The organism is Psychrobacter sp. TPE 89C (assembly GCF_055522395.1).
In genome coordinates, this window is sequence record NZ_JBVFXW010000021.1 from 1 (window position 1) to 53,900 (window position 53,900).

Annotated in this window: 40 protein-coding genes, 1 tRNA gene and 1 pseudogene; 21 read left to right on the forward strand and 21 right to left on the reverse strand. The window is 43.3% G+C overall.

What is annotated here, in order from left to right:
* Positions 1-153: 153 nt before the first annotated feature.
* Complete coding sequence (locus ACZW67_RS07875; RefSeq protein WP_465182814.1) at positions 154-1,254, reverse strand: ornithine cyclodeaminase; 1,101 nt, start codon at positions 1,252-1,254, stop codon at positions 154-156.
* A 168-nt stretch (positions 1,255-1,422) separates the two neighbouring features.
* Here ACZW67_RS07875 and ACZW67_RS07880 point away from each other — a divergent pair, with 168 nt between their 5' ends.
* Positions 1,423-1,854 carry an Lrp/AsnC family transcriptional regulator gene (locus tag ACZW67_RS07880; RefSeq protein WP_110923720.1) on the forward strand — a complete coding sequence of 144 codons (432 nt, stop codon included), beginning with the start codon at positions 1,423-1,425 and terminating at the stop codon, positions 1,852-1,854.
* Positions 1,855-1,922: 68 nt separating this feature from the next.
* A pseudogene (locus ACZW67_RS07885) lies at positions 1,923-2,096 on the forward strand (IS1595 family transposase); the annotation flags it as partial.
* A gap of 95 nt (positions 2,097-2,191) precedes the next feature.
* On the opposite strand, the gene ACZW67_RS07890 reads toward ACZW67_RS07885, so the two are convergent.
* From ACZW67_RS07890 to ACZW67_RS07920, 7 genes are all read right to left on the reverse strand, one after another.
* Positions 2,192-2,268: transfer RNA gene (locus ACZW67_RS07890), tRNA-Ile, on the reverse strand.
* Between the two features lie 94 nt (positions 2,269-2,362).
* Positions 2,363-3,175, reverse strand: coding sequence for a pteridine reductase (locus ACZW67_RS07895; protein ID WP_465182815.1), 813 nt, complete (start codon positions 3,173-3,175; stop codon positions 2,363-2,365).
* 21 nt (positions 3,176-3,196) lie between these two features.
* Positions 3,197-4,393: a tRNA nucleotidyltransferase gene (locus ACZW67_RS07900; RefSeq protein WP_465182816.1), complete on the reverse strand. Its 1,197-nt coding sequence runs from the start codon at positions 4,391-4,393 to the stop codon at positions 3,197-3,199.
* A 197-nt stretch (positions 4,394-4,590) separates the two neighbouring features.
* The gene (locus tag ACZW67_RS07905) at positions 4,591-6,909 is read right to left on the reverse strand and encodes an NADP-dependent malic enzyme (RefSeq protein WP_194196726.1); all 2,319 of its coding nucleotides are present in this window, start codon (positions 6,907-6,909) and stop codon (positions 4,591-4,593) included.
* A 351-nt stretch (positions 6,910-7,260) separates the two neighbouring features.
* Positions 7,261-8,727, reverse strand: a complete 1,467-nt coding sequence (locus ACZW67_RS07910; protein ID WP_465182817.1) for a protein adenylyltransferase SelO — start codon at positions 8,725-8,727, stop codon at positions 7,261-7,263.
* Positions 8,728-8,909: 182 nt separating this feature from the next.
* On the reverse strand, positions 8,910-10,088 hold the full coding sequence (locus ACZW67_RS07915) for an acyl-CoA desaturase (protein WP_197130843.1): 1,179 nt from the start codon (positions 10,086-10,088) through the stop codon (positions 8,910-8,912).
* Positions 10,089-10,521: 433 nt separating this feature from the next.
* The gene (locus ACZW67_RS07920) at positions 10,522-11,253 is read right to left on the reverse strand and encodes a glycerophosphodiester phosphodiesterase (RefSeq protein WP_465182818.1); all 732 of its coding nucleotides are present in this window, start codon (positions 11,251-11,253) and stop codon (positions 10,522-10,524) included.
* 362 nt (positions 11,254-11,615) lie between these two features.
* On the opposite strand from ACZW67_RS07920, the gene ACZW67_RS07925 reads away from it, so the two are divergent.
* On the forward strand, positions 11,616-12,551 hold the full coding sequence (locus ACZW67_RS07925; RefSeq protein ID WP_465182819.1) for a hypothetical protein: 936 nt from the start codon (positions 11,616-11,618) through the stop codon (positions 12,549-12,551).
* A gap of 112 nt (positions 12,552-12,663) precedes the next feature.
* Here ACZW67_RS07925 and ACZW67_RS07930 read toward each other — a convergent pair whose 3' ends face one another.
* Entirely contained in the window at positions 12,664-13,260 is a 597-nt protein-coding gene (locus ACZW67_RS07930) for a cob(I)yrinic acid a,c-diamide adenosyltransferase (RefSeq protein ID WP_465182820.1), read from the reverse strand.
* 215 nt (positions 13,261-13,475) lie between these two features.
* On the opposite strand from ACZW67_RS07930, the gene cysS reads away from it, so the two are divergent.
* The 5 genes from cysS to pdxH all read left to right on the forward strand — a co-directional run bounded on the left by cysS (position 13,476) and on the right by pdxH (position 21,319).
* The gene (cysS, locus tag ACZW67_RS07935; RefSeq protein WP_465182821.1) at positions 13,476-14,936 is read left to right on the forward strand and encodes a cysteine--tRNA ligase; all 1,461 of its coding nucleotides are present in this window, start codon (positions 13,476-13,478) and stop codon (positions 14,934-14,936) included.
* A gap of 152 nt (positions 14,937-15,088) precedes the next feature.
* The gene (locus ACZW67_RS07940) at positions 15,089-17,152 is read left to right on the forward strand and encodes a mechanosensitive ion channel family protein (protein ID WP_465182822.1); all 2,064 of its coding nucleotides are present in this window, start codon (positions 15,089-15,091) and stop codon (positions 17,150-17,152) included.
* A gap of 395 nt (positions 17,153-17,547) precedes the next feature.
* Entirely contained in the window at positions 17,548-19,020 is a 1,473-nt protein-coding gene (guaB, locus tag ACZW67_RS07945; RefSeq protein WP_110923730.1) for an IMP dehydrogenase, read from the forward strand.
* Positions 19,021-19,219: 199 nt separating this feature from the next.
* On the forward strand, positions 19,220-20,614 hold the full coding sequence (gene glmM / locus ACZW67_RS07950) for a phosphoglucosamine mutase (RefSeq protein ID WP_465182823.1): 1,395 nt from the start codon (positions 19,220-19,222) through the stop codon (positions 20,612-20,614).
* Positions 20,615-20,674: 60 nt separating this feature from the next.
* Complete coding sequence (gene pdxH / locus ACZW67_RS07955) at positions 20,675-21,319, forward strand: pyridoxamine 5'-phosphate oxidase (protein WP_465182844.1); 645 nt, start codon at positions 20,675-20,677, stop codon at positions 21,317-21,319.
* Between the two features lie 118 nt (positions 21,320-21,437).
* On the opposite strand, the gene ACZW67_RS07960 is transcribed toward pdxH, so the two are convergent.
* The 7 genes from ACZW67_RS07960 to ACZW67_RS07990 form a co-directional block, all read right to left on the reverse strand.
* Positions 21,438-22,700 (reverse strand): HlyD family secretion protein, encoded by a 1,263-nt coding sequence (locus tag ACZW67_RS07960; protein ID WP_465182824.1) that lies wholly within the window; start codon positions 22,698-22,700, stop codon positions 21,438-21,440.
* Between the two features lie 93 nt (positions 22,701-22,793).
* On the reverse strand, positions 22,794-24,485 hold the full coding sequence (locus ACZW67_RS07965; protein ID WP_465182825.1) for an MFS transporter: 1,692 nt from the start codon (positions 24,483-24,485) through the stop codon (positions 22,794-22,796).
* Between the two features lie 289 nt (positions 24,486-24,774).
* The gene (locus tag ACZW67_RS07970) at positions 24,775-25,410 is read right to left on the reverse strand and encodes a glutathione S-transferase family protein (RefSeq protein ID WP_465182826.1); all 636 of its coding nucleotides are present in this window, start codon (positions 25,408-25,410) and stop codon (positions 24,775-24,777) included.
* A gap of 4 nt (positions 25,411-25,414) precedes the next feature.
* The gene (locus ACZW67_RS07975; RefSeq protein WP_110923736.1) at positions 25,415-26,092 is read right to left on the reverse strand and encodes a type 1 glutamine amidotransferase domain-containing protein; all 678 of its coding nucleotides are present in this window, start codon (positions 26,090-26,092) and stop codon (positions 25,415-25,417) included.
* Positions 26,093-26,296: 204 nt separating this feature from the next.
* Positions 26,297-27,346 (reverse strand): NADP-dependent oxidoreductase, encoded by a 1,050-nt coding sequence (locus ACZW67_RS07980; RefSeq protein ID WP_465182827.1) that lies wholly within the window; start codon positions 27,344-27,346, stop codon positions 26,297-26,299.
* A gap of 206 nt (positions 27,347-27,552) precedes the next feature.
* Positions 27,553-28,764: an iron-containing alcohol dehydrogenase gene (locus ACZW67_RS07985; RefSeq protein ID WP_465182828.1), complete on the reverse strand. Its 1,212-nt coding sequence runs from the start codon at positions 28,762-28,764 to the stop codon at positions 27,553-27,555.
* Between the two features lie 373 nt (positions 28,765-29,137).
* The gene (locus tag ACZW67_RS07990) at positions 29,138-29,755 is read right to left on the reverse strand and encodes a TetR/AcrR family transcriptional regulator (RefSeq protein ID WP_194196712.1); all 618 of its coding nucleotides are present in this window, start codon (positions 29,753-29,755) and stop codon (positions 29,138-29,140) included.
* 425 nt (positions 29,756-30,180) lie between these two features.
* Here ACZW67_RS07990 and ACZW67_RS07995 point away from each other — a divergent pair, with 425 nt between their 5' ends.
* Complete coding sequence (locus ACZW67_RS07995; protein ID WP_194196711.1) at positions 30,181-31,665, forward strand: aldehyde dehydrogenase family protein; 1,485 nt, start codon at positions 30,181-30,183, stop codon at positions 31,663-31,665.
* Between the two features lie 136 nt (positions 31,666-31,801).
* Here the strand turns inward: ACZW67_RS07995 and ACZW67_RS08000 are convergent, their stop codons facing one another.
* Positions 31,802-32,041 carry a hypothetical protein gene (locus ACZW67_RS08000; RefSeq protein ID WP_110923741.1) on the reverse strand — a complete coding sequence of 80 codons (240 nt, stop codon included), beginning with the start codon at positions 32,039-32,041 and terminating at the stop codon, positions 31,802-31,804.
* Between the two features lie 258 nt (positions 32,042-32,299).
* Between ACZW67_RS08000 and ACZW67_RS08005 the strand changes: the two genes are divergently transcribed.
* From ACZW67_RS08005 to ACZW67_RS08015, 3 genes are all read left to right on the forward strand, one after another.
* On the forward strand, positions 32,300-33,712 hold the full coding sequence (locus tag ACZW67_RS08005; protein ID WP_465182829.1) for a DASH family cryptochrome: 1,413 nt from the start codon (positions 32,300-32,302) through the stop codon (positions 33,710-33,712).
* A gap of 321 nt (positions 33,713-34,033) precedes the next feature.
* Positions 34,034-35,287 (forward strand): NnrS family protein, encoded by a 1,254-nt coding sequence (locus ACZW67_RS08010; protein WP_465182830.1) that lies wholly within the window; start codon positions 34,034-34,036, stop codon positions 35,285-35,287.
* Between the two features lie 68 nt (positions 35,288-35,355).
* A complete protein-coding gene (locus ACZW67_RS08015) occupies positions 35,356-35,862 on the forward strand; it encodes an Rrf2 family transcriptional regulator (protein WP_465182831.1) in 507 nt (168 codons plus the stop codon).
* 144 nt (positions 35,863-36,006) lie between these two features.
* On the opposite strand, the gene ACZW67_RS08020 is transcribed toward ACZW67_RS08015, so the two are convergent.
* Complete coding sequence (locus ACZW67_RS08020; RefSeq protein WP_465182832.1) at positions 36,007-36,753, reverse strand: hypothetical protein; 747 nt, start codon at positions 36,751-36,753, stop codon at positions 36,007-36,009.
* 650 nt (positions 36,754-37,403) lie between these two features.
* Here ACZW67_RS08020 and ACZW67_RS08025 point away from each other — a divergent pair.
* The 8 genes from ACZW67_RS08025 (at position 37,404) to mmsB (ending at position 49,561) form a co-directional block, all read left to right on the forward strand.
* A complete protein-coding gene (locus ACZW67_RS08025) occupies positions 37,404-38,591 on the forward strand; it encodes an MFS transporter (protein ID WP_465182845.1) in 1,188 nt (395 codons plus the stop codon).
* A gap of 329 nt (positions 38,592-38,920) precedes the next feature.
* Complete coding sequence (locus tag ACZW67_RS08030; protein WP_465182833.1) at positions 38,921-40,591, forward strand: fatty acid--CoA ligase; 1,671 nt, start codon at positions 38,921-38,923, stop codon at positions 40,589-40,591.
* Positions 40,592-40,872: 281 nt separating this feature from the next.
* Entirely contained in the window at positions 40,873-42,933 is a 2,061-nt protein-coding gene (locus ACZW67_RS08035; protein ID WP_465182834.1) for a propionate--CoA ligase, read from the forward strand.
* 518 nt (positions 42,934-43,451) lie between these two features.
* Positions 43,452-44,936 carry a CoA-acylating methylmalonate-semialdehyde dehydrogenase gene (locus ACZW67_RS08040; protein WP_465182835.1) on the forward strand — a complete coding sequence of 495 codons (1,485 nt, stop codon included), beginning with the start codon at positions 43,452-43,454 and terminating at the stop codon, positions 44,934-44,936.
* Between the two features lie 187 nt (positions 44,937-45,123).
* The gene (locus tag ACZW67_RS08045) at positions 45,124-46,284 is read left to right on the forward strand and encodes an acyl-CoA dehydrogenase family protein (protein WP_465182836.1); all 1,161 of its coding nucleotides are present in this window, start codon (positions 45,124-45,126) and stop codon (positions 46,282-46,284) included.
* A gap of 93 nt (positions 46,285-46,377) precedes the next feature.
* Positions 46,378-47,160 carry an enoyl-CoA hydratase gene (locus ACZW67_RS08050; protein ID WP_465182837.1) on the forward strand — a complete coding sequence of 261 codons (783 nt, stop codon included), beginning with the start codon at positions 46,378-46,380 and terminating at the stop codon, positions 47,158-47,160.
* A 72-nt stretch (positions 47,161-47,232) separates the two neighbouring features.
* The gene (locus tag ACZW67_RS08055) at positions 47,233-48,492 is read left to right on the forward strand and encodes an enoyl-CoA hydratase/isomerase family protein (RefSeq protein ID WP_465182838.1); all 1,260 of its coding nucleotides are present in this window, start codon (positions 47,233-47,235) and stop codon (positions 48,490-48,492) included.
* A gap of 124 nt (positions 48,493-48,616) precedes the next feature.
* Positions 48,617-49,561 carry a 3-hydroxyisobutyrate dehydrogenase gene (gene mmsB, locus ACZW67_RS08060; RefSeq protein ID WP_465182839.1) on the forward strand — a complete coding sequence of 315 codons (945 nt, stop codon included), beginning with the start codon at positions 48,617-48,619 and terminating at the stop codon, positions 49,559-49,561.
* Positions 49,562-49,833: 272 nt separating this feature from the next.
* On the opposite strand, the gene ACZW67_RS08065 is transcribed toward mmsB, so the two are convergent.
* Positions 49,834-50,592, reverse strand: coding sequence for an IclR family transcriptional regulator (locus ACZW67_RS08065; protein ID WP_465182840.1), 759 nt, complete (start codon positions 50,590-50,592; stop codon positions 49,834-49,836).
* A 602-nt stretch (positions 50,593-51,194) separates the two neighbouring features.
* Between ACZW67_RS08065 and ACZW67_RS08070 the strand changes: the two genes are divergently transcribed.
* The gene (locus ACZW67_RS08070) at positions 51,195-52,094 is read left to right on the forward strand and encodes a hypothetical protein (RefSeq protein WP_465182841.1); all 900 of its coding nucleotides are present in this window, start codon (positions 51,195-51,197) and stop codon (positions 52,092-52,094) included.
* A gap of 146 nt (positions 52,095-52,240) precedes the next feature.
* Here the strand turns inward: ACZW67_RS08070 and ACZW67_RS08075 are convergent, their stop codons facing one another.
* Positions 52,241-53,008 carry a holo-ACP synthase gene (locus ACZW67_RS08075; protein ID WP_465182842.1) on the reverse strand — a complete coding sequence of 256 codons (768 nt, stop codon included), beginning with the start codon at positions 53,006-53,008 and terminating at the stop codon, positions 52,241-52,243.
* A 301-nt stretch (positions 53,009-53,309) separates the two neighbouring features.
* On the reverse strand, positions 53,310-53,828 hold the full coding sequence (gene pal, locus ACZW67_RS08080; RefSeq protein ID WP_465182843.1) for a peptidoglycan-associated lipoprotein Pal: 519 nt from the start codon (positions 53,826-53,828) through the stop codon (positions 53,310-53,312).
* Positions 53,829-53,900: the final 72 nt, after the last annotated feature.

The window sequence follows — 53,900 nt, forward strand, 5'->3', positions numbered from 1 at the left end:
TTTAAAAAATAAACATATCTACAACTGTCCAAGAGCCTTGATAAACATAGATAAAATTAAAAAACGATGTTGGTTTTAAACCTTATACAAAATTAGAAGTACTTTTAGAAGCACTTATCGTTTTGTAGTATTAATTACTGTTGCATTAATCACTTACGACATAGCCACAGATTCAGCTTCATTCGTCACTAGGCTATGATCTTTGCTATGGTCTTTCACTACCGAATATAAGTTTTTAGGGTCAGCTTGTTGCGGGATCAGATCTAAAATCTCATACCCGCCCTGCTTTTTGATCAAGTCGCGTAAAAAGACCAATGCCGTAAAGTCTTCTGATGCAAAACCAACACCATCAAATACGATGAGATCATCCGCTGAGGTTCGAGCCTGCACTTCACCTTTCAGGATGCGATGAAACTCAGTAACAGGGAAGTCGCTTGATAGATTTTGAATCTCTCCCTCAACGCGTGTCTGAGGCTCAAACTCTACAATCACATGATCTGCTCGCATCAATATATTGCTATCCAGTTCTGTTTTACCAGGACAATCACCGCCTATCGCATTGATATAAACACCTTTTGTGATTATATCGTCCCGTAAAATAGTGGCATTGGTTTTGTCAGCCGTACAGGTGGTAATGATCTCTGCACCTAAAACAGCTTCTTCTAACGTGCGACAAACAATGATTTTCAAACCTGAGTCTGCAAGATTATCAGCCGTTTTCTGTGATGCCGCTGGATCAATATCATACAAACGAACTTCTGAGATACCCATGATGGCTTTCATACCCAAGGCTTGAAACTCAGACTGAGCACCGTTTCCTATTAGCGCCAGTTTTGTAACGCCTTTTGGCGCACAATGTTTGGCCAACATAGCTGATGTGGCAGCCGTACGTAATGCCGTCAGGATACACATCTCTGTCAGTAAAATAGGATAGCCATTTTCGACATCAGACAAGATACCCATCGCCGCTACGGTCTGTAGATTTCGTGTGGTATTAATCGGATGACCATTGACATATTTGCAAGCAAACATCTCTCCATCGCTGACTGGCATCAACTCGATGACACCGTCTTTTGAATGCGAAGCAAAGCGAGAAGATTTTTCAAATTGATCCCAACGCAGATAATCTTGCTCTAAAGCATCCACTAGATCTGTAATGCATTGCTCAACGCCATAGTCATGAATCATTTTAGCCATCGCTTGTACACTAACGAATGGCACGCCTTCCTTGGGTGATACGATAAATTTAGACATTAATGCTGTTCCTTTTCATGAATATTGTTTGTTGAACCGACAATTAATATGCTACCAATTATAATTGTCAGTTAAAATGTCAATAACTTACTAAATATGGACGTATTTTTGACATATTGTTAAGTGCTACTTAGCATAATGTCAAAATTCAATGAAGGAAGCATTTTTATGGCGTATTACACTTATGACTCTTTAGATAGCGAACTGATATCTGAACTGCGACAAGATGGTCGAGCAACCATCTCAAACCTTGCCAAAAAACTCAAAGTTTCTCGTGCCACTGTCCAAAACAGATTGGACAGACTGATGCATAACGGCGCTATTTTAGGATTTACGATTCGAGTGCATGAAGCACTAGATAAAGAAACCGTCAAAGCGATGATGATGATTGAAGTGACCGGAAAATCTACGTCACAAGTGATTAGGAAACTGCGGGGTATACCGCAACTGATTAAGCTACATACGACCAATGGGGCGTGGGATTTGGTTGGAGAGATACACACGACGAGCTTAAGAGAATTTGATGAAGTACTGCGTCAAGTAAGAGAAATTGATGGCATTCTTAATAGCGAAACAAGTGTTTTGCTTTCGAGTTTGTAAGGTAGTTATATTCAGAAAAATATATTCAGCACTATTTAGAAAAATACGTTCAGCACTGTCGAAGAGGCCAAGCCAAGAGACATATGCGTAAATGTAATGGCATGCTAAAAGAGCATTTCTATCTATTTTTAAAGGAATGAGAATGGCGTTTTAACGACAGTAATCCAAAACGTCAATTACATCAGCTAAAACAGTGGGTTAAAAAGGAACTGTATAATTTATCTAGGATAGCCCCTAGATAAATTGTTATCTGACATGAGCTGTATCGATTTTATATTTTTATGAATTTTAGACAATAAAAAACCCTTACAAGTCAATGCCTGTAAGGGTTTGAATTTGGTGGGCCCAGTAGGACTTGAACCTACGACCAAAGGATTATGAGTCCTCTGCTCTAACCAACTGAGCTATGGGCCCTAATGCTAGACGGACAATGATACCTGATTTTTTGAATTTTTCAAGCAAAAAATAGGCCATTATCAAGATATTTTTTATGAAGTGCTATTTTCTATTAAACTTGACCACCAGCTAGGGTTAGACTGCGACCACCATCAACAGTAATAATCTCACCAGTGAGATAATGGGCTTGTACAAGATACAGCACGCTATGGGCAATTTCATCAGGTCTGCCTATGCGCTGCATAGGGATTGAGCCGATGATACTTCGTTGCCGATCATGATCCAATGCTTGGTCGCTATTAGCATCAGGTAAGATATTGACGCCAGGTGCGACACCATTGACCCGTACCTCTGGTGCCATCTCAAGAGCTAAAGACTGTACCATCATGCGATGAGCCGCTTTTGCCATATTGTAGACAGTATAATTGCTAAACGGCTTATCGTGCGCGTGAATATCCAGAAGGCTGATAATACAACCTTGCTGATTTTTAAGGTAAGGAAATAGTGCTTGGCTCAATAATAAAGGCGCTTTGGCATTGGTCAAAAATAGCTCGTCCCACTGTGCGTGATTAATACTGCCAAGTGGGCTGGGGTAAAAGCGAGAAGCATTGTGTACCAATACATCTAGTTGACCAAAGGTCTCTACAATATTTTTGACGAGTGTACTCAAAGCGTTGCTATCATCGACGACGGCTAAATCGGCGATGATAAGCGCTGCGCTATCCGCACGCAGACTATTCAGCTGTGTGGCCAATATTTGGGCTTCTGATTCACTATGATGACAATGAATAATGACTCGGTAGCCTTGGCTGTGAGCGGCTTTAATAATCGCTGCGCCAATACGCTTGGCACTTCCCGTGACGAGCATCACTGGCGCTTTAGCATTGATGTTTTCTGATTGAAGGGCGTTGATGGTCTGATTCATAGTGAAGATGCTATCTGCTCTTTAATGTTTTTTATGTGAGTTTTGTACTTGTAAGTGCTCAATTCTAGCCTGCCGCAATGCCGCACCAATGGCTGGGCCTTTGAGGTCTGATGCTATATCTGTCATGCCGATAGCATGAAAGCTATTTAGCGCTATCATCATCTGACGGTGTTGCACTGCCAGTTGTAGGACATGACTACATACGAGTAATTGCGAGAGTTTATCAGGCTCTTTATGAGCGCCGCAAGTTTGTATGAGGTCGATTTTTTCAGCAGCACTAAGACTATTTATAGCACTTATTTTCTCTGCTTGTTGCACGAATAAGTTGGCAAATTGGGTATGTGCTTTTGGTACCTTGGTGATGTTACCTATGTTATTGATCGCTTTTAGATTAGCTGCTGCGTTAACATTTTCGTCTGTAGGCTCTGAGGTAAATAGAGATGGATTAAGGCTGCTCATTAGCAGTGCCCAACGCTGTGACAAATTAAGCTGCATTTGCCCTGCAAAATACAGCGCAGTCTGTACGGTCTCTCGTATCTGAGTATCAGCCCAAGCATGATGCAAAGGCGCAAAATACTCTGTGAGTGCGCCGATTTCGAATAGCTGCTGCCAGTAGACTTGAGGCGATAGCTGCATAGTCGCACGGCTTGATTCTTGCCAAATGCGTTCACTACTTAGATGACTGAGCTCTCCAGAGCCAACCAATTGGCGCATTAAGTTCAAGGTATCCTCTGCGATACTGAACCCCAAATCGTAGTAACGACTATAGAAACGAGCCGTTCGGAGCACCCGTAGTGGGTCTTCACTAAATGCACTTGATACATGGCGCAAGGTTTTGTTTTTTATGTCAGCCAGTCCACCATAATAGTCAATGACGTTACCATTGATAGGGGTGTCATCATTTAGACTGGTAACCTCTATTGCCATGGCATTGATCGTCAAATCACGACGTTGTAAATCGTCTTCTAAGCTCACATCAGGAGTGGCATGTACGCTGAAGCCTTGATAGCCCAATCCTTGCTTTCGTTCCGTACGTGCCAGTGCGTACTCTTCATGACTGCTAGGATGCAAAAACACAGGAAAGTCTGCACCGACTTGTTGGAACCCTGCATCGATCATTTCTGCAACAGTTGCACCAACGACCACAAAGTCTTTATCTTTGATAGGACGCTTTAGGAGTCGATCGCGAACAGCTCCGCCCACAAGGTATATTTGCATAAAAGCCTCTGTTTATTTAGCAAAATGTCATTGTACTTATCATCGCTGTATTGATTAAAGCACCATCAGCTCAGTTTTTATTGATCAAAAAAAACAGCCAATGCTTTATAAGTCGCATTGACTGGTTTTAGTATAGCAGACGGGTTCTGTCAGTGGATGATAGAACCCGTCTTAATCATATTGCATATCATATATGACTATTTTTCGCTTTCTAAGTCTTGAGCTTCAGTCACTGTCAGTGCGGTCATGTTGACGATACCACGTGCAGTCGCTGATGGTGTCATAATGTGTACTGGCTTATTGGTACCTAATAAGATAGGACCAATAGAAGCACTACCAGTTGCTGTTTTAAGCAAGTTGAAGGCAATGTTCGACGCATCAAGTGTTGGTAAGATGAGCAAGTTCGCTGCACCTTTTAACGGACTTGATGGCATGTCGTTTAGACGGATATGCTCATTCAGCGCCGCATCACCTTGCATCTCGCCATCAAACTCAAAGTCTACATTCATATCTGTTAGTATCTGGTATACCTTGCGCATTTTAACAGCGCTGGTACGGTTTGATGCACCAAAGTTAGAATGAGACACTAGCGCGACACGTGGCGTGATACCGAAGCGACGTAATTGGTCAACCGCCAACACTGTCATTTCAGCCAATTGTTCAGCCGTTGGATCTTCGTGGATATAGGTATCCGCGATGAAAATGTTACGATCTTGCATGAGTACCGCATTCATCGCATAGAAATCGTTCATGCCTTCTTTTTTGCCAATGACGCTTTCAACGTATTTTAGATGCAACTGGTAATGGCCAAACGTACCACATACCATACCATCTGCCGCACCATTTTCGACCAATAATGAGCCAATCAATGTGGTCTTGCGACGAACATCACGGCGCGCAAGCTCGATGCTGACACCGCGACGTTTGTTTTGCTCGTAGTAGCCCTGCCAGTAGTCTTTATAACGAGGGTCATCATCAACGTTGACGATGGTAATGTTCTCGCCATCTTTTAGACGCAAGCCCAGTTTTTCGATATTGGCTTCAATCACTGAAGGACGACCAACCAAGATAGGCTTCGCCAGTTTCTCATCAACGACCACTTGCACAGCGAGCAAGATATTGTTGTCTTCGCCTTCACAGTAGACAATACGTTTTGGATCAGATTTGGCACGAGCAAAGATTGGCTTCATCACGAATGCAGAGTTATAAACAAACTCAGACAGACGCTGACGATAGGCTTGCATGTCATCGATAGGCAATGTAGCAACGCCTGAATCCATAGCAGCTTGAGCAACGGCAGAAGCAATCTCAATGATTAGATTTGGCTCTAGAGGTCCTGGAATTAAGTAGTCACGACCGAAGCTTTGCATTTTTTCGATGTTTCTAACGCTTGCTGTTGGTGTTGCTTCAACGTGTGCCATCGCAGCGATTGCTTTCACACAAGCAACTTTCATCTCTTCGTTGACAGTAGTCGCACCAACATCTAGTGCACCACGGAAGATATAAGGGAAGCATAGTGCGTTGTTTACTTGGTTTGGATAGTCTGAGCGACCTGTTGCCATGATAACGTCTGGACGTACGGCATGTGCCAATTCTGGCATGATCTCAGGTGTTGGGTTGGCAAGTGCAAAGACGATAGGATCTTTTGCCATACGGCGAACCATATCTTCAGACAATGTACCAGGCATAGATAAGCCCAAGAACATATCGACATCGTCCATGACTTCTTCGATAGTGGTCGCAGTCGTCTCACGTGCATAACGCTGTTTGGTCTCGTCAAGGTTTTCACGAATGGTGGTGATGATACCGCGTGAATCTGAAACGAAGATATTGTTTTTGTTCACACCAAGTGCGCAAATGATGTCTAAACAAGAAATCGCAGCGGCACCGGCACCCGAACAAACCACTTTAATTTCTTCGATTTTTTTGCCAGTAATCAATAACGCGTTGAGCATCGCTGCAGCAACGATGATTGACGTACCATGTTGATCATCGTGAAATACCGGAATGTTCATGCGCTTACGCAATTCACGCTCAATCTTGAAACATTCTGGTGCTTTGATGTCTTCTAGGTTGATACCACCAAAAGTAGGCTCAAGAGAAGCGACCGCTTCGATGAATTTGTCTGGATCATTCTGTGCAATTTCAATATCAAAAACATCAATACCTGCGAATTTTTTGAATAGAACGCCTTTACCTTCCATGACAGGTTTTGATGCCAATGGACCGATATTACCTAGGCCCAGTACCGCAGTACCGTTGGTGATGACACCAACCAAGTTGCTACGTGCAGTGTACTTAGCTGCCAATGTCGGGTCTCTTTCAATTTCGAGACAAGGAACCGCCACACCAGGTGAGTAAGCAAGCGCTAGATCGCGTTGGTTAGCCAGTTGTTTAGTAGGCGTAACTGAGATTTTACCTGGGCGGGGGAACTCATGGTAATGCAAGGCAGCTTGTTCAAACTGCTCTTTTTCTGTCGTAAGGTGATCCGTATTCAAATGGGTATCGTCATTCATAATAATTGCCATGGTTAGAATAAATTGGAATAAAGTAAATGGAGATAAAAAATAACGTTTTACCCTCAAAAAATCATGGAATGATCATAATCTAAGGGTGCATTGACATTAAAAAACTGATGATCACAGACATAGTAATCAACGATTAAAGACAGGCTTAAAAATGTAATTTAGCAAAAACTGTCATTCTAGCACTATTGACAATTCACGCCTAGTCAATAGCCGTGAATTGTCCGAACAATATAATGAAATGATATTCATTATTTATCTCGTTGATGATGCCAAAAAACGGAGCCAAATACCAACCTTAGCCCCATAATGTTTCAAAATATTACAGAATGATAGGCCATGTTAAGATGAGCAACTAATCGGCTCTTGCGGTATATGAGGAAGAGGGGGCGCAATATCCAAATCGGTAGCGATATCTTGTACATGATAAGGGTTGGCCAATAACTCAAACACTCGGTTAACTTCTTCAAACTGACCTTGTTCTGCTGCCGTGATGGCACGCTGCGCCATACTATTACGCAATATATAGACAGGATTGTTGGTTGTCATCTCGCTGATGACTTGCTCAAGTGGTAGTTGCTGTATTTGCGCCACGTAACGTGTCGACCACTCTTGCCATACTTGTGTTGCCTCATCGTTAAGCTCAGCAGTCATGGTCGCCAGTAGCTGCTGCTCATATGGATGAGCGCTAGGCGCGACTAATCCCAGTAGCGCGCGAAAGCTATTGGTATAGTCGAGCAAGTTATCTTCTAATAACGTCAGCCATTCAAAAGCCAACCTCAGACTATCGGACTCGTGCGGCAACCCAAGTTTACAGCACAGTCCTTGCTGATAATGCTGCATAAAGGTCGCCTCATAAGGCGCTAAACAATCGGCCAATGTCTCGCGAGTGACACCCTCTAGTCGCATAAAGTGGGGTAACCAAGCATTGAGATTCCAATGACCGATAGCAGGCTGGTTTTGATAAGCGTATCGTCCAGTATGGTCAGAGTGGTTATTAATCCAAGCAGGGTTGAATCGTTCCATAAAGCCAAAAGGCCCAAAGTCTAAGGTGCTACCCGTAATAGATAAGTTGTCTGTATTCATAACACCATGAGCAAAGCCAATCAATTGCCAGTCAGCGATCATCCGTGCGGTACGCTCAACCACGGAGGTCAAAAATGCCAATACAGGCTTTTCGCTATCGCGGCACTCTGGATAATAAGTGTCGATCATATAGTCGGTAAATTCAGCCAGCAAGTCAGGGGCAAAACTGGCGATCCATTCGATATGACCAAGGCGAATATGACTGTCAGCCACACGCATCAATGCCGCGCCAGCCTCGATGCGCTCACGGCGTACTCTCGTATCGGAGACCACAAATCCCAAAGCGTTAGAGGATGAAATACCCAGTTGCGTAAGCGCATGACCACATAAATATTCACGAATGGTACTGCGCAGTACAGCGCGTCCATCGCCCATTCGTGAGTAAGGCGTGAGACCAGCGCCTTTTAGATGCAAATCTTGCGGTTGATTATTACTATCGAGTACTTGCGCCATCAATAGGCCACGTCCATCACCCAATTGTCCTGCCCACTGTCCAAACTGGTGACCGGCATACGCCATAGCCAACGGTTGGAACTCGGCTGGCACGTATTGACCACCGAGTATGTCAACCCAACGAGTCATCAAGTCGTCATCTTCTGACCAGCCCAATTGCTGTGCAACTTGTGTGTTGAAATGACCCGCACGTGGATTGTCTAATGCCGTTGGCAGTTGCTCATGATAGAGGCGTGTGTCTAGGTTGACATAGGTGTTTTGATAACGCATATGAGCCGTTCCCATTTGAATATCAGAGTAAAGAGATTACTATAACATAGCCGTCATATGACATCGTGTCGCTCTGTCCATCTCTTGTAATACTAAAGAAAAAAATCCCCCTATCCATGACGGATAGAGGGAAGGAGAAGCTTTACAGTCATAAGGATAAACTAGCGCTTTGTTATAAGTAATTAAGCCGCTTTTTTGTTTAACCCAATAGAGCGAAACGCTGTCTTTAGATTGCTATTATGCTCAAGTATTTTTTGCTCAATCTTGGCATAGTCATGCTTTAGCTTATCATCAACTTCATGCAAGCGATCAGCATATTCTGTCTTTTTCAACTCAATGGTTTGAGCTTTCAGTGCTTGCCATTCTTCGACAGTCTGTATAAATGCATCGTATTCAAACTTAATACGATCTTGGAAGCTCTTCATCGCATGAGGAAGGTCAAGACCAGTACTGGCTGCCGTATCAATCTGCTGTTGGGCTGCTTTAAACTGCATTTGCACTTCAGCATGCTTGATAGTCGTATCATCGACAGTACGTAAGTCTGTGGTCAGACCAAGCTTCGATAAGCCTACGATCAACCATTTAGTTGGATCATACTGCCACCATTTTACGCCATTACGATAATCGTATTGGAAGAAATGATGATAATTGTGATAACCCTCACCCCACGTAAAGATAGCTAAAAAGAAGTTATCACGGGCAGTATTGGTATCAGTATAAGGACGGCTACCAAACATATGGCATAACGAGTTGATGAAGAAAGTAAAGTGGTGAGTCAGTACCAAACGCAGTAAACCCGCGATGACCAACGTACCCCAAACATCACCCAATAACCAACCAACAGCAGCGACCATACCAACGTTCATGGCTACTACCCATAAACCGTAATATTTATGCTGAATCTGCAACGTTCTGTCTTTGGTCAAGTCAGGAATGTTTTTATAATCAAACTTACCACTAGGGTAATTGCGCAGCATCCAGCCAATATGGCTGAACCAGAAGCCTCGTTTTGCTGAATACGGGTCATCCAAACGATCATCTACATGACGATGATGAACACGGTGACCTGATACCCAATCAAACGCGGAACCTTGCACCGCTAGGGTAGAGCCGAGCAATAAGAAGTTTTTGACAATTGGATGCGCTTTATAAGCACGATGCGCTAGCAAGCGATGATAGCCCGCTGTAATGCTCATACCAGTCCATACCATAAAGGCGCCAAACACGCCCCATACAGGTGCGCTCACTTCATGAGTCAACAGATACCATGGCGTAATGACAGCCGCCGCAATAGGCGTGGCTATCAATATAGACGCTGGAATCCAATTGATTGGTGCTTTGGTAAATTCGAACTCACGCATATCGATGCTGCTAGCTTCAGGAGCATCAATTTGAACAGCTGTATCAGCGTAGTTGCGCTTTGCAACTGGCTGCTCATTAAGTGAGTTGCTCTCATCAAAACGCGTCTTAAAACGTGTGACTTGAGTGCTGGCAGCTTTTACAAGCGTATCACCAGATTTGATAGCGAAACGTAAGCCTTTCAGCGGTAAGCCAAGTGCTTTTTTTGCGATCATATAATATCCCTAACGGTATTAATTTAAGTCTCTATAGTACCCTAAAAACCTAACAAAGTGAACACTTATACACTATAAAAATATTGCTAAATAACAATAACTTGTATGGATTATAGAATGTATTAGTAGAAATAACCTGTGACTTATCAGGCATTAAGGAGAAGTGTAAGTAACACTAAAAATATGTAGGTTTTTTGAATAAACGAAAAGAGAAACAGATTTATGGGTTTAATAATAAATGGCTTGGAAAGTCAGTAATGATGACATCAGTTTGCCATTTGACTAGCTGTTCGATCATATCCGTGTCATTGACCGTCCAAGCACTTATGGGTAGGCCGTAACGGTGGCTACGTTCAACGACAGATTGGTTAATTAGAGGATAGTAAATACCTAACTGGCTACAGCCAAGTTGCAGCGCAGTATTGGTTGCGGTTGTTAGCGCTTTAGGTGTTTCAATTAATAGGCCACGCGGTATATGCATTAGTAGCTTACTGCGTTGCAATCGAGCATGCAATTCCACATCAAAACTGGTTAGTGCAATAGGGAGATTGGCAAATGGGCTATCGATTAAATTGTGTGTCAAAGCCCTCATTAATTTGGTGTAATCAGTGCGGCTATGTGTCTTAATCTCAAGCTCAATGTGTGTAAAGCTACTCAGCAAAGGCGCCATGCTGGCTAATGGGATGATTTGATGTTCAAACTGTCGTTGGCGCTGAATCTCTACCATACTTAACTGATCGATGCGTGACTGTTGACGACACATCCGTGCCAAGTCATCATCATGAAACACGACTAAATGACCATCAGCGCTCAGTTGCACATCAAACTCGACCCCTGTTAAGCCGTGAGCATTAAGGCGTTGAGCATGCTGAAACCCCATAAAGGTGTTTTCTAGTGCTTCGCCACGAGCGCCTCGATGACCGAGTAAGCGGGTGTTTCTTATATTTATCATTATTTATATGGTCTGCTGTTTTTATGAGCAATCATATAGCCTCATATAAGCAGCGTCTAATAAAATTTGTAAAACAGATAGTTGATAGTTTTTTCTTTTTTTTTTGCCAGCGGTAATAATGTAAAAAAGCACTTACATGGAGTTCGTAGGCATGTATTTGTTATGTTTTTGCAACCAAGTGTAGGTTTTACCCATTATGTGGGGCGTTATTTGTATATCCATGGGCTACACTAATGACCATTTCATCCAAACACCGTATAATAATCTGGTTTTCAGACATATGGCAGCTAGAGTTGCGGTTTGAACATCAATCACTGTCCTTCAGTGGCGGTACGAATTAGTAAATTGGGAGCAGAATCAATATGAGCGTAGCAAATAATAGTTTAAGCAAGTGGCAGAAAGTCGCTGGAATCGGTATCGTATGTAGTTTGGCGCTTGCAGGCTGTGATCGCTCAGAGAAAGAAGACAGCACTGAGGCAGCAGAGCTCACAGAACAGGATTCGACCGTTACTGAAAACACGTCAGCCACTGCCGTTAGCTGTGATGATCCAATGGTACAAGATCGTCTCAAATCGGCTCTAAAGAATACGCTCAGTCAGCAAGCACAAACGTTGGCTGCCAACTACGCAAATGATGCTCAGATCAATCTTGCTAGCGGTGCCATCACGGATAAAATGAACGGTATTGTGATTGATGTACAGAATGCAGCAGTATTACAACAAGCCAATGCAAATGGTATGACGACTTGTCAGGCAAGCGTTAGCATGACGCTACCAAGTGCAGATTTGTATCAGGCTAGTCAAGTACAAGCGGCCAATAATCAGCCAAGCTTGCAGTCACGTTTAGCACAAAACAATATTCGTATTAATAACAACATGCTCGTTGATGATGCTTTCACTTATGTCGTAGGCACTCAAGGTGGTCAGGTACGTACACGTATCGCCGGACAACCAGCATTAATGACCATCGTTGCTGATGTAATGGCAGGCTCTGTGTTCCAGTCAGCAGTAGAAAACCAACGCGCTCAGCGGGCTGCTACACCTATACCGCAAAATAACAGCCAGCCAGCACAGATTCGTGAGCCTAGAGTAGTCACGCCCGTTGAGCCGACTCGTCCTACTGAACCTGCGACGCCGCCAACCATCAATAAGCCAGCAGAAAGTCAGCCTAAGCCTAGCCCAGCAGCAAACAATCCAACGGCGTCGTCTGAGCCCAAAGCGGCAGCAAAACCAAAAGAAGTACCTAAAGATGAATCTATTGATATGATAATCATCGAAGACAGCACTGCTACTTACTAAGCTATTTACTAATTGGTCAGTCAGCCCAAAAAAATAATTAGATGATAAATAAAGAAAAGCCCGCAGCGTTAAGGTTGCGGGCTTTTCTTTATATTTTAATAATCACGTACCGCTATTTTTTCTCAGCGAAATCTTTTAATACCTGACTGTCCCATAGTACTTCAGAGACTTGCTTGGGATCGGTACAAAAACGAGCAGCGACAAACAACCAGTCAGACAAGCGATTGATAAAGCTTACTGCGGTGCGGCGAATGGCTTCTGGACGTTGTTGCTGTAACAGCACTGCTTGACGCTCAGCACGGCGACATACACTACGAGCCACATGCAATTGACTCACCAATACTGAACCTGTTGGCAGAATAAAGTCTTTTAGCGGTGGCAAGGTGGTATTCATAGCATCGATCTGTTGCTCTAACCATTCAATATGAGTGGCACTGACCCCTTCATATTCTGGCATAGCCAGTTCACCACCGATATTGAATAATAAGTGCTGAATAATGATTAAGCCTTCAGAAAATTCCTTTGCGATAGATTGGCCTTTATTGCGTTGTAACTGGGCGCGCACCAGACCAATGTGTGAGTTAAGCTCGTCAATATCACCCATGACGTTGAATATGTCGTCAGCTTTACTGAGACGGCTACCATCTGCCATACCTGTGCTGCCGTCATCTCCAGTACGTGTGTATATTTTACTCAAGCGATTGCCCATATCTAAATCCTTAATCATTTTTGTGATGGAATAGTGTTAGTTGCGCGCTCATTGTAGTATTTTATGGCTGTTTTCGCTAAGATAATGGGTTAAGTTTTATATCACGGTCGTTATATTTATGACGACAGTAGTTTATATTGCTTGTTAATCAAAAGCAGGCAATGTTTTTACCTATTATTTAAACAATTTTATTTATATTAAAAGGCTTTTTTACTATGACCACACCACTTGCCGATGCGATGTCTCAGCTTGCGATTTATGACTCATTGACTGGTGGCAAACGCCAGTTCGTACCACTCAAAGCAGGGCAGGTAGGCATGTATGTGTGCGGTATGACCGTTTATGATTATTGTCACATTGGTCATGCGCGGGTGATGGTTGGCTTTGATATGGCGGTACGCTGGCTGGCACAATTGGGCTATAACGTTAACTATGTGCGTAATATCACCGATATCGATGACAAGATTATTGCGCGTGCTGCTGAAAATGGCGAAGAGATTGGTACGCTGACGCAGCGCTTTATCGAAGCCATGCATGAAGATGCGACTGCGCTTGGTTGCCAGATGCCAGATGCTGAACCGCGTGCGACGGATCATATCGATGAGATGCAGCAAATGATTGAAACGCTAGTCACAGGCGACTATGCGTACGCTGGCGACAATGGTGATGTTTACTACGCCGTCGATAACTTTGCAGATTATGGCAAATTATCCAAGCGCAACCTCGATGACATGCAGGCGGGCTCACGCGTCGATGTCGAAAATGACAAGCGCAATCCATTTGATTTTGTACTATGGAAATCCGCAAAGCCTAATGAGCCGCAGTGGGCGTCACCATGGGGACAAGGACGACCAGGCTGGCATATTGAATGCTCTGCGATGTCGACTAAATGCTTAGGTAGCACCTTTGATATTCATGGCGGTGGTCATGACTTACAATTCCCGCATCACGAAAACGAAATTGCTCAGTCTGAAGCCGCAACTGGCTGCGAGTATGCACGCAACTGGATGCACGTTGGTTTTATCAATGTCGATGGCGAAAAAATGTCCAAGTCATTGGGCAACTTTTTTACCATTCGTGATGTAATGGCAAAGTACCTACCTGAGACAGTACGGTTTTTCTTACTATCAAGTCATTATCGCAGCCAAGTCAATTTCTCGGACAGTGCCTTGGATGAAGCACATAATAGCCTAAGTAGGCTCTATAACGTTCTAAAATTGGCAGAACAGTTAAAGGGTGAGACGCTCATAATTGATGAAGCGTTGACTACTAAAGCCTACAGTAGTGAAGCGGGGCAAGATTTTATCAAAGCCATGAATGATGATTTTAATAGCTCAACCGCAATCAGTGTCTTGTTTGGGCTGGCACGTGACATCACCAAAGCCATTAAAGCTGAAGAGATAGACACCGCATGGCAGTCAGCTCAGCAATTAAAGGCATTGGCGCAAGTGCTTAATATCTTGCAGCAGCCCGTACAGCAATTTTTACAAGCTATGATTGGTGAACAGGCAGGTGATGGTTTAACGGATGCCGTTATTGATAATTTAATCATTGAACGTGCAGACGCTAAAACCACCAAAAACTTTGCCCGTGCTGATGAGATACGTGAACAATTAAAAGAAGCTGGTATCGAGCTCGAAGACAGCCGAGCTGGTACAACATGGCGCCGAGCTTAAAGTAATTCTGTTACAGAATACCCATACAGATAGTCATAAACTAAGTCAGCTTTACGCTGGCTTTTTTTGTAGACTTAATAAAATATAAGAATCATCTTCATGAAGGACAGCCTTTGTATGCGACTCACACATAAATTACTGGCCGTTAATCTATGAATACCCTCAAAAATCGAGCTGCTAGTAGCCATAGTATAGCCACTGATGTGTTTGCCAATGTCGATGCCAGTATAGATGGTAATGAACATCCTAGCACCATGTCTGACCTGTCGTTTTATAACCTGTGGTCATTGCTACTCGCTTTTTTTATTCTTGTGATTAGCGCTGTTTGCCTACCTGTTAATGCAGCAATTAATGCAGCAATTAATGACAATAGGCAGGCTGCAAGCGAACAAGGCGCAAGTGAGCAAGATAGTGCCCAGTCATCAAGCACACCTGACAATTTCGCTGAATATGCTTCTCAAAAAGTCAATGATATGAGAGAGGATAGTGTTGGTCTCTCTGGTGTGGTAGAAGAAATATTTGACCCTACTGAGCGTAGCGCCGTCGAGCAGGCAGGCAGACTACAAGGGGATTCAGCACTGACAGGAGAGTATAATGAGAGCTACTACATACTCGATAAGCTAAATGCCGGATTACCGCCATTGTCTGAGCCGCCTAACTTAGAAACGCCGCTTGCAGCCTTAGAGTTTTTTCAATCAGCGTTAATGAAGCAGCAGTACGACTTGGCCGCTTATGCGTTAAATATGAACTTGATTGATGAGAAAAGCCAGCGTGGCCGTGCGCTTGATCTGACAAAGCGACTGGACTTTTTGTTATCTGAAAAAGAGCTGTATGTGTTCGACGACATGCCAGATCGTCCCGACGGTCTGATTGAGCCGCCACTTGGTAATACTAGCAGTGTCATGGGCATTGCTAGACGCTCTCTTCAGCTTGGATACATTGATTACCGAGAGCGCCGTGTCCCTATTTATTTGCAGCGAGTACGAGTAGGTGAGGAAGCGCCTATTTGGGTGTTTTCTGCGCAGACGGTTGGCAATATTGACAATCTCTATGAGCAATATCATCCCGCTGAGTTTGAACGTTATTTACCCACTTGGTTAAAAATAAAGATATTCGGAATTGCGCTATGGGAGTTTTCAGCGCTCATACTGTTTTTTTTATTAACCATGGGTGTGGGCTGGCTACTCAGTAAAGGCACTGAAAAAATCATCAATCATTATATCGATGATGAAAAATACAACATGTATGTTGGCAGCACCAATGGCGTAGCAGATTTGGTTAGTAAGCTGACGGTGCCTTTAACCTTTACGATCAGCTTTTCACTCGTTTTCACCTTAGTTTCTGGCGGTTTTCCTTACTTAGATGCAGTTGCCTCATCCACTCGTCCCCTTATTTGGATTGGATTAGTATTCAGTACCATGTGGTTAGGTATTCGCATCATTAATTTCTTTGCCAACCGTTATCAAGACATGCAGATTGAAAATTTGGCTGAAGAGCATTTCGATAAGGAGCGTCGCCGCCGTACTTATGTCTCGATATTCCGCCGTGTCTTTATCTTTGTTATGATTTTGGGGAGCTTTTGGATAGGACTTAGTGAGTTTGCCAATATGGAAGGCCTTGGTAAGACCTTATTGACTTCAGCAGGCATCGCAGGTGTGGTCATTGGTATCGCCGCCCAGCCAATATTGGGTAACATTATCGCAGGGGTACAAGTGGCAGTAACTCAGCCAGTACGGATTGGCGATAGTGTGATAATGGATGGCAATTTTAGCACCGTGGAAGACTTGCGTTACACTTATGCGGTACTAAAAACATGGGATGAGCGTCGATTAATCGTGCCAATGCGTGAATTAATCACTGATAGGGTGGAGAACTGGTCACATACAGAAGTACATCAGACCTGTCCTGTGTTTTTGTATATTGATTATGGTGCAGATATTGATGCTATTCGTCAGCAGTTCATCTCGATGGTCAAAGATAACAAGCTTTGGGATAACAAAACGGAGCCTGAAATATTTGTCGTAGAGGTGACAGAAAATACCATTCAACTGCGCGGTGCTGTTTCATCGGTAGGTCCCATAGAAGCATGGACGTTAGCCTGTGAGATACGTGAGCAGATGCTAGGTTACTTGTATAAGCAGCAAAATAAGTATCTACCGACAGAGCGTTTTACTTTAACAGAAAGCCAATCTAGTCAATCCTCTGTAAAAGAGTGACCATGTTAACCTTGTTTGAAGTATCACATATATATCTTCACTGGGTTTCCTTGATTCTCTTTTAAACTAAATCAATTATAGCTACAAAAGAGAGCTGTAAGCCGTAAAAGAAAGCTATTGGTATCAAAATAGAGCTACTAACCATACAAAGCGTGATCGTCATCAACACAGACTTACTTATGTAAAACAAACTGACAAATATAGCATGCGATTTGTCTCATTATTTGTTATAATATGGCGTTATTTTTAAGGGATAAATAAGTGGTTAAGCGTGAGACTGCACTATATTTGTGCAAACTTATGATTCACCAATCACTTGCAGTTTTCGAGCGTTTTGTTTCGCTGGTTTATTGCTAAAATCCCACCCATCAAAATAACCACCACTAGGGGTCTGTATGTTGCGAATTGTCGATGAAGCCTTAACCTTTGATGACGTTTTATTGTTGCCAGCCTATTCTGAAGTCTTGCCAAAAACTGCCGATCTTTCTACCCGTTTGACCAAAAACATTACGCTAAATCTACCGCTAATCTCTGCGGCTATGGATACGGTCACTGAGTCTGAAATGGCCATCACTATGGCACAGCTTGGTGGCATGGGTATCTTGCACAAGAGCATGGATATCGCCAAGCAAGCCACACAAGTACGCCGCGTCAAAAAGTTTGAAGCGGGTACAGTCGTTGATCCTATCACTGTGCACCCAGAGATGACCATCGGTGAATTATTACGTTTAACTCAAGATAATAATATTTCGGGCGTGCCTGTCGTAGAGAAAGGTACGGATAAAGTTGTTGGTATTGTCACACATCGTGACTGGCGCTTTGAAACCAATCTGTCGCTACCAGTTAGCCAAATCATGACACCAAAAGGTCAGCTAGTAACGGTACATGAAGGTGAGAGCAACGAAAATATCAAACGCTTGCTACACGAGCACCGTATCGAAAAAGTGATCGTTATCGATGATGATTTCCGTCTAAAAGGTCTTATCACCGTTAATGATTTTGCAAAAGCTGAAAACAATCCAAATGCTTGTAAAGATGAGCAAGGCCGTCTTCGTGTTGGCGCTGCTGTTGGTACTGGTGCAGATACTCAAGCGCGTGTTGAAGCATTGGTTGCAGCAGATGTTGATATCATCGTTGTTGATACCGCACATGGTCACTCAAAAGGCGTGATTGATAAAGTTGCTTGGATCAAAAAGCATTATCCAAATGTACAGGTCATTGGCGGTAATATTGCAACAGGCGATGCAGCACTTGCATTACGTGACGCAGGCGCCGATGCCGTAAAAGTAGGTATTGGCCCTGGTTCTATCTGTACCACGCGTATCATCGCAGGTATTGGTGTGCCACAAATCTCAGCGATTGATAACGTCGCTAGTGCATTAAAAGACAGTATTCCATTGATTGCTGATGGCGGTATTCGCTATTCAGGTGATATGGCAAAAGCCATTGCCGCTGGTGCCTCGTGCATCATGGTAGGCTCGTTAATGGCTGGTACAGAAGAAGCGCCAGGTGAAGTTGAACTGTTCCAAGGTCGCTACTACAAAGCTTACCGCGGTATGGGTAGTCTTGGTGCGATGTCAGGCTCAAATGGCTCATCAGACCGTTACTTCCAAGATGCTAAAGATGGCGTGGAAAAACTGGTACCAGAAGGTATCGAAGGCCGTGTTCCTTATAAAGGCCCAGTCGCTGGTATCGTTAATCAGTTGGTTGGCGGTTTACGCTCATCAATGGGTTACACGGGCTCTGCAACCATCGAAGATATGCGTACCAATCCACAGTTCATTAAAGTGACGTCGGCAGGTATGAAAGAGTCGCATGTTCATGATGTTCAAATCACTAAAGAAGCACCAAACTATCGAGTAAGTTAGATAGTTTTTGACAGCTCTGTGTTACATTAGTGAAAGCTGGTTTGCAGAGCTGCCTTGACTTTGAGATAAAAACGGCCAACAATACCTTGTTATTGTTGGCTGTTTTTTTGTAAAATACATAAACAGATTATTATTATAATAGTAGTATCGCCTGCGTATACGTTGGGCCTTTAATTTTTAGATATGGAGAGCATGCATAATGAGCTATTTTGGCACCGATGGTATCCGTGGGAAGTTTGGTGAGTTACCGATTACGCCTGATTTTATTTTAAAGTTAGGTTACGTCACGGGACAGGTATTGATAGAGAACAATGACAACCCTGCGCGCAGACCTAGTGTGGTCATCGGTAAGGATACTCGTCTATCAGGCTACGTCATCGAAGGGGCGCTGCAAGCAGGATTTAACGCCGCTGGTGTCGATGTTCATATGCTTGGCCCATTACCAACACCTGCCATTGCTCATTTAACTCGTAGTTTCAACGCTGATGCGGGCGTGGTGATTTCTGCATCACACAATCCTTATTATGATAACGGTATCAAACTGTTTTCAGGGGATGGCAAAAAGCTGACTGATGAGATGCAAAATGCTATTAACGATAAGTTAAAAGTCATTATGAGTATTGGTGGCAATGCCAGTGCCAGTGATAATAACAATAACAATGATTTGGTTATGCCTATTCTTGATCCAGCACAGTTGGGTAAAAATAATCGAATCAACGATGCCAAAGGTCGCTATATCGAATTCTGTAAAGGCAGCTTTCCTTATCAGTATGATTTGAGCCATCTGACAGTTGTCGTAGATTGTGCCAATGGTGCAGGCTATAGTGTGGCACCAAGAGTTATGCGTGAATTGGGCGCTAACGTGATTGCCATCAACAATACGCCAGACGGACTCAATATCAATGCTGATTGCGGTTCTACTCATCCTGAGGGCTTACAAAAAGCAGTAGTTGAGCACGAGGCAGATGTTGGTATCGCATTAGACGGTGATGGTGATCGTATTGTGATGGTCGATGAGGCTGGTAATCTGGTCGACGGTGATGGCATCTTATATGTGCTTGCTACCCAAGGTCAGTCCAAGGCGAAAGGCGTAGTTGGCACACTTATGAGCAATATGGGTCTAGAATTAGCACTGCAAGCAGACGGTATCGCATTTACGCGTGCAAAAGTAGGTGATCGTTATGTAATGCATGAGCTCGAAGCGAATGGTTGGATACTAGGTGGCGAGCCATCTGGACACATCTTATGCTTAGATAAGAGCCGTACTGGCGATGCTATCATTGCCGGCTTACAAGTACTGGCTGTGATGCAAGCACGTGGGCGCGCGCTCAGTGATCTCGTCGAGGGGTTTGAGGTGTTGCCACAAAAATTGGTCAACGTGCGTCTGTCGCAAATGCAAGATCCGTTTGAGCATGAGGAATTGGTTGCCGCTTTTGATAAAGCGCAGGCTACTTTAGAAGGTAGAGGCCGTCTGTTGATTCGTCAGTCAGGAACTGAGCCTATGATTCGAGTGATGGTTGAATCAGATGATGAAATAGAATGTGATGTGCTCGCAAATGACTTGGCTGCTCATATCAAAGCCGTATTGGGTTAGTACATTTTCTCATTTCTATTGCCATTTTTAAAAACATTAAGATAAGGAATGACCATGAGTATGGATTTTACCGATCAACGTCTGTCATATGAAAAGGGCGCGCTTGATCAACAGTCAGTACCTACATCACCATTTGAGTTATTAAATGCTTGGATGAATGAAGCGATAGAGCAGAAAGTGCAAGAGCCGTATGCGATGAGTTTGGCTACTTGCGGTGCTGATAATAAGCCTAGCGTACGTATCGTGCTCATGCGTGAAGTTACAGATACTGGTATTGTATTTTATACTAACTACGAAAGTGCCAAGGGACAAGATATTGCCGAGAATCCTAAAGCTGAAGTGCTGTTTTTTTGGCATGAGCTTGAGCGGCAAATCCGTATCAGCGGCAGCATTGCTAAGATAGATGCTCAAAAATCTGCAGTATATTTCCAAAAGCGTCCACATGATAGTCAGGTGGGTGCATGGGTGAGCCAGCCACAAAGTGGTGAAGTTGCTGATCGTAAAGTGATGGAACAAAGTTTTGAGCAGCTACAAGCAGATTATCCAGAAGACACGCAAGTGCCAACGCCAATATTTTGGGGTGGCTATGAGATTACGGTCAATGAGATTGAGTTTTGGCAAGGCCGTGCTAACCGTATGCATGACCGCATTGTATATACTCAAGAAAATGGCGATAGTTGGAATACCAAACGCTTATTACCATAAGTAATTTGACGATAATAAAAAGCCCCGCTAGCAGTTGTTATAAACAATTTGCTAGCGGGGCTTTTTCGTACTTATAGCAAGTGTCGAATAGTAGATGCCGAATAGTAAATGCGGGAATTTATTTTGCTTCAGTATCCACGTCGACAGAAACTGACATACCAGGTCGCAGTTTGGCCAGTTCAGGTTGATTTTCATCTAAATCGATACGTACCGGAATCCGCTGAGCAATTTTAATATAGTTGCCAGTAGTCGGGTTTGCTGCTGATGAACTAAACTCACTGCCCGTTGCTGGCGAGATATTATTGATACGTCCATAAAACTTAGCACCACCCAGTGCATCCACATGGATGGTCGCAGGTTCGCCTATTGTCATATTCGCGATTTGTGTTTCTTTGAAGTTGGCAATAATCCACACGCCCTTCGGTACGATATACATGAGCTGTGTACCAGCACTAACGTATTGTCCTGATTTTACACTGACTTGGCTTAACTGACCTGACTCGGGAGCTGTGATAATAGTATTGTCCAAATTGATTTTGGCTTGCTTGGCACCGGCCTCAGCATTTTGGATATTGGCATCAAGTGATGAACGGCTACCGCTGGTTTTTTTGCTAGCTTGCTGTGCAGCTTGTAGATTGGCTTCAGCCTGTTGTACGCCTGCCTGCGCTTGGGCAAGTTCTGCTTTGGTATGTGCTACCTCCGCTTTTGAGACTGCACCAATCGCATCCAGTCCTTGATAGCGTTTGACATCTTCGCGTGCACTATCAACACTGACTTTCGCGCTGTATAAATCGGCTTCACGCGCTTCTATCTGAGCTTGGCTGGACTGGGTGTCTTGCGCATTACTGGATCGGTTGGTTAATGCCACTTCGATATTGGCCTGTGCTTGTTCAAGCTGCTGCTGAAAAGTGCGATCGTCTATCTTTACTAGTAGGTCACTGGCTTTCACAGTAGCAAAATCCTCTACGGCGACATCGGTCACGTAGCCAGATACTTGTGAGCTGATAATGGTTGTTTGACCTTTTACAAAGGCATTGTTGGTTTGCTGCACCGTTGGGGTAAAGGGTGGCAGTTTCCAAGCATAAAGAATCAGAAATACACCAATTATGATGAGGACAATAAAAAGCCCTATATTAAAGAACGTTTTTTTCTTAGGGTTCCATCCTGAAGCGGAAGGAATAGGCTCGGTTGGTGGCATGGGTGTTTCATTATCAGCGCCACTCTCCATTACTTTTTCTGCAACTTGGGTCTCGTTGTCTTGAGCACTTGCTGTCTCACCAGTATTAGAAGACAAGTCATTAGAAGATAGGTTGTTAGAAGACAGGCTGTCGGCTGGCGTCTGAGTTTTTTGGTCAGGGTCATTGGATTTTTCTTGGCTCATGACGCGCTCCTAAAGGGTTAGATCAATATAATAGATAATTTTATATGGGTACAAAAACGTGTTGTTTATATTTTAGCGATATTGAAAAATATCTTATTTTCGCTCACGCATTTTAGCGATAACGGCCAGCTCTTTAGCCAATGGGTTACGTTTATGATAACGATAGTAAAAATAATTGAGCAGTAAAATAACGGTAGCACCAGTCGATAGAAGGGCCATGATGAAAAACAAATCACCATAAGCAGACACAGTGGCTTGGCGCTGAATACCTTGCAGTACTTGCAACACAGCAGCCGTATTGGTTTGAGTGGTGTCCGTCATTTGTGTAGATATAGTACTGCGTGCAGCAGCTATCTGTCCGACTAGCTCAGGATCACCAAAATTGAGTGAGCTGACCATATCTGCATAATAAACCTGCGTACGAACCGTGGTAAATGCTTGAATAGCGGCTGCACCCGCCAATCCGCCTACCGTTTGTGAAATGCCAAAAATAACGGAAAAACTAATAATATAGGCAGGGCCGCTGGCAATAGCACGCAAAAACCCTTCAAAAACCAAAGGCCCCATGAAATACACGGCGGCAAATGCAATCAAAAACTGGCTGATATAAAACATATAAGGTGCTGAATTAATAGACACACTCGTGTCCATCCAAGAACCTAAGGCAATTAACGCCACTGCAAAAATAACGGGTCGGCGTAAATCTATCGGATTGGTGCTAAAAATACTAATGACCAAAGCCAATACACTAGCGGCTAATATAACAGCATAAAAAGTAATCAGCTGATCGCCACCATAGCCTAAGTTGGCAAGTAATCCTGCTGCACCGACATTTTGCTCAGATAGCAAAATTCGCATGACAGCGCCGGTAATCATAAAGGCAATAATATTGCGGCTACGCATCCAGCGCACTTGTAGCATTGGGTTTTTGCGATGGGTTTCAATCCATAATGCGATGCTAATCCCAACGATGGCAATCATGAGTGGATAGATAAGCCAAGGTGTCGTCCACCATAAAATCCTACCTTGTACTAAAACGACAGACAATGCAGCCAGACCACTTGCAAAAAATCCAAAGCTTAAAAAATCCAGTTTTTCAAATACTTTTTCTGTATTACCTGGTGGTAGCTCTAATATATTAATCAGCCCAAAACAAATCAGTGCCAAACCAAATTGAAATAGAAATAAGCTTTCAAGTTGACCGTCGATAGTGAGGTAGGGCGAAATGATTCGTGATAATGGAATACCAAACTGCACCAAGCCAAAACCCAAAATTAGACCGCTAGTACGTTTGACGGTTGGCATACCTTGTAAACAATAGAACAATCCTAAGATGGTCATGCCGCTGGCCACCATACCGCTTAAGCCACGCGCTATAATCTCTAAGTAATACGGGTCAAGCCACATACCATCAGCAGTCGTCATCAAGCCACTGCTTACAAACCATTGCATGCTGGTTGCTAGTAGCAAAAAAAACAGGGTGATTTTACTGAACAATGCCATGCCAAATTGCTGACGAATCTTATATAACAATACGGTGATACAAGCATTGGTCATATTGTAGGCAACCGATATCCATCCGCCTTCCATAGGCGTTAGGCTAAGGTCACCTTGAATTTGAGTCAGGTTCGCGACCAGCAAACCATTTTGAAAACTGGCAGTCACCCCAATAATAATACCAATAATCAGGTAAAAAACCTTGCGGCGTGCAGGATGATCAGGATTGGCTGGAGAGCCCACCATCATTGGCTGTTCGTGGGGCTTGAATTGATACTCAGTACTCATGGATGAATGACTGTCTTTGAAGGTGGACGGTTGATTGTATTAGGCTTAGATTAATAAAACCTGTCAACGGTATAGTCGTACAATAGAATATGTTTTATAGGTATAGTCATTCCACTACCAAAGTATGACAGCGTTAACCTCGCTTGAAGTATTACATATACATCTAGACTCGGTTGGCTTGTACTACTTTTAAATTGAATCGACTATAGGAATAAACAACAAAAATAGCCCAAGATAGACTTGAGCTATTTTATCATGCTTTTTATAAAACGTTTACTATGGCGTGCGTTTAGGCTTGTTTTGATTCGTCATGTTCAGCTTCAAGGCGCATGGCACGTTGATAGCTATCAAGGCTCGCCAGCTGCTCTGCATATTGCTTAATATGCGGATAATCGTCTAGTTTCTGACGTTGAGCAAGAATGATTAAGTCGAACGATAGCATGAAATCTGCACCGCTGAGTTGGTCACCTACGATAAACGACTTACCTTCGACCGCCGTATCTAGATACTTAAACAATCTGGTCTTTTCTATCTCGATATAACCGTTCAAAAACTCGTTATCCTCGATGCCTGCTTTTTTGGTAAACAATTCAAGCATAAGTGGCAACATGAGCGAGCTTTCAGCAAAGTCAATCCACTGCAAGTAATGACCATAGTCAGTACTGTCGGGTGCAGGACGCAAGCGATCTGGTGCAAAGCGCTCGATCAATAGCTCAGTAATGGCACCAGACTCTGAGTATGTCTGACCATCCATTTCGATGACCGGTGACTTACCAAGAGGGTGTACCGCTTTTAAGCTATCAGGCGCCAAATGCGTCTTAGCATCACGTTGATGACTCACGATCTCATAAGGTTCGCCTAATTCTTCTAGGAGCCATAAAATACGCAATGAACGTGATTGGTTAAGATGATGCAAACGAATCATAGTATTAACCTTTAAGCTTAGCGAGTAAGCGTTTAGCAGCTTCTTCTGAAGAGGCTGGGTTTTGACCTGTGATTAATAGACCATCTTCTACGACAAATGATTCCCAATCAGCTGCTTTCTCATAATGACCACCATTAGCGATCATTGCATCTTCTACTAGGAATGGCACGACATCGGTAAGACCAACAGCATCTTCTTCTGAGTTGGTAAAGCCAGTCACTTTTTTGCCTTTAACCAAGTATTCGCCATCAATTTTCACATTTTTGAGCGCTGCTGGAGAATGACAAACAAACGCAACAGGTTTGTCTTGCTTAACGAAAGTCTCAATCAGATTGATAGAATTTTCATCTACTGCCAAATCCCACAATGGGCCATGACCACCAGGGTAAAATACTGAATCAAAGTCTTCTGCTTTCATGTCAGCGAGCTTTTTAGTAGTAGCAAGGTGCTCTTGAGCATCAGTATCATCTTTGAAACGTAATGTGTCTTTGGTTTGCGTGTCTTCATTGTCACTACTAGGATCGAGTGGTGGCTGACCGCCAGCAGGAGAGGCTAGCGTGACATTCACACCTGCATCAATAAATGCATAGTAAGGTGCTGCGAATTCTTCTAGCCAAAAACCTGTTTTTTTACCAGTATCGCCGAGACGGTCATGTGACGTTAGTACCATTAAAATATTCATAGTTATCCTTATTTATTATTCATTACTTTTAAAAATTAGTGTGGATAGATAAAAAATTCTGTTATCAGATAAGTAGCAACCATCTTAAAATTGTAATAGAAAATGATGACTGCTAACAGTATCTATGTTTGAGACTTAATAGTCAGTTGTTAAAGTCAGTATTTATGTTGTTAAGTAGTTATAGCGATTATAAGTCACCATAAACTATTTAACGTCAGCAACTTTAACGACTGTTTTACCAAAGTTCTTGCCTTCTAGCATATCAAAGAACGCTTGCGGTGCTTGTGCTAAGCCATCTGCTTGATGCTCTTTGGTTTTGATATCGCCTGACTCAACCCATTGACCCATGGTTTTTAAGAATTCAGGGTAGTGGTCGCCATACTCTTCAAAGATAATGAAACCTTTAACCGTCAGACGGTTGGCCAATACTTGACCCATTAGCATACCTAAACGGTCTTTACCGTCAGGTAAGTCAGTGGCATTGTATTGTGATACTAGACCACATACTGGGATACGGGCATGCGCGTTCAATAGTGGTAGTACCGCATCGAACACTTTACCGCCCACGTTTTCGTAATAGATGTCGATACCATCTGGACATGCATTGCTTAGTTGTTCGGCGAAGTCTTCGGCATGATGATCAATACAAGCATCAAAACCCAACTCATTGACAGCATAAGCACATTTCTCAGCACCGCCTGCCACGCCAACTGCGCGTACACCAAGTTTTTTACCCACTTGTCCGACTGTTGCACCGACAGGGCCAGTTGCTGCGGCTACTACTAATGTTTCGCCTTTTTTCGGCTTACCGATATCAGTTAAACCCATGTAACCAGTAAATCCAGGCATACCAAGTACACCAAGACCATAAGAAGGATGTGGCATGTCTTTATCTAGTTTTAGCACACCTTCGCCATCGCTGACGCTATAGTCCTGCCAGCCAGAACCTGATACAACCAAGTCACCTTCAGCAAAGCCATCGACATTAGACTCGACCACTTGTGCCACTGTGCCGCCCGTCATGACGTCACCAATTTGTAGTGGGTCGGTGTAGCTTTTTGCATCACTCATGCGGCCACGCATGTAAGGGTCAAGTGATAGGTAAACGGTACGTAGGAGCATTTGCTTGTCGTTAGGGGTAGGGATGTCGCTAGTAGCAAGCTCAAAGTTGTCGCTGGTTGGTGTGCCATGAGGACGACTTGCCAGTTTGATTTGACGATTTTGTTGTTGGTTTTGAGTATTATCAAAGCTCATATTATTATCCTTTTTAATTATTGATTTTAAGTGTCTATCTTTACATCCTTCGATGAAAGGTTCTTCTTGTACAAAGTTCTTTGTTCAAAGCTTTTTATCTTTGATGTGATGTCTAATCTGATATTGAATGTAGTAACTACCCATTGCTGAGTAGCTACTATAAATAGCATAACTATATGTATTTCTTATTACGGCGATGTTACATATTAAGATGCTTTGCTAGTAACAGCACGTTGTAGGATGCGACGTGATACGTCTAAGTCGTTTGTACCATGCTCGCCCAGTTTTACCATACCATGCACTTCAAGCTGCTTGATGATTGGATCAATCGCTGATTCAGTCAAATCGGCATCTTCTAGGCTAACTGGCAAGCCAAGTTCGCGGAAGAAGTTTTCAGTGTAAACAATCGCGGTCTCAATGATAGCGTCGTCGTCTTGATCAGTATCAGTGATATTCCATACGTTACGTGCATACTGGAGCAATTTTTCTTTTTTGCTTTCTTTTAGCTCACGCATCACTGATGGCAATAAGATAGTTAAGGTACGTGCATGATCGATCGCGTGTAGAGATGTCAGCTCATGACCAACCATATGAGTTGTCCAGTCTTGTGGTACACCAGTACCGATCAGACCGTTCAATGCCATTGTCGCCGTCCACATAATGTTTTTACGGGTTTCTAGGTTCTCTGGATCTTGCTTAACAACCAAGCCTTCATCGATAAGGATTTTGAGCAGGCTTTCAGCAAAAGCGTCTTGGACTTTAGCGTTTACTGGATAGGTTAGATACTGTTCCATCACATGAACGAATGCATCAGCCACACCATTCATAACCTGACGTTCAGGCAATGTAAGCGTTTTGATAGGATCTAGTATTGAGAATTTAGGGAAGGCAAGTGCATTACCAAACGGTAGTTTTGCTTGACGTTCACTATAGTTGATAACGCCGCCCGAGTTCATCTCAGAACCAGTTGCTGGAATGGTCAGTACCGCACCCAAATCAACCGCAGAATCGATGTCTCTGCAATAGCTAGTCAATGCATCCCACGCTTGTTCACGTGACACAGTGCCATCTTCTTCAGTCAGTGATGATACCAATGCAACAAATTTGCTGCCATCGATCACTGAACCACCGCCAACGGCTAATAAGAAGTCGATGTTGTGCTCATTGACCATGTCGGCTGCTTTTAGCAACGTGGTAAATTCTGGATTGGCTTCAATACCACCGAATTCAAATACGGTACGATTACCGTTCGCTGCTAATGCTTCTTTCACTTCGTCCAATGTACCATTACGTTGCGCTGAGCCACCACCATAGGTGATAAGGACGCGGGCATCAGTAGCCACTAAGTCTGATAATTGTTTGATTTGTTCTTCACCGAAAACGATACGTACTGGGTTGTAATATTGGAAGTTGTTCATAATATTCCTAAACTTTGTTAAATATTGATTGGGTGTGCGAGCTGCAAATTTATTTATTGGCGAGTTCGTTTCTTACATTTGCGTGCATTGTACATCAATTAGACCAGTCGTCTAGTGTTTTTTACAAAAGTCTCTCATAACTTGATTATTAAGTAGGAGTTTAAGAGTTATGAGGATTGTGTATAAGAACGTGAATCGTTCTTAGACCCTTGATAGCTTGAGGCAGTCAAGAAACCAGAATGACAAGAGACTAAGAATGATTCATTGCTAGCGATTATCATTGGTACGCTTTTTAAGACACCAATGATTTATCTAACGTAGGATTTTAATGCAGGAGTAGTCATTTACGAATGGAGAATACGCGTCTAGAGCCTTAGCGTCCGAGTTGTGACGTCGTCATCTGCCAAACTTCTGCGAGTGGGGTATTGGTTTGGCTGATTTTGGCAATTAAGCTGGCACCAAGCCATGCAAAGTACCAACGTTTTGCGATGCTCTCAGCAGCGATGTTTTCAGGCTGTGGTACAGAGCCATCTATCCAGCCGGCTTTTATTTGATCACCAAGCCAGTTGACGGTTTGTTGGTAGCCTGCATTTAACGCGATGCGCATAGGCTCTGACATATCCGCTACTTCAGCACTGAGCTTAACCACCAAGCATTTCTCATGATCGCAGCCGTTTTGCTGAGTGTCGTACCAGTTTTGAAAGTAGTTATATAGCTTTTGCTGTGCACTAACATTTTGCGCGCCGATGATGTCTAGGCGTGTCTTATATAGGCTAAAGTAATGATGGATAATCGCTTCACCAAACGCTTCTTTGGACGCAAAGTAATGGTAAAAAGAGCCTTTAGGTACACCTGCTGTGTCTAGTATTTGCTTAAGACCAACGGCAGTAAAGCCTTTTTTGGCGATGAGTTGATAGCCAGTTTCGAGCAAGTGAGCTCTAGTATCTGATGTAGCAATAGGTACGGGTGGTGCATTTGTAATAGTAGACATAGAGGTGATGTTCTCCTTGGAACTTCATAGCAATAGAGTGATTAATATTCATTTAAGCGTCATATTGAGGACGTATTCTAATAGTATTTATTTATGTGCGTTACGTTTCATCAACAATATTTACGGGTAAAGTAGTCTTGTTTTATTAATAGCTATGGTAGCATTAGACCAGTCGTCTATCAAGGTGCGTTTTAGGCTCGCTAGTCATTAGGACGTTTGTCAGTCAAATCGTTAGACTGATATATCGCTTAACAATGAGTTTAGAGGCACTTCTTGCAAGATGCTGTTTACAAGAAGCTATTTATAAGCGATTTTTTATAAATAAGCTTTTATAAGTAAGTTTCTCATTCGATATTTCGATAACAATTTTAAAACTATCTTTAAAACCAAATTTCAAACATAACTAAGTAAAAATAAGGATCATTATGTCAGCGAATAATACCAACACCAGTGCTTACAGTGACTTTCATTTGCAATATATTGCAGGTGAATGGCAAAAAGGTAAAGACGATAGCGTCAATACCAATACAAACCCATACAACGGCGACGAGCTTGTAAAAATTCAACAAGCAACGGAAGCGCAGCTCAATGAAGCCTATGAAGCTGCTAGTCAGGCACAGCAAGAGTGGGCCAAGCAAACACCAGCGGCACGTGCTGCTGTACTGTACAACGTCGTCAATATATTGGACCAGCGTCAAGAAGAGATTATCGACTGGTTAATTAAAGAGTCAGGTAGTACGCGCATTAAAGCGACTGTAGAACTTAGTACGGCACGGGCAATTACTTTGGAAGCTGCGACTTTCCCTAATCGTGTGCACGGTGAGATTCGTCCGTCTAATACCCCTGATAAAGAAAACTTCATTTACCGTGAGCCAATTGGTGTTGTTGCAGTCATCAGCCCATGGAACTTTCCATTGCATTTGACCCAGCGTTCTATCGCGCCAGCCTTAGCACTTGGTAACGCAGTGGTACTCAAACCTGCTAGCGACACGCCTGTGACAGGTGGTTTGCTACTTGCAAAAGTATTTGAAGAAGCAGGTCTGCCAAAAGGTCTGCTTAACGTAGTCGTTGGCTCAGGTAGCGAGATAGGTGATGCGATTGTTGAACACAAAACGCCAAGCCTAGTATCATTCACTGGGTCAACCTCAGTCGGTAAGCACATCGGCGAGCTGGCCAATGGCGGCGATTATATCAAAAAAGTTGCCCTTGAATTGGGTGGTAATAGCCCATTTGTCGTATTAAAAGATGCTGATATCGATCAAGCAGTAAAAGCAGCTGCCTTCGGTAAGTTCCTGCACCAAGGTCAGATCTGTATTGCGATCAACCGCATTATTGTCGAAGACGCACTATATGATGACTTCGTGACGCGTTTCCTTGAGCATGTCAAAACCTTGCAAGTCGGCGACCCTGATAAAATGGAAACAGCAGTCGGTCCAATTATCAACGAAAAACAAGTCAAGTCATTAAAAGACAAAATCGCCAAAGCGCAAGAAGAAGGCGCAAAAATGATCTTAAGTGGTGAGATAGACGGTCAAGTAGTACCGCCACATATTTTCACCGACGTCACGCGTGAGATGGATTTGTCACGTAACGAAGTATTTGGCCCGTTGGTTGGTATCATTCGTGCCAAAGATGAAGACGATGCGTTGTCTATTGCCAATGACTCTATGTATGGCCTATCGAGTGCAGTATTTACGCAAGATTTAGCCAAAGGCCTGCGTTTTGCCCGCGGTATCAAAGCTGGTATGACGCATATCAACGATATCTCAGTGAATGATGACAGTAATGCGCCGTTCGGTGGTGAGAAAAACTCAGGTATCGGTCGCTTCAATGGCGAGTGGGTACTAGAAGAGTTCACTAGATTGCATTGGATATCTGTACAGCATCAGCCACGCGAGTATCCATTTTGAGAGCTTAACTTTTAAATGTTGTAAACTGATATTTTAACCATAAAAAAGACCGCTTATATAGCGGTCTTTTTTATGGATGTACTGTCTCAAATTAGCAGGTATTAATGTTTATGTTCTTGAGACACCACGCGTTTATTTAAATTTTCTGTTTATGATGAAAACCAAGTAGGGCTTCAATCTCTTCAATCGTGATGCGTCTGACAAGTGCTTGCTCTTCTACAGATAGGCGATTGGTATGCTCTTTTATCATGGTATGTATGCTGCGAGAGATTTCGGATGTCGTGGCGTAATACATCTGTGGTTGATCTTTCGTTAGTCTCATCAAAAACTTGTTGATGAGCTTACGTTTTTCTTCTGGTGCGTTTTCTTCAGTCATATTATTCTCCTAGGAATAAATCATGTAGGCAGTCAGGCTTATGGTTAGAATAACGCAGATAAGTATCATCAATCTACAGTGATATTGATACGTTAATATAGCTGGCGAGGTCAACGATGTAGCGGATTTATATGGATTTGACTATAACAAACATTTAAGTGAGGTATTTAACATACCTTGTACCGTATATCATATTCTAAAATATTATAGTTCAGACTGAGCTAATAAGTGTATGAGTACAATTAGGGAGTCGAAAACATGTCAAATCCGCAATTAGATAGTTTAACAAAGAAGCCAACAGATAAAGAAGCAGTGTTGGTACTATTTTATAATGATTTGCGTATAGATGATAATGCAACATTGGCAAAAGCAGCAATGCTGGCCCAAGACAACCATAGGCAGCTGTTACTTATTTATGCGGATGCTTTAGCAGATGGCATCGGTCAGACAAATAAAGATCAAGCTTACGACTTCGATCGAATAGGAGATGCTCGTCAGCAGTTCTTATCTGAGAGTCTGTCTGATCTGGATGAATCGCTACAACGTCTTGGCAATAGATTGTTGCATCTAACACCGCATACATCATCGGCCGCATTGGATACCTTTACGCAGCTGTGTCAGCTTATCGAGCATCAGCAAGTCACTGATATATATGTCAGTCAAACGGCAGATTATCACCAAAACCAAGCCTATAGTATCTTGCAACGTAAGTACCCACAGGTACGCTGGCATGAGCAAGTAACCAATACGTTGTTTGCGTCTTTACCGATGGGAGCGTTGCCCAAAAGCTTCACGCAGTTTCGTAAACAAGTCGAATCAGATCATGATTTACTAAATGCCGAAACAGACGTAGTTATTAGTCCAGCGCCAAAATCTCTACTACCCATGCCAGACAATTTGATAAATGGTACAGCAGGTAGCTATTCATTATTCTTCAACAAGCATCATCTTGATGTGCAACTGCCCTCTGAGTTTAAAGGTGGAGAGACCAATGCCATTAGCCATTTGAACGATTATTTCAATTCTGATGCGCCTAGTACGTATAAAACCACGCGCAATGCGCTGGATGACTGGACACACTCTACTAAATTCTCGGCTTGGCTCGCAAATGGCACCCTCTCAGTCAATGTGCTGCTGAACCGCTTGCGTCATTATGAGCGTGAAGTGGTGGCTAATGAATCTACTTACTGGATATGGTTTGAGCTACTGTGGCGTGAGTATTTTCATTGGTATGCCATGACCCATCAGCAAAAGCTGTTTTGGTACAAAGGTATTGCCCAACAGTCACCAACGACAGGGTTTGATAAAGGGCGTCTGGAGCAGTGGAAAGAGGGTACTACGCCATATCCTATCGTCAATGCCTGCATGAATCAGCTAAAGCAAACGGGCTATATGTCCAATCGTGGCAGACAAATAGTTGCCAGCTGTTTCATCCATGAGTTGGGTTTAGATTGGCGTTATGGGGCAACTCATTTCGAGCAGTACCTTATCGATTATGATGTTGCTAGTAATTGGGGTAATTGGCAGTATCTAGCGGGAGTAGGTGCTGATCCAAGAGGCTGCCGACAGTTTAATTTGGCCAAACAAACTCAGCAATATGATCCGAGTGGTAGCTTTATTCATAAATGGCAAGGTGATAATACTGATGATTATGTACTGAGCTCACCTTAAATTTACTGATGAATTTAAGTCATTTTTTCATAGCTTTTCTCGCTCAGCATGTCCTAAGTATTCCAAAAATAAGAAGCGACCATATGGGTGGCTTTTTTATTTCTAAAAACTATTTTTCAATACAATATAGTCAAAGAACTCTAAAATGGGTACAAGGCAGTCGACTGCAGATTGTACAAGTAGTACATCTAAGGAGGGTAACGCCGTAGCGGTTTAGTCGTTCACCGACTATAGCTGGCTAAGTACGTTGCTTAACATATAACATTCATATAAAATGAATCTTTAAGGTCGGTTTTATTAATACTTTCTAAGAAGATCACTATGCAATCTATTAACCTACCCAGTAAGCCGCCAAGCTCGCCACACCCAATTCTTAATTTGAGTTTCCGTCTGTTCTTTAGTGCTGCTGCATTATTCGCGGTAGTCACGATGGTGTTATGGGCCTTTGTGTTCACTGGGCATACAGATATAGACGCGCAGGTATTAAATCCCTTGTATTGGCACGGCCATGAGATGATTTATGGTTATGCATTGGCAGTGGTTGCAGGGTTTTTGCTGACAGCGGTCAAGACTTGGACAGGGGTGATGATGCCGCACGGCTACAAACTGTTAGGTATCTTTGCCTGTTGGTTGTTAGCACGTCTTAGTTGGATCGCTTGTGGCATGGGCATAGTGGTGGCGGGCAATAGCGCATTGTTGTTGTACGTCGCCGCAGTGTGTGATTTTTTGTTTATCACGTTTATGGCCTTCGCTATTTTCCGAGCAGTATGGCAAGTCAAGCAATATAAGCAGATGGGCATCTTAGCTAAGTTGGCATTATTAATGTTAGGCAATGGACTGTGCTATTGGGGCATTATCAATGCAGACATGAGCATCATGAAGACAGGCATGTATCTGGGATTTTATTTAATCATTGGCTTAGTATTGACCATTGGTCGCCGCGTGGTACCATTCTTTATTGAGCGAGGTCTTAGTACGACTAACGCTAAAGGCGTTGCGGAAACCGTTACCTTGTATAATAGTAAAGTACAAGATATCGCAAGCTTATTATTATTTTTAGCCTTTTTTATCGTTGATCTGTTTTATCCTCATCCATATTTACTGACTATAACGGCGCTCGGTGTGGCAATCGTTAACATCATTCGTCTAGTAGGTTGGCATCATCGTGGCATTTGGCAAAAGCCGTTGCTTTGGTCATTGTATATTGCGTTTTTAGGCATGTGTTTGAGTTTTATGCTGTACGCATTGCAACCGTGGTTAGGTTTCTCTCATAGTTTGGCGGTACATGGGCTCGCGATTTCGGGTATTGGCATGATGACGGTAGCGATGATGACACGGGTATCGCTTGGGCATACTGGCCGCAGTATTCATAATCCACCTAAAACGACAACTTTGATGTATGGTTTGATGGTTTTGGTGTTTGCCAGTCGCGTGCTATTGCCTTTGGTAGATATGAGCCATTACTTATTATGGATTATGATTGCTCAAGGTGCATGGATTGCCTGCTTTATGTTATTTTGCATCAGCTACGTACCGATGCTGGCACGCCCTAGACCGGATGGCCTGTTTGGTTAAGTAGATAGTGGTTAAGCAGCTAGTGGTTAAATGATTAATAATGAGAATTAGAATGGGAGTGTTCGTAAATGCGATTGACCAATTATAGTGATTATGCACTGCGCTCATTGATTTATCTGGCGGTCAAACCGGAGCCGCACACGCTCGCTAATATCAGTGACATTGCCAATAGCTATGACATTTCCAAAAGTCATTTGACCAAAGTTATTCATCAGCTGGGTCAGTTAGGATATATAGAAAGTGTGCGTGGCAAAAATGGAGGCATACGACTGGCACGTACACCTAAAGAGATTAATTTGGGTGTATTGATTAAACAAATAGAGCCTGATTTTGATTTGGTAGAGTGCTTTGCCGTACCAGTGAGTAAGGATAAAGGCTCTCAATCAAAAGATTTGCCAGTTACCTTCATCGAAGAAAAGACAGATAAACCGATAGGCTGCGTGATTACACCAGTATGCCAACTCAAAAGTGTATTCTCTGAAGCATTAAGGGCTTTTATTGCCGTCCTTGAGCGCTATACCTTGGCAGATATTATTAATAATGAAGACGAGCTGGCGACCTTGTTATTTAGATAATCGTTTTTCTAGTGATTCTGACAGTCGTTTTGATAGTACTTTTGAGAGTAGTTTTGATAAAAATGTCGTCAGGTCAAAATAAAAGAGGACTACTATTACGGTAGTCCTCTTTTGTGTTTTCACTTTCTTAAAGTATACGTTCTACTAAGCGCTTTCTAACTTAGGACGTGCCTTATTAATCGCTTTTAATAGTGCTTTTTCAAACTGGCCTTCTTTAAACTGGACCAAATATGAATGCGCCGCGCACAAGTTTTTAGTGTCACGCCATTCATGGGCGAGATTGGTAGCCCAGTCACAATATTCCTTGCCAGCACTTTGTTCGTTTTTCAGTGCTTTTTTGGTCGTAGGATGTAGTATCAGCTCAGGCAATATCGCCTCTAGTAACTTTGTTGGTGGACTCATAAAAGTATCATCCACGTGCAAGCTTTTGCTGGCAGGGTGATAGGCCAATAATGAACCGGCATGAATCATCTCATTAGGCGAAATATAGTAGACGCCTTCTGACATAGAGAACTCAAGCTCAGGATAGCACTCAGCGACCGCATCACTCTCAACCAGGTCATCTGCCCATTGTACTTCTGATATTTTTTTATGATGTCGGCTACTGCCGTAAAAGGTTGCCTTTGGGAAGTCTTTTGCCATCTGTGCACAATGTACCGTGTGGAATGGGTGTACGTTCAGTACAGCCTCGACATTTTCCCCATTATTGGTCAATGCCATCACTTCGTCTCGAACGTCACCTGTTAAGGCATAACTGTCTAAAAAGATAAAGCGTCCTGATGCTAGCTTTATTAGTGAGCATTGCGTACCGATATTTAGTACACCACCAATGCGAAATGATCCGCGTATGTTCCAAAAACCCGATCCTAAATCATGAATTTTATCGCTCATCGATATACTTCCTTAAATAATTAATTATTAAATTTATAAGATTGTTTTTATATAGCTATTTTATACAGCTACTTTGTATAGCTACTTTGTATAGCGCTTTATGATTATGGCAATTCGCTCACTCAAAGTCTGTTACAAAGGTGAAACTTTGATTAGGGTGTGTTCTGATTTCAAAAATGGAGATAAAAATGAGATAAATTGCCGTCAAACGAGAAAAATAGTGTAGATAATATCGAGATATTGACTAACTATTTGACGATGTCTGGCAAAATTTAGACATTTTTAGCCCAGTTAGATGAATGTCGTTTGAATTGAGGACATGCCCTAACGTTGTTATTAATGGCGTTTTTTGTTTGTATTAGGTTTTGATATCAGCACGCGTGATTGGCTGTGATACCATAATGTGCTTGTCGTTACAAACCTAAAGCAATTATCATTGCTGACGTTTATATGGTTAATTCAATTTAACAGTGGTACAAGGCAACCGAGCGCAGAGGTAGTTCTCATACATCAAGCTAAGTTGACGCTGTAACCTGTTTATAATGAATTGACTCTATTTTAATTCTATCACTCACGTCAGCCACATGACGCCTAATATAGTCAGCATCCTTGTGAACAATACTGTCAGTCAGACTCAAAATAACGCCCCATTGTTATCTCCTCAAACGAATTCGCCATCGTGGGTACTAAAGCTCACAATTGGCTTGATTGGTATGTTTGCTTTTTTGCAAGTGTACTCTATTCAAGCGGTGCTACCTGTGCTAATGGTGGACTTTTCGGCGACTGAAGTGCAAGCTGGTATGATCGTTGGCGCGACGATAATGGCGATTGCTATTATGTCGCCATTTTTGGGCATGCTCTCTGATGCAGTGGGACGTAAGCCATTTATCGTTGGAGCGCTGTTGTTTTTGGCGATACCTACGGCGTTAATCGCGCAGAGTCCGAGTATTGGTTGGCTAGGGTTATGGCGATTCATGCAGGGGTTGTCAGTGCCAGGTATTACGGTCGTGACGATTGCTTATATCGGTGAGGAGTTTGAAGGGCGAGCAGTAACGGATCTGATGTCATTCTATGTGTCGGGCTGTGTATTAGGAGGGTTCCTTGGTCGGTTTTTGCTTGGGCATTTACACGAGCTCATTGGCTGGCGTGCTGGGTATTATGTGATGGCAGCGATGACGCTGGTCGGTGCGATGTGGGTTGGAAAAATGCTACCATCATCACAGCAATTTGTGGCCAATCCTAACTTTCGAGCAGCGATACAGACGCTTGGAGAGCATTTGACCAACCGTTATGTCGTGACGGCCTGTCTGCTTGGGGCGTGTGTGTTGTTCTCGCTAGTGGGCTGTTTTACCTTTATTAATCTACATCTGGCCAATACGCCTTATGAGCTGAGTACGGGGGCATTGGCCAATATTTTTGCAGTCTATCTGATAGGGGTCGTTATTACACCGTTATCGACCAACCTGTTACGCCGCTTCGGGTCAGCACGTACCGTTCGGGTCGCTATTTTTATCTCTATGATAGGCGTGTTGCTGACACTCGTGACGCCATTATGGGGCGTGGTGGTAGGGCTTGCTATCATGTCCTCAGGTGTGTTTGTTACCCAAGCGGCGACTATTAGTTATATCGCGGTCAATGTGAAGAAAGGCCGCTCACTCGCATCGGGTTTATATTATCTGGGCTATTATACGGGTGGGACGTTAGGGGCTTGGCTGTGCGGCATCGTCTATGCGCGTGGGCAGTGGTCGCTAACGGTATGGCTGCTAGTGTTTGTACAGATTTTGGCATTGCTCGTTGCCAGTTTTGGTATGGTAAAGACCAAATCACGTGCCGCTTAATATAAAGGCTAATAACCTAAGTGCTATTAATTTAAGGGCGAATAATCTAAAGTCTACCAATCTAAGGGCTAATAATTTAAAGGCTCGCTAACATAACGTGATAAGGCGTGAAACCAGAATAAACGAACGCTCAGTGTCATGGTGTTTATGCGTGTATACTTTACATGATGTGGGTTTTTTCTTACTATCGATGATGGCATTTTTTAAATACTATTAGTAATAATAATGGAGCAACAGTAATGGCTGCTCATAAAAATATAATTTGTTAGAAGATTTTAACAACGAGAGTCGTTAACGATTTATCTCTGATCAACAAGGAAGTCAATTTTATGTCAAATATTTATAATAGTGCACCGTCCGCTTACGATTATCCACTATTGGTAAAGCAACTATTAAACCGTGCCAAGACAGTGTCGCTAGATCAAGAAATTGTTTATGCAGATAAAAAACGCTTCACTTATAAAGAGCTGTTTAGCCGTATCAATCGCTTAGCCAACGTTTTAGCTGATTTAAAGCTTGACGCTGGCGATGTGGTGGCAGTGATGGATTGGGACAGTCATCGCTATCTGGAGTCGTACTTTGCGGTACCGATGTCAGAGTATATTTTGCAAACCGTTAATATTCGCCTGTCACCAGATAAAATTCTCTATACCATCAATCATGCTAAGCCTAAAGTACTGATGCTGAACTCTGAGTTTGCACCGTTGGTCAAAGACTATCAGTTTGAGAACTCCAGTATTGAGCACATCATTTGGCTTGATGATGATGGGGTATCGTATGAAGGCGTTTTTGGTGGTAGCCAAAATCGCGTAAAAGGTGAGTATGAGACATTATTAGAAGCCGCCAATAGTGAGTTTGAGTTTCCTGACTTTGATGAAAATACCATTGCGACGACTTTTTATACGTCAGGGACAACGGGCGACCCGAAAGGCGTGTTCTTTAGCCATCGTCAATTGGTATTGCACAGTTTGGCAGAAGCCGCGACCTTAGGTATGCTTCCTGATAAGCAGGGCGTTAGCTATGGTGATGTCTATATGCCTATGACGCCGATGTTCCATGTCCATGCGTGGGGTTTTCCGTTTACTGCAACGATGGTGGGTCTAAAACAAGTCTATCCAGGACGCTATGCCCCTGATAGTTTGCTCGATTTGATTATTAATGAAAAAGTCAGTATCACTCATTGCGTACCAACGATTTTACAAATGGTGCTCAAAGAAGCACAGGATCGTGGTGCGAGCTTTAATGGCCTAAAAATGATCATTGGTGGTTCACGATTGACAGAAGGTTTGGCAAAAGTAGCGATGAGCCAAGGTATCGAAGTTTATACTGGTTATGGCATGTCAGAGACCGCGCCGCTTATTAGCTTGACCGAGTTTAGTCTCAACGAGCCTGAGATGTCTGATGATGAAGATATCGCACGCCGTTGTATGACTGGTAAGCCTGTGTTGATGGTCGAGGCCCAAGTTTGGGGCACAGACAATCAGTCGGTTGGTACCGGTAAAGAAAATACAGGCGAGTTAGTATTGCGAGCGCCTTGGCTGACCCAAAGCTACTTGAAAAATGAGGATGCGGGTAAGGAGCTATGGGAAAATGGCTACATGCATACTCAAGATATCGCTTACATACGTCCTGATGGTTGCATTGGTATTACCGATCGCCTAAAAGATGTGATCAAATCAGGTGGTGAATGGATATCATCATTAGAGATTGAGACCATTTTATCACTGCATCCAGCCGTGGCCGATGTATCAGTCATTGGTGTTCGTGATAAACAGTGGGGTGAACGTCCATTGGCTTTGATAGTTCTAAAACCTGATGCTCAAGACACGAATGTGGATGATATCAAAGCCATTGCTGAAAAAGCCGTGGAGCGAGGTATGATTCCTAAGTATGGTGTGCCCAGTCAGTTTAAGTTTGTGGATGACCTGCCAAAAACCTCTGTCGGCAAACATGACAAAAAAGTCATGCGTAAGATGTATGCTGATCAGACCGAAGTATAATTTTATGTAGTTGACCTTTATCATTAGCTCTGATACATTTTAAACCGATACATAATGTATCGGTTTTTTAGTTTTGGCAAGGATAGCCAGTATTGTATTATGAGAATATACAATAAGAGCTTATAGCAATTTCCAAAAAGTAGGATTAGCGGTGTCAAACTGGTTTAGTCTACGACAGGTAGTACTTGCACTCGTTTTTCTTACTACTCTAATTTTTGTGAATGGTATTATATTATAAAGTAGTATCTTATTACTCATCGTTTACGCTAAGGACAGCCATTATGAGCGAGCAAGCCACCAACCAACGTAGCAATCAAAGCAGCAACCACGTTTCTATTCAAAACTCTCAAGCGCCATCCGATACCACTCAGAAATTTTCTGATATCTATCACGACTCCATTAATAATCGCGAGCAGTTTTGGGCTGAGCAAGCCAAGCGTATCTACTGGCATAAAGAGCCTGAGCAAATCCTGGATGACAGTAATTTGCCGTTCGCTAAGTGGTTCGTCGGCGGTGAGACCAATCTTTGTTATAACTGTGTGGATCGTCACCTCGAAGAGCGCGCAGAGCAGGACGCATTTATCTGGTTATCATCAGAGATTAATCAAGAATTAATAGAAACCTTTCCGGCCGTCGTTGATTCGTTTAAAGATCTGGGCAACAACGTCGAGTTTTATACAGACTATACCAAGCGCCGTTTGACATACAATGACTTGTATAAAGAAGTCAATTATTTTGCGGATGTATTGCAACGTCATGGTATCGGCAAGGGCGACCGGGTCATCATTTATATGCCGATGATTTTAGAAGCCGCTTATGCGATGTTGGCTTGTGCTCGTATCGGTGCCGTGCATTCAGTCGTGTTTGGCGGGTTTGCGGCACATAACTTGGCTATTCGTATGGATGATGCCGAAGCAAAAATGGTCATTACGGTGGATGCAGGTTTGCGCGGTGGTAAGGTCATTAACTATAAAAGCCTCGTCAATCAAGGGGTCGAACAAGCCAACGTGAAGCCTGAGCATGTGCTGGTCGTCAACCGAGGCGTATTGCCATTTGTACCACAGGATATCGATGTGGACTATGCAACCGAGCGCCGTGTCAGTTGTGAAGCCAATGCGATTGTTGAGCCTGTTTGGCTTGAGTCCAATACGCCATCGTATCTTCTCTATACTTCTGGAACGACGGGTACGCCAAAAGGTGTGCAACGTGATACAGGCGGTCATGCCGTAGCACTGACGACATCGATGGATTATATTTATGACGGTAAGGCAGGTGAAACGTTTTGGGCGATATCTGATATTGGCTGGGCCGTTGGACACTCTTATACGATCTATGCGCCACTATTAGCTGGCATGACCAGTGTTATGTATGAAGGATTACCACATCGCCCAAATCCAGGTATCTGGTGGCGGATTGTCGAGGCTAACAAGGTCAATATCTTGTTCACCGCACCGACTGGTGTGCGTATGCTCAAAAAACAAGATGAGGCTTGGATGACACGCTATGATGTCTCAAGCGTTAAATCGTTCTTTTTAGCAGGTGAGCCACTCGATGAATCAACAGCCAATTGGCTAACTAAGCATCTAGGCGTTCCTATTTTAGATCACTATTGGCAGACAGAATCTGGTTGGCCTATTTTAAGTAATACGCCAAAGTTCAATCATAAACCGCATAAGCAAGGCTCGCCTGGTTATCCAATGTATGGCTATGATGCACACGTTATCAATGAAGAAACAGGCGAACCTTGTGCTGCTGGCGAAAAAGGCTTACTTGCAATCAAGGCGCCTCTGCCACCTGGTTGTCTCACTACCGTATGGCGTAACGACGAGCGATTTGTCAGTAGCTATTTCGGCTTGTTTGATGGACAACAATACTCAACGTCTGACTATGCCGTAACTGATGAGGAGGGGTATTTCTATATCTTAGGGCGTACAGACGATGTAATTAATGTCGCTGGTCATCGTATTGGTACGCAAGAAATTGAAGAGGCGATCAGCATGCATCCAGAGATGGCAGAGTGTGCAGTTGTGGGTATTCAAGATCAGTTAAAAGGGGAGTTGCCCATTGCGTTCTGTGTGCTGAGAGACCACGAGCAGGTGGCAACGACTGAAAATCGGTTCCGTATTGAGCAGCAAATCATCGGTGCCGTGGTCAAATCCCTTGGCGGTATTGCAAGGCCGGCGGCCATTTATTTCCCACAAGCGTTGCCAAAGACCCGCTCTGGAAAAATATTACGCCGTGCCATTCGTGCATTAGCAGAAGGCAAGGAAACAGGGGATATGTCGACACTCGATAATCCACCCGCGATTGATGCGATCAAGCAGTCTATGAAAGATTATTAATCAATGCGGAATGTGACTTTATTGATTGCTGATAAATAATGCCATTCAATTTCGTACAAGAGCTCATGAATCATCATGGGCTTTTTTGTACCAGTCACAATAGTCAGAGTAGCAAGGAAAACGAGTGCAAATACTACCTATTGTGGACTAAACAATTTTGACGCCGCGAATCATACTTTTTTGGATTGGTATTGGTTTTAAATTTTCATAATATTTACTGGTGAATATAACCTAACATAAAAGTTTAATAAAGCGCTTGACCCTAAAATTGATTTATTGTTATAGTCAATAACGATACATAATAAATCATTTTAAAATTATCCATGTTTGGTAGTTATTGATGAGTATTTAATTTTTTATCAATACAAAATATAGTTTGTTCAATATAATTTGGATACAAGGAAGCCGAGTGAAAGTACTACAAATAGTAGACTAAGCGAGGCTGACACCGTATCTAATTTATAGAGGATTGACTATACCGCTATATGGTAGTTTTGCAAAAAAGATAAGGATATCTTATGCACCACGTTCAGCAGCTCATCAATGGTCAATTCGTCGATTCTAATACCAGCGAATGGATTGATATCACTGATCCCGCCACACAAGAAGTTATCGCAAAAGTTCCACAAACGACCGACGATGAAATTAACCAAGCAGTTGCCGCTGCCCAGACCGCTTTTCAAACGTGGCGCAAAACACCTATCACCACACGTGCCCGTATCTTCTTAAAGTATCAAGCATTGATACGCGAGCATATGGATGAGCTAGCAGGGATTTTGACCGCTGAACAAGGCAAAACGATTGCAGATGCTCGCGGTGACGTATTCCGTGGTTTAGAAGTGGTCGAGCATGCAGCAGGTATTGCGAATTTGCAGATTGGTGACTTCGTTGAAAACGTCGCATCAGGCGTTGATACCTATAGTATCTGGCAGCCGCTAGGGGTTTGTGCAGGTATCACACCGTTCAACTTCCCAGCAATGATTCCACTATGGATGTTCCCAATGGCGATTGCCACTGGTAACACCTTTATTCTTAAACCGTCTGAGCAAGACCCGATGGTCACCATGCGTTTGGTTGAACTAGCGATTGAAGCTGGCGTACCTGAAGGCGTGCTAAACGTTGTACATGGCGGAAAAGCTACCGTCGATGCTATTTGTGATCACCCTGATATCAAAGCCGTTTCTTTCGTAGGTTCTACCGCTGTTGGCAAACACGTCTATGAGCGTGCCAGTCAATCCGGTAAGCGTGCCCAGTGCATGATGGGTGCAAAAAATCACGGTGTTATCTTACCGGATGCCAACAAAGAACAGACGCTCAATCAGTTAGCAGGCGCGGCATTTGGTGCTGCCGGTCAACGTTGTATGGCGCTGTCAGTGGTGGTATTGGTCGGTGCTGCAGGTGAGTGGATTGATGACATTAAGGCCAAAGCAGAAAAATTGGTCGTATCAGCAGGCAAGCATGATAAAGACCTAGGTCCGCTGATTTCTCCTGCCGCAAAAGCCCGTGTCGAGTACTTGATTGGTACTGGGGTAGAAGAGGGTGCGAGTCTGATTCTGGATGGTCGTGGAATTACTGTTGAAGGATATGAGAAAGGTAACTTTGTCGGCCCGACTATCTTTGATAACGTCACAAGTGACATGCAGATTTATCAGCAGGAAATCTTTGGGCCAGTATTGTGTATCATGCGTGCAGCCGACCTTGATGAAGCGATTGAGATGCTCAATGCCAATCCACATGGTAATGGCACGGCGATTTTTACTCAGTCAGGTGCCGCCGCACATAAATTCCAGCAAGATACTCAAGTCGGTCAGATTGGCATTAACTTACCGATTCCTGTGCCACTACCAATGTTCTCATTCTCAGGTTCACGTGCTAGTAAGCTTGGTGATCTCGGTCCTTATGGCAAGCAAGCCGTGCAGTTCTATACTCAAACCAAAACCGTCACTGCGCGATGGTTTGACGATGAGGCGAGCCGTGGTGTTAATACCACCATTTCAATTTAATCGCTCGTTCGACATGTTTGCGGTATAGCGATAATTCTGCTTAGGGCATATTTTAACAAAGCCTGATCTTATAATTGTCGTTATGCCGCTGCTATACTGTATAGCCAATACTATATGAACAATATTAGACTGACGATTTATAAAATTCTCTACACCATATTTGCTATGCACGCACAAGGATGATCTCATGGATTTTTCATTGACCGAAGACCAAATTGCCTTTCGCCAAACTGCTCGGCAGTTTGCCCAAAAAGAGCTAAAACCACACGCAGCAGAATGGGATCGCACCTCGCATTTCCCAGTCGATGTCATCAAAAAATCAGGCGAGCTCGGATTTTTAGGATTGTATACCAATCCAGAATATGATGGTTTGGGATTACCACGCTTAGACTCTGCCATGGTGTTTGAAGAGCTTGCAGGGGGTGATACTGCCGTTGCTGCTTATATGAGTATTCATAATATGACTGCTTGGATGATCGGTGAGTATGGCAGCGATACTTTGTGTCAGAAATATTTACCCAATATGGTGAGCGGAGAGTGGTTGGGTAGTTATTGCCTAACGGAACCCAATGCTGGATCCGATGCGGCCTCGCTACGTACCAAAGCGGATAAGCAAGGCGAGCATTATTTGCTAACTGGGGAGAAAACATTCATTTCAGGCGCGGGGTCTACCGATGTCTTAGTCGTCATGGCGCGTACAGGCGGCGCAGGCGCAAAAGGCGTTTCGGCTTTTGTGGTAGATGCGAATAGTGCTGGTATCGAATATGGCAAAAACGAGCATAAAATGGGCTGGAAAGCGCAGCCAACACGCACGATTAGCTTTAAAGATGTGAAAGTTCCAGTAGGGAATTTAATCGGTGAGGAGGGTCAAGGCTTTCGTATTGCGATGAAAGGTTTAGATGGTGGTCGTATCAACATTGGTATCTGTGCAGTTGGTACGGCGCAGTCAGCACTAGAGACAGCGACCAATTATGTGCAAGAGCGTAGCCAATTCGGCAGCCAGATTGCTAATTTACAATCGGTACAGTTTAAACTTGCTGATATGCTGACCCAGACCATTAGCGCGCGACAAATGCTTTATCTAGCAGCGAGCAAAGTTGATAACAATGATGTCCAAGCGTCTACCTACTGCGCAATGGCAAAGCGTCTCTCCACTGACCTGTGCTTCGACGTCGCTAATGAAGCCTTACAGCTACACGGTGGCTATGGCTATCTAAATGAGTATCCACTTGAGCGTCATGTACGAGATTTGCGTGTGCATCAGATTTTGGAAGGCACCAACGAGATCATGCGAGTGATTGTCTCACGTCAGTTATTACAGGACGATGCGTTGGATCAATTACGTTAATTGTATTAGGGTATTTTCTCAATCTAATTGAAGACACGCCCTAACGGCTAACCATTTAACCATACCCAATTCAGATAAAATAAAGGATTATTTATGACGGATTATACCAATCTTAAGTTATCGATTGATGGTCATACTGCTACTGTGACATTGAATAACCCACCAGCCCATACATGGACGATGGACAGTCTGCCAGCACTCAAAAAGCTAGTGACTGATTTGAATGCCAATGATGATATTTATGCTTTAATTATTCATGGTGATGGCGAAAAGTTTTTTTCAGCTGGTGCTGATTTAAACAATTTTTCAGATGGCGATAAAGGTCGTGCCATCAGCATGGCAATTGCTTTTGGCGAAGCGTTTGAGGCGCTATCAGCATATCGTGGTGTCAGTATTGCTGTCATCAACGGCTATGCGATGGGCGGCGGACTTGAGTGCGCGCTGGCCTGTGACATTCGTATCGCAGAAGTGCACGCACAGATGGCATTGCCAGAGACTGGTGTGGGATTGTTGCCATGTGCGGGTGGTACACAAAACCTAACTATGTTAGTAGGCGAAGGCTGGGCAAAGCGTATGATTTTATGCGGTGAGCGCGTTGAGGCAGAGACGGCGTTACGTATTGGTCTGGTCGAAGAAGTTGCTGCCAAAGGAGAAGGGTTAAAAGTGGCTCAAGCACTAGCGCAAAACGTTGCTAAACAGTCTCCTGTTGCCGTCAGCTATTCTAAATCGCTTATCCAAGCTGCGAGAAATACACCGCCTGCACAAAACCTTATCCATGAGCGCGAAGCGTTTGTGAAGTTGTTCGATACCAACGATCAGCGCGAAGGCGTGCAAGCATTTTTAGAGAAGCGCAAACCGAATTGGCAAAATAAATAGACTGCAGGTAGGATGTGCTAACAGTCACTTTATTCATTTTAATTTTTGCAGGTACTTTTTATGACAGCCGCCATGACATCAGTTACAACAACAGATAATAATCAAAAAGTTACAGAAAGCACAGAGCAAGAAGCGCCAGTATTGTTCAACACTGAACCGACAAATTGTGGTCATCTGATTGGCGTCATGACGCTCAATACGCCCAAATCTCTCAATGCGCTGAGTGTTGATATGTGCAAACTATTAGCACAGCAGTTAGATGCGTGGGCAAGTGATGCACAGATAGTCGCTTTGGTGTTAAAAGGCGCAGGCGACAAGGCTTTTTGTGCGGGTGGTGATATTCGTAAGCTGTATGACAGTATGTCGACCAGTGCACCGTTACCGAACCCTTATGCGACAGAGTTCTTCAGTCATGAATATAGCCTCTATCGGCAGATGCATTTTTACGCTAAGCCGCTAATACTTTGGGGTGACGGTATCATCATGGGCGGAGGTATGGGATTGATGGCAGGTTGTAGCCATCGTTTGGTCACTGAGCGTACCCGCTTTGCAATGCCAGAAGTGACTATCGGGCTATTCCCTGATGCCTCTGGCAGTTGGTTTTTGCAAAATATGCCTGCCAAAACAGGTTTGTTCTTAGGGCTAACCGGTGCTATGTGCAATGGTAGTGATGCGCTATTGGCCAATCTAGCAGAGTATGCCGTCGCCAGTAGTGACTATGATGCTGTCATACAAAGTTTAAAACAGAGCGATTGGCAACCAGCTGCCAGCAGTAAGGATAAATGCGATAACAATAGTGCGCATAGTATCGTTAGCCGTGCACTCGCCGCGCAATCAGTTGCTGAGTTACCTGCCAGCAATTTAGCAAAATATTGGCAACCTATCCAGCAGTTGATGAATAGTGGTGGCTTGGGTGATATCGATGCCATATTGCAAAGTGATGAGGCATTAGCAACGTTACATTCAGACTTTGCAGCAGACAGTTGGGCGCAGCGAGCAGTCGCCACTTATCGACATGGTTGTCCCGTTACCGTCGCTTTGACCTATGCGCTTTATCACAAAGTTGCTGACCTGTCGCTAGAGCAAGTTTTATATCTAGAAACCAATGTGGCGGTACATTGTGCAGCCAATCCTGACTTTAAAGAAGGCGTACGCGCGCTATTGATTGATAAAGATAGAAATCCGCAGTGGTCGCGTTCATTAGCTGATTGTCTCAATGCAGAGGGGCAGGCATATATCCAACAGCATTTTGTGAACCCTTATGCGACCGGTGAGCACCCTTTAGACGGTTGGTTGGGTACTGAAGCAGCAGGCAACCAGTTTGTCCGCTAACAATTTAAATTAACCAGTTTATCTATATTAATTAGACATACCACACTGAACGACATAATGGCATGACGTACACAAAACACAAGCGTGCGTCATGCTGACTATATAACCATCAAGGAATGATGAGATGAATACAAAGGATGTAAATACTGCGGATAATGGCAGTGCGAAGCCAAACATTGCTTTTATCGGGCTGGGTAATATGGGCGCGCCAATGGCGGAGAACTTGTTAAAAGCAGGTTATGCATTATCTGTCTACGATTTGTCTGAGGATGCGACTCAGCGTCTACAGCAAGCAGGTGCTAGGGTGGTAGATAGTCCTAAAGCTGCTGCAAGCAATGCACAAGTCGTCATCAGTATGCTGCCTGCTGGCAAGCACGTTCACTCTGTCTATTTGGGTGAAGATGGCACCAACGGTCTACTGGCAGAGTTACCACAAGGCACATTAGTGATTGACAGCAGTACTATCGCTGCTGCTGATGCAAGGACAGTAGCAGAGGCAGCAAGCAAGCTGGGTATAGAGTTCTTAGATGCGCCAGTCTCCGGTGGTACGGGCGGCGCTATCGCAGGCAGTTTGACTTTCATCGTGGGTGGCAGTGCTGACGCGTTTGCGAGAGCGGAACCAATACTGGCGGTCATGGGCAAAAACATCTTTCATGCTGGCGAGCATGGTGCCGGACAAGTCGCAAAAATCTGCAATAATATGCTGTTAGGTATTCTCATGGCTGGGACAGCAGAGGCGATTAATTTGGGCGTCAAAAATGGTTTAGATCCCAAGGTGCTATCAGATATTATGCTACAAAGCTCAGGCCGTAACTGGACATTAGAAGTGTACAATCCTTACCCGCAAGTAATGGAGAACGTACCATCGAGCAACGGTTATCAAGGTGGTTTTATGAGTAAGCTGATGCAAAAAGACCTCAATCTGGCCTTGCAAACTGCTCAGAATACAAACGTCGATACGCCGATGGGTGCTAAAGCTGCGGAGTTATATGAAGCGCATACAGTTGAAAATGGCGATAGAGATTTTTCTAGCATCATGGCGCGTCATGACAGTTCGGTACTGTCTTAGAACCAATCCCCAAAAGTACGATTAGCGGTATCAAACTTGTTTAGTCTACAATGCGTAGTACTTGCACTCGTTTTCTTTGCTACTCTAATTTTTGTGAATGGTATTAGCTCCAAAATAGTATGTTTAATACAGTCAAAGAACTACTAAATGGCTATACATTATAAGAGATGTGTTCAACCATATAAAAAGGCCTGCACTAATATCTTAGTGCAGGTCTTTTTATAGTTATTCGATTATAGCCATTTAATGATAGTCATTTAACGGTCACGGCTTTAGCTTTGTAGCTCATATACCAGCGATTGAATATCTTGTGCCGCTGCTTGTAGTCGTGGCACATGTGTCAATAGCTCATCCAAAGATAGACGTACGGTTGGCGCATGAATATATAGTGAAGCCAGATAGCGCGACTTTTTATCAAGTATAGGAACGGACACAGCTACCATTTCAGAGATAAACTCTTCGTTGTCGATACCCACACCAGTCTCAGCAATATGATCCAGTTCTTTGTTTAACGTATCGATATCGGTGATGGTGTTTTTGGTGAATTTATCTAGTGGCAGACTTTGCAGCATCTTATTACGACTGGTAGCAGATAACTGACTCAAATACAGCTTACCGGTAGCGGTACACCACATTGGTGACTTGGCACCTACGGGCAGATAGATCTGTAGCGGTAGAGCGGTCTGTGCACGGTTGGTATAGAGCATGTCCATATAATAAGGAATTGCAATCCCGCACGTTTCTTTTACTTCCTCTACTAATTTGTGCAAAACCATTTGTCGTTCATTAAAGAACTGGCGCTGCTGCCACAGCTCAACACTTAAATTGCGTACTCGTTTGCCAGGAATGATGCCACCTCCAATATCGACGGTCACAAAACCCTCATCAACCAAATTCTGGATCAATCTATGCATGGTTGGTTTAGGAATGTCTAATTCCTGTGATAGCTCAAGTGGAGAGAGAGGCTTTGAAGCATAAGACACGGCTTCGATAATCTCTAGCACACGGGTAATCGACGATACTTTAGGCATATGGATGGCTCAATAATAAAAATAATACAGTAGGAAATATCACAATGTTTTAATCAATCAGATAGGTAGCTGTGAATACGTAGATTTATCACACATTTTCAACTACTTCTAATTTAGCACAATATCAAGCTTAGACAAGTCTTAGGCACGCTATCTGCTCATACTATATAGAAACAACTGCATGATAAATGCATGTGTCTAAAAACCTATTTAGAGCAACAGTGGCTACACCAACTCACAAAGTACAACAAACCGTAGTAATAAGCTATATAACCGCCACTGAGTTTAATGGAAAGGTCGTTCACTATAATGACATATTTTGTAATACCCTTACATAAACATTAAGCTGTCCAATATCAATGTTTGCGCTATTCAGTAGCTGTAAGAGTGTTGTGTAACAGAAACTCGAAGTTTTACGGATTGGTGTAGTAATTATTACAATACCTATGCAATCTTTACATAATGGCAAATAAAAAGCGCATCTATAGGGATGACTTTTAAAGCCAAAATTGTTTTAATCTCCTCAACAAAAATGATTGATATCAAAATCTGAATTATCATTTTTTTACGGGCGAGTTATCCCATTCTTTAGGAGAATATTGATGAAATTTATTAAACTAACGGCTATCTCTGCTGCTGTCATGGCATCAACTGCTGCTTTCGCTGCTGAACCAGTTATCGTTGTTGATGACGCAAATGTTTATGAAGCTGAGCCAGTTGCTGTTGCTTATCAAGCAGAACCAGTTGCTGTCGCCTATGAAGCAGAACCTACTAACACTGGTGTTATCGGTAAAACTGCTGGTGCTGTCCGTAATACTACTGGGGCTGTCGTTGGTGGCACTAAAACACTATTCAACACCGCTATTAACCCAGCATCTGTAAGTGCTGAAGCGGGTACTTTAGGTTATGGTGCTAACATCGGTTGGTCACTAAATGAGAACACTGAATTACAAGCTGGTTGGGCAGGTGGCGATGTCGCCGACCTATTCGGCGGTGATTTCGATGCTGGCGATGTAAATTATGATGTTGACGCAGACTTCAGCAACCCTTACCTAGGCGTACAATTACGTCCTACTGGTAACTGGTTCACAGTTGGTGCTGGTATCATCGTACCTGATAACGATATCGATGTAACTGCTAATGCAGATGGTGGTTTCTTTAAAGTTGATGGCCAGCAATATAATGCTGCTCAAACTGGTACTCTTGAAGGTACTATCGAGCACCGTAATAAGCTAGCGCCTTATGGTACTATTGGTTTCCGTCCTAACATCACAAATAACTTCGGTCTATTTGGTGAAATCGGCGCAGCTTACATGGGCAAAACTGACGCAACTGTTCGAGCTATTGATTCAGACAGTGTAGTTACCTATACAGATTCAAACGGTGATACTCAAACCACTACTGCAGGCGACGTTGCTAAGAAAGCTGAGCAAGAGCTTGAAGATAAAGATTGGTTAGAGTGGTTACCAATTGTTAAAGTTGGTGCAACTTACCGTTTCTAATCTAATCACAGTTTAAATAATGTCATTAGAAGAAAAGTAAGCACGAAAAAACGACCCTTTTTAGGGTCGTTTTTTTGTCTGAAATAAAGTAACGGTCGTTGTTTAAAACAATAAGCACTGTTCAGAGCAATATATATTTTTCTTATCTAAAAAACAACGACCGTCTGTTGTATAGATAAGACGGCAATTTGATAAGGTGATTTAAGGTCAGTTATGACGGTTAAAGCTGACGGCTCTCTACTGGCATCTATTAAGTCGTCAATAAGATAGGAATAATCTATTCCTAGACCTTGAGCCAGTTTGTATTGATGAATTTTAATAAAGCTTTCTTTTATCTGCCACAGAAACTTGGCGATCGTGTCACGTTGAGTTGTGGGTAATGATTGCAAGATCACAATCTCATTATCTGAGTAAAATCGCTTTGCCACATGCCATGCAACATTATTGACCTCTACGTCCACACCTGTAGGGTGATGAGGGCTAATTACCACGGCGACGGTACTGCTTAACGGTGTATTGACGGCCTTGCTTTTGCCACCTGTATGACTAAAGCATACATAGTATCTACCTTTAACAAGGCGATACGGGAATGCGGATTCATCTAACGTATCGCTGAGCGCTAGTCTATTTAGTAATTGCTGTAACAACAGACGCACGCCTTGACGCTGTCGCTGACGTTGGGTATGAGCGACATCACGCACTGATAAGTTATCTAGTGGTATGTGGTACTGCCAACTACATTTATACCATTCATCAGTATTTATATATGAAGCATTATCAATGGGTCGCCCCAACGACTTGCCCCACAAATCTTGATGTTTGAGGCGTGGATACTCACTCACCTGTGCGGTGGCACACCACGTCATAGGCTGTAGCTGAGTAAATTGAATATGCGTCAGGCGTAAGGTTGGCATTATGAATTATATCGATTGGTATGAGTTTGTTTTTTGTTTAGGGCGTGTCTTCATTTCAAAAATGGTGATAAAAATGAGATAAATTGCCGTCAAACAAGAAAAATAGCGCAGATAATATCGGGATATTAGCCAGCTATTTGACGATGTTTGGCAAGATTTAGCCATTTTTAGCCCATTTAGATGACTATCGAGTGAATTGAAGACACGCCCTAGTAACACGTAAAAAGCCCAGTAATATCAATATCACTGGGCTTTTATGAATCAAGTTAAGCTTGTCTGATTCTGATTGGCTTTGCGACTCTTAGTAAGACAGCTCAGCACGACGGTTTTGTGCATAATCAGCTTCAGTGTTACCAGCAGCAGCAGCGCGTTCTTCGCCATAGCTGATGACACGGATGTTATTTGTAGACACACCTTGGGCCGCAAGATAGTTACGCGCTGCTTGAGCACGGCGCTCACCCAATGCGATGTTGTATTCACGGCTACCGCGCTCATCAGTGTGACCAGCGATAACAACACCCGCTGATGGGTTTGAGCTAAGTAGGCTTGCATGCTGATTCAAAACACTGGCTGATTGTGCAGTGATTTCGCTGCTATCATAGCCGAAGTATACAACGGCTTGTAGGTTCTCAGCACCAGCCATAACGGCGCTAGAGTTATTCATAGAAACAGAGCCATTATATCCAGCTTGACCACCTGGGATACCTAGTGGGGCAACCACAACTTCAGAGTTTGTACGTTTGGTAGCACAACCTGTAGTAATGGCGATTGCGCTTGCTAATACAGTTAGAACGGCGATCTTAGAAAAGTTAGTTGACATGCTGAGCTCCTAAAATTTTAATTAAATTGTTTTTTTAAACTGCTTAGGCTAAAACTTGGGCAATTGCTATCT

Bases quoted from the DNA above. Each gene is read 5' to 3' on its own strand.
- ACZW67_RS07965 (WP_465182825.1), bottom strand. From the start codon at position 24,485: ATGAGTACTGAGTATCAATTCAAGCCCCACGAACAGCCAATGATGGTG.
- guaB (WP_110923730.1), top strand. From the start codon at position 17,548: ATGTTGCGAATTGTCGATGAAGCCTTAACCTTTGATGACGTTTTATTG.
- ACZW67_RS07980 (WP_465182827.1), bottom strand. From the start codon at position 27,346: ATGAGCTTTGATAATACTCAAAACCAACAACAAAATCGTCAAATCAAA.
- pal (WP_465182843.1), bottom strand. From the start codon at position 53,828: ATGTCAACTAACTTTTCTAAGATCGCCGTTCTAACTGTATTAGCAAGC.
- mmsB (WP_465182839.1), top strand. From the start codon at position 48,617: ATGAATACAAAGGATGTAAATACTGCGGATAATGGCAGTGCGAAGCCA.
- ACZW67_RS07975 (WP_110923736.1), bottom strand. From the start codon at position 26,092: ATGAATATTTTAATGGTACTAACGTCACATGACCGTCTCGGCGATACT.
- ACZW67_RS07940 (WP_465182822.1), top strand. From the start codon at position 15,089: ATGAATACCCTCAAAAATCGAGCTGCTAGTAGCCATAGTATAGCCACT.
- cysS (WP_465182821.1), top strand. From the start codon at position 13,476: ATGACCACACCACTTGCCGATGCGATGTCTCAGCTTGCGATTTATGAC.
- ACZW67_RS07910 (WP_465182817.1), bottom strand. From the start codon at position 8,727: ATGCGTTATCAAAACACCTATGTCAACCTAGACACACGCCTCTATCAT.
- ACZW67_RS07905 (WP_194196726.1), bottom strand. From the start codon at position 6,909: ATGAATGACGATACCCATTTGAATACGGATCACCTTACGACAGAAAAA.
- ACZW67_RS08000 (WP_110923741.1), bottom strand. From the start codon at position 32,041: ATGACTGAAGAAAACGCACCAGAAGAAAAACGTAAGCTCATCAACAAG.
- glmM (WP_465182823.1), top strand. From the start codon at position 19,220: ATGAGCTATTTTGGCACCGATGGTATCCGTGGGAAGTTTGGTGAGTTA.
- ACZW67_RS07995 (WP_194196711.1), top strand. From the start codon at position 30,181: ATGTCAGCGAATAATACCAACACCAGTGCTTACAGTGACTTTCATTTG.
- ACZW67_RS07900 (WP_465182816.1), bottom strand. From the start codon at position 4,393: ATGCAAATATACCTTGTGGGCGGAGCTGTTCGCGATCGACTCCTAAAG.
- ACZW67_RS08075 (WP_465182842.1), bottom strand. From the start codon at position 53,008: ATGCCAACCTTACGCCTGACGCATATTCAATTTACTCAGCTACAGCCT.
- ACZW67_RS08035 (WP_465182834.1), top strand. From the start codon at position 40,873: ATGAGCGAGCAAGCCACCAACCAACGTAGCAATCAAAGCAGCAACCAC.
- ACZW67_RS08005 (WP_465182829.1), top strand. From the start codon at position 32,300: ATGTCAAATCCGCAATTAGATAGTTTAACAAAGAAGCCAACAGATAAA.
- ACZW67_RS07925 (WP_465182819.1), top strand. From the start codon at position 11,616: ATGAGCGTAGCAAATAATAGTTTAAGCAAGTGGCAGAAAGTCGCTGGA.
- ACZW67_RS07985 (WP_465182828.1), bottom strand. From the start codon at position 28,764: ATGAACAACTTCCAATATTACAACCCAGTACGTATCGTTTTCGGTGAA.
- ACZW67_RS08040 (WP_465182835.1), top strand. From the start codon at position 43,452: ATGCACCACGTTCAGCAGCTCATCAATGGTCAATTCGTCGATTCTAAT.
- pdxH (WP_465182844.1), top strand. From the start codon at position 20,675: ATGGATTTTACCGATCAACGTCTGTCATATGAAAAGGGCGCGCTTGAT.
- ACZW67_RS07990 (WP_194196712.1), bottom strand. From the start codon at position 29,755: ATGTCTACTATTACAAATGCACCACCCGTACCTATTGCTACATCAGAT.
- ACZW67_RS07895 (WP_465182815.1), bottom strand. From the start codon at position 3,175: ATGAATCAGACCATCAACGCCCTTCAATCAGAAAACATCAATGCTAAA.
- ACZW67_RS08020 (WP_465182832.1), bottom strand. From the start codon at position 36,753: ATGAGCGATAAAATTCATGATTTAGGATCGGGTTTTTGGAACATACGC.
- ACZW67_RS07930 (WP_465182820.1), bottom strand. From the start codon at position 13,260: ATGGGCAATCGCTTGAGTAAAATATACACACGTACTGGAGATGACGGC.
- ACZW67_RS08070 (WP_465182841.1), top strand. From the start codon at position 51,195: ATGAAATTTATTAAACTAACGGCTATCTCTGCTGCTGTCATGGCATCA.
- ACZW67_RS07960 (WP_465182824.1), bottom strand. From the start codon at position 22,700: ATGAGCCAAGAAAAATCCAATGACCCTGACCAAAAAACTCAGACGCCA.
- ACZW67_RS07920 (WP_465182818.1), bottom strand. From the start codon at position 11,253: ATGATAAATATAAGAAACACCCGCTTACTCGGTCATCGAGGCGCTCGT.
- ACZW67_RS07970 (WP_465182826.1), bottom strand. From the start codon at position 25,410: ATGATTCGTTTGCATCATCTTAACCAATCACGTTCATTGCGTATTTTA.
- ACZW67_RS07875 (WP_465182814.1), bottom strand. From the start codon at position 1,254: ATGTCTAAATTTATCGTATCACCCAAGGAAGGCGTGCCATTCGTTAGT.
- ACZW67_RS08015 (WP_465182831.1), top strand. From the start codon at position 35,356: ATGCGATTGACCAATTATAGTGATTATGCACTGCGCTCATTGATTTAT.
- ACZW67_RS07915 (WP_197130843.1), bottom strand. From the start codon at position 10,088: ATGCGTGAGTTCGAATTTACCAAAGCACCAATCAATTGGATTCCAGCG.
- ACZW67_RS08010 (WP_465182830.1), top strand. From the start codon at position 34,034: ATGCAATCTATTAACCTACCCAGTAAGCCGCCAAGCTCGCCACACCCA.
- ACZW67_RS08055 (WP_465182838.1), top strand. From the start codon at position 47,233: ATGACATCAGTTACAACAACAGATAATAATCAAAAAGTTACAGAAAGC.
- ACZW67_RS08030 (WP_465182833.1), top strand. From the start codon at position 38,921: ATGTCAAATATTTATAATAGTGCACCGTCCGCTTACGATTATCCACTA.
- ACZW67_RS08065 (WP_465182840.1), bottom strand. From the start codon at position 50,592: ATGCCTAAAGTATCGTCGATTACCCGTGTGCTAGAGATTATCGAAGCC.
- ACZW67_RS08050 (WP_465182837.1), top strand. From the start codon at position 46,378: ATGACGGATTATACCAATCTTAAGTTATCGATTGATGGTCATACTGCT.
- ACZW67_RS08045 (WP_465182836.1), top strand. From the start codon at position 45,124: ATGGATTTTTCATTGACCGAAGACCAAATTGCCTTTCGCCAAACTGCT.
- ACZW67_RS07880 (WP_110923720.1), top strand. From the start codon at position 1,423: ATGGCGTATTACACTTATGACTCTTTAGATAGCGAACTGATATCTGAA.